The organism is Gilliamella sp. Bif1-4 (assembly GCF_001690535.1).
GTDB classification, from domain to species: Bacteria; Pseudomonadota; Gammaproteobacteria; order Enterobacterales; family Orbaceae; genus Gilliamella; species Gilliamella bombi.
This window is the reverse complement of record NZ_LZHC01000010.1, coordinates 57672-115342: the sequence shown is the minus strand read 5'-3', so window position 1 is coordinate 115342 and position 57671 is coordinate 57672. Positions and strand designations below refer to the sequence as shown.

Genomic DNA, 57671 nt, shown 5'->3' with positions numbered 1-57671 from the left:
TTATTGGAGAAACAGTGGTAATTGAAAATGATGTTTCTATTTTACAATCGGTTACATTAGGCGGAACGGGTAAAGAAAATGGTGATCGCCATCCAAAAATTCGTGAAGGGGTGATGATAGGAGCTCATTCAACGATTTTAGGTAATATTGAAATAGGCAAAGGTGCTAAAATTGGAGCTGGCTCTGTTGTGTTAGATCCCGTACCTCAGCATACAACCGTTGCAGGTGTACCAGCCAAAGTGGTGGGTTGCCCTGATTGCGAAAAACCAGCTCTAAATATGGATCAAGATATTTAATTGTTATTAGATAATAAAAAACTCCGTTGATAAAACAGACGGAGTTTTTAATAATTGATTGGCTACTTATTGTTAAGATTTACATCCATTGTTGGGTATGGAATATTAATATTATTTTCAGTTAATCCATTTTTGATATTTTCAAGCAGCTCACCTTTTACCGTGCCATAATTTTCGTTTAATGTCCAAACTAACACATTAAAATTCATCGAGGACGCATCTAAAACATCTAATCGAATGGTAGGCTCTTTGGATGTTAATATATTATTAGTTTTATCAACTGCTTGCTTTAACACTTGATAGACTTTTTGAATATCTGAATCATAACCAACATTAACCACCAAATCTAAACGTCTTTCTGGTAAGCGAGTATAGTTGATAATATTAGCACTTACTACTTGGCTGTTAGGAATTATAACTAGTTCGTTGGTTGGTGTAACAATAGATGTTGAGAAAATTTGTATAGAATCAATAATACCTTGCTGACTATTGATTATTACCGTTTCACCGACTTTAAATGGACGAAAAATAATTAAAATAACTCCAGCCGCAAAGTTAGATAGTGAACCTTGTAACGCTAAACCAACAGCTAAGCCAGCCGCACCAATCACTGCAACAATAGATGCTGTTTGTACTCCTAATTGACCTAAAACAGCAACCAATGTCATTACAATAGTCGCATAGTATGCTAATGCACTAACAAATTTAACAACAGTTGGATCAACGTGTCGATTTGATAATATTCTTTTTAATTGGTTACTAATAAATCTAGCGATAGTTCTACCAATAACAAAAATTATAATGGCAAAGCAGAAATGAGCAATATAGCTAAATACAACCCCATCATATTTTTCGATAAATGAAAGGGTGTAATTTAAGAAACCTTCAAAATTCATATTATTATCCTCAGTAATGGGTAATAGAAATTTTTGTTAAAGCAATTTAATTCGCAATTGGCTAAACAAGTTGTTTGATTAATAAAGACCAACGTGTATCAAAATTAGTTGTTGGTAGATATTTAAAACCTGAACGAGAATAACGTGCCATCATGCCCTCGCAAAAAGCTAATAATTGGCTAGATAAAATGCGTTCATCAGTTATGAAGGCAACACCTTCACGAATTTTTCGCTCGCGTAAAACTTGTTTAATTTGAGTTTCAATTCGTTCAAATAGCTGGCTAATACGTTCTTGTAACTGATCTTGCTCAAACATTAATGCGTGCCCAGTCATAATTCTGGTTAATCCTGGGTTCTTTTCAGAAAACCCTAATATCAAAGCAAGAATAAGTTGTAACCGAGTAAATGTATTTGGCTCTTCATGCATGATCACATTTATACGGGATAACAAGATATCTTCAATATAGACAATTAAACTTTCAAACATTTTTGTTTTACTTGGAAAATGTCGATATAAAGCTGCTTCAGAAACACCTACTGTTGCAGCTAATTTAGCTGTAGTTATTCTTTGAGTGCCTTCATTAGATTCAAGCATTTTTGCCAATGCTTGTAAGATATCTTCTTTGCGATTTCTATTTTTGCTACTCACGATCATTTTTTACCCGAATGTCCAAAACCACCTTCGCCTCGTGCTGATTCAACAAATTCATCAACAATGTTAAATTCGGCTTGTACAACCGGAACAATGATTAGTTGAGCAATTCGATCGCCTGCTTCAATCACAAAAGGAGTTTGGCTTCGATTCCAAACAGGAACAAATAGTTGTCCTTGATAATCTGAATCAATCAAACCCACCAAATTACCAAGTACAATACCATTTTTTGAACCAAGCCCTGAACGCGGTAACACTAATGCCGCTAAACTAGGATCAGCAATATGCATTGATAAACCAGTCGGGGTTAGGATAGTTTCTCCTGGTTTTATTTCGGTTGTTTTATCAAACATTGCTCTTAAATCAATGCCTGCAGATCCTTCAGTTGCATAAGTAGGTAGAGGAAATTCGTTACCTAAACGTTTGTCTAATACTTTTATATCAATTTTTCTTTTCATCATGACTCGCTTTATATCGTGTTATAACAGTTTGAAGTAACTGTGTTGCTAATTGGTTTTTACTGCTTAATGGTAACGTTTGCTCACCATTTTGCCAATACAGTGTTAATTCATTTTGATCGGAATTAAAGCCAATGGTTTTATCAGAAACATCATTAGCACAAATTAAATCTAAGTTTTTTGCGGTTAATTTTTTTAGTGCATAAGCTTTAACATCATTAGTTTCAGCGGAAAATCCTACCACAAAAGGGCGATGTGTTTTTAGCGCTGCGACACTTGCTACAATATCGGGATTTTTAACTAATTCAATCACAAGTTCATCGTTATCGCCCGTTTTTTTAATTTTTTGTGTCGCAATTGTTTTAGCATGATAATCGGCAACAGCGGCACAAGAAATAAAAATATTTGATTTTTTAGCGTGATTCATTGCTTCATCGTACATCTGTTTAGCGCTTTTAACGTCAATTCGGTTGACATTATTCGGCGTATGTAAATGAACTGGTCCACTAATTAATGTGACATTGGCACCCATTTGAGCAGCGGCGTTTGCAATTGCAAATCCCATTTTTCCTGAACTGTAATTACTAATATAACGAACTGGATCGATTTCTTCGATTGTTGGTCCTGCCGTAATGGTAATTGATATATCTGAAAGCACTGAGGTTGATTTAAAATAGTGGGTTATTTCTTCAACAATAGTGAGCGGCTCAAGCATACGTCCTGGTCCAACATCACCGCAGGCTTGAAAACCACTGTCTGGACCTAAAATTAAGGTATTTCTTGACGCTAATACAGATAAATTATGTTGAGTTGCGGCGGCTTTATACATTTGTTGATTCATCGCCGGAGCAATGGCAATTGGCGAAGATGTTGCTAAACAAATTGTTGATAACAAATCATCGGCAATACCATTTGCCATTTTAGCAATAATATTGGCGGTTGCAGGCGCAATTAATACTAAATCTGCCCATTTGGCAAGTTCAATATGACTCATAGAAAGCTCGGCCGATGGATCAAAGAGATCACTAGAAACCTGATTGCCAGAAACAGCTTGAAGCGTCATTTTAGTGACAAAATGGCTAGCAGAATCAGTCAAAACTACATGCACTTGCGCGCCAGATTTTTTTAAATGGCGAACAAGGTCAGGACATTTATAAGCGGCAATCCCACCAGTAATCCCTAACAAAATACGTTTACCCGATAGACTCATGATCATGCTTCCTTCACACCAAAAATGAAAGCGTTATATTACCACAATTAAGTTAGATAATAAGTAGCTCTTTCGCATTGGCTAATGTTGCATCTGTAATTTTATCGCCGCCTAATAATCTCGCTAACTCGTTTAACCGCCCATTTTCGTTTAATTTTTGCATATCTGTAGTGGTTTTTTTACCATTAGTTTGTTTACTAACAAAATAGTGTTGATTAGCTTGTCCTGCAACTTGTGGTAAATGAGTAACGGTAATTACTTGAGTTGATTGTCCAAGCTGCCTTAATAGTTGCCCCACTTTTGCGGCGGTTGGACCGCTGATCCCAACATCGATTTCATCAAAGATTAAAGCTGGCGTATCCATTTTTTGCGCAGTTAAAACTTGAATTGCCAAAGCAATACGCGATAATTCCCCACCCGAAGCAACTTTAGCCAGTGGTTGGGGGCTTTGTCCTACATTAGTACTAACTAAAAAAGTGACTTGATCAGCACCATCTTCATTTAATCGATTTTCGTCAAAAGCAATATCGATACTAAATTGTCCATTAGGCATAGATAATTCATGCATAATAGTGGTGACTTTTTTAGCTAATGTTTTGCTTATCGTTAACCTTTTTTGATGCAATTTTGTAGCAATTTCAACGGCGATTTGATGGTATTTAGTAATATCATTTTTAAGTTGTTCACTTTGTTCATCTTGCTGATTAATTTGTTTAAATTCAGCTAACAAAGTTTGATGTAAATCTGGCAATTCTTCGGGCGAGACATGATGTTTACGCGCCAAAGCAATCTGTTTAGATAACCGCTGTTCTAGTTGCATGACTCGAGCAGGATCGAGTTCTAAACGTTCACTATAATGACGAAGCTCATCACTTGCTTCTTTAATTTGAATAGATGCCTCTTCCAACATGTTATAAACGTTATTTAACGCTGGATCGAGCGAGGTTAGTTCTTGAACACTATTTTTCACACTGCTTAGTAAATTACTAACGTTATAGTCGTCTGCCTCGTCTAACAACATGACAGATTGCTGGCTTAGATTAATTAACTGTTCGCTATTAGATAACCGTTTGTACTCTTCATCAATTTGTTGAAACTCCCCTTCAATGGGCGAAAATTCATTAAGTTCTTTTAATTGATATTGCAAAAGCTGCATATGCGCATCACGCTCTTGCCTTGTTGTTTCGTATTGTTGGTAAGCCCGTGTTGCCTCTTTCCATTGCCTATAGGCTTGATGCATTTGAGCAAGTAGTGTTGATTCATTCATATAATGATTTAACAACAACTGCTGATAATCACTGCGTAACAGGCGTTGATGCTCATGTTGCCCATGAATTTGAATCAACATTTGCCCCAAATCTTTTAATTGCGAAATAGGAACAGCTCGACCATTAATAAACGCTTTAGAACGCCCATCTTGATTAATTACTCGTCGCAAAATGCACTCATTGCCATCATCAAGTTGATTTTCTCGTAACCAAGCAAAAGCCGCTGGCGTATCATCAAGCACAAAACAAGCCGAAATATCAACACGATCAGCGCCATGTCGAATAGATGAAGCATCAGAACGATTACCTAAACATAATCCCAATGCATCAATAGCAATCGACTTCCCCGCTCCTGTTTCCCCCGTAATAGCGGTCATCCCCAAAGAAAAATCCACAAGCAACCGATCGACGATAGCAAAATTATTAATAGTTAGTTGAGTTATCATAATAAATTAATAAATAAGGCTAGTTGTAATGTTAGCAGTATAGCAGTAAAAACACTGTAAATAAATACAGGTTTGTGTTTTTGTTTTTTGGGAGGGGGCGAGGATATATATAGGTATAAAGTGATTTTGCCATATCAATATTGACAATAAGGATTGGTTGTAACACCAAAAGAAAAATTTACACACAATTTTTAGCTAAGATAAAACATAATTTGTATTCATCTATATAATTTTCTTAGTTATTAATGAATAGAATCTCAAGTTAGACCAAATTAAGCTAAATATTTTTAAGTGATCGCCATTATTGCTTTTTAGCTGATTTCGATGAATTTTTCAGTTGGCAGCAATCAAGTTTATCTATATTTTGAATCGGTAGCCACAATATCCATATACCTAATTTATCAAATAATCATTTAATATAAGAAAGAATTTAAAAATATTACTTTATAATAAAATTTTGAAAGATTTCCATAAAACTAAACTGCTTTACCTAGATTATACCATGAAGTGCAATTCTTCTTAGCTCCTTAGAATAAAAATCGGCAGGGCTTTTAAACTTATGCCGTTTTTTTGGGCGTGTGTTCAATAGATATTGTATTTTCTTTATCTGTTCGTCGTCAACTAATGAAATGGCCGCTGACTTAGGTATAAACTGACGTATTAAGCCATTGGTGTTTTCATTTGTACCTCTTTGCCAGCTTTTATAAGGCTCCGCAAAGTATACGGTAGTATTTAAATAATGCTCAATAGCATGATGATAATTAAATTCGGTTCCATTATCAAAGGTGATGCTTTTAACCATTTTTTTAAACGGCGTTAGCAATTTTATTATCATATCTCTCGTTTCGGAGGCGGTACGTTGATTGAGGCGCCCAATTAATACTAGCCCTGTTTTGCGTTCAACTAATGTCACCAATGCTTGCTTGTCTTTACGGCTAATAATCGTATCTCCCTCCCAATGTCCTCGCGTTTTCCGGCTTTCTACATAACTTGGACGTTGTTTAATTGACCGTTTATATCGGCGGTCTCCTTCTTTAATACTCGGTGCCTTACAATGCCTATAGGCTTTGCCTTTTCGCCTTAGATAAGGTTTGAATTGTTCATAGCGCGCTTTATTTTGATAAAGATAGTTATAGATTGATTGGACGCTGACTTTCTTTAAACGTGCAGCAATCTGCTCTGGGCTGTAATAAAGCATGAGGTATTTTTCAACTTGACGCCATACCGAAGACTCTATTGGCTTACCATTACCGCTGTTTTTTCGCCTTTTCCTAGCTAGGGTTACCGCATCATGTGCTTGATAGGCTTGATTAGGTTTTGAGTTTCTTTTTATCTCTCGACTTATTGTCGAAGGATGTCTATTGAGTAGCTGGGCTATCTCTTTTTTATTCTTTCCGGCTTGTGGATAGGCTACACTAAATCATACAACTTTTTTAAGGGGTAAGGTAAACTTATCACAACTAAAAAAGGAACAAATATGAATAAGATTAAACGCAAAAGACGAACATTCACAGATGATTTTAAACACCAAATGGTCAGTCTTTATCAACATGGTAAATCACGTAGTGAAATCGTTGCCGAATATGATTTGACACCATCAGCTTTGGACCGTTGGATAACGCAAGCAAACCAAAGCGGCTCATTTAAAACAAAAGATAATCGCAGTCCACAAGAACAAGAGTTAATCGCGTTGCGTAAAGAGCTTAAACAACTCCGTATGGAAAACGATATTCTAAAGCAAGCAGCACTGATAATAGGGCGAAAATCGCTATCCTAAAAGCAAATCGACATCGTTATAGCATAACAAAGCTATGTCAATATTTAGGATTATCAAAACATTATGCTTATTATCAGTGTAAATTGAATAGACAAAAATCAGTAGGGCTTTATGCCGATAAAATCGTGACGCTATTTAATCAGAGCTATCAGTCTTATGGTACAAGACGAATTCGTTTTGATTTACAGAAAGAGAATATTTGGGTGTCACGCCGTTACATTGCTCGGGTGATGAAAGCCTTATTGCTGGTATCAAAATACACCGTTAAACGTTATCAATCTCACACTACGGAAGTGAATGAAACCGCCACAGAAAATCACCTGCAATGACAATTTGATGTAGGTGATAAAAAAACAAATTGTTGTTGCGGATTTAACCTATATTCAAGTTAAGCAACGTTGGAACTATTTATGTGTTTTAGTGAACTTATCCGATAGGCAAATTGTCGGTTATCATGTTGGTCAACATAAAACAGCAGAGCTTGTTATGTCGGCATTAAGCCAAATTAAACAACCATTATCAAAATTAGATTTATTTCATTCAGACCGCAGTAAAGAGTTTGATAATCGGTTATTAGCGGATTGTTTTAAGACATTTAATATCACGCATTCATTAAGCAAGAAAGGGTGTCCATATGACAATGCGGTAGCGGAAGCGACATTTAAAACAATTAAAACGGAATTTGTAAAAGGCCAACGTTTCAACTCAACGGCTGAGTTACAACGCGCTTTTTCGGCTTATGCCTATTGGTATAATCATAAACGATTACATTCTTCGTTAGGCTACTTGCCTCCCGTTGAATTTAAAAAACACTTACCCCTTAATTTTTTTGTTTGAAAATGTGTTGCCATTCCATTGTAATAATACGAAAATCTGGTATCTTTCCTTCCTAGAAAGGTGATTATAATACATAGCAATCTCCAAACTGTGGTGGTGCGAAGGTGCTAGTATAAATCACCTTTCTACTTTCTTCACTCCACCGTGTTTAAAATTGCACTTCATGTTTGAATCCAGGTTATTATAAATATTCTTATTATGATTTAACTGTATGAAAATAAATTTTTTATAAAGCAATGAATAGTTGATTTTTTCGTTATAACGAATATAATTATTTTTAATTTTCGTTATAACGAATTTATTGTATGATGAAATATGTATCAGCAAAAGAAAAAGCAAATGAATGGAATGTTTCTATTCGTAAGGTTCAAATATTATGTAAATCAGGGAAAATAAGTGGAGCCTTAAAAAAAAGCGGGGTGTGGCTTATACCTGATAACGTATGTCAAGAAATAAAATGTAAAAATGAAAAAAAATTGAATTTATTGTCACTTTTCTCAGGTTGCGGAGGAATGGATTTAGGATTTGAAGGTGGATTTGAAATATTTACTAATTCTTATAATCCTAGAATAAATTCAGATTGGAAAGTAAAAATCAGAAAAAATAATAGAATTTTATTACCTCCAACAAGGTTTCAGACAATTTTTGCAAACGACATTAGACCTGATGCTAGAACAGCATGGACATCTTATTTTGAGAAAAAAAGAAAGCATAGCTCTGTTTATTGTTTAGATAGTATAGTCGACTTAGTCAAATTGCATAAAGATAATAGGCTCAACATTTTTCCTTCTAATGTTGATATAGTAACAGGTGGTTTCCCTTGTCAAGATTTCTCTATTGCAGGAAAAAGAATGGGGTTTAACTCTTCTAAATCTCATTATGGGAAAAGCACTATTTCTGAACCATCAATTGAGAATAGAGGACAACTTTATATATGGATGAAAGAGGTAATTACTATCACTCAACCCAAAATATTTATTGCTGAAAATGTTAAAGGACTGATAAATCTTGATGATGCAAAAGACGTAATTGAATCTGATTTTTCTAATATTTCTGGTGGAGGTTACTTAGTTTTACCAGCAAGAGTATTATTAGCTGCAAATTATGGGGTACCACAGAACAGAGAAAGAGTAATTTTTATTGGTATAAGAAAAAAATCATTAAAGAATGGAATACTTGATCTTTTGACAAAAAAAAATATTCCAGTTGAATTAGATCCATATCCTCAATTTACACATTCAGATAATAAAATAACTGGATTAAAGAGTTTCGTTACTTTAAAAGATATCCTCTGTGATTTAGTTGAACCAGAATTAAGCGATGATATAGATCATAAACGTTATTCTAAAGCTAAATTTATGGGAAAACACTGCCAAGGACAAAATGAAATTAATTTAGATGGCATAGCCCCTACAATAAGATCTGAACATCACGGCAATATTGAATATAGACGATTATCCAAAGAAAATGGAGGACGTTACATTAATGAAATTGATGCAGGGATGAAAGAACGAAGATTAACAATTCGTGAGTGTGCAAGGATACAAACATTCCCTGATAATTATAATTTTATTCAAGAAGGTAAAAATGGATATAAAAATGTTTCAGCATCTGATGCTTATAAACTAATAGGGAACGCCGTACCCCCTTTAATGGCTTTTCATATTGCAATGAGAATACAATCATTGTGGAATACCTATTTTGGAGAATAATTAATTAAGGCACTTAATATAAATTCCAATTCTGTATAGTCTAATTGTGATTGATTATCGTTATTGAAATTTTCCCAACTAGATAAAATAGTTGTTAGCCAATAATAATGCCTTTTTGTGATGTTATCATTTTTTATAATATATTGCGGCCAATATATTTTTAATTCATCAAGAGATATATTGTTAAAAGCATCTTTTACAAAGCTTATCTTTTGTTGTAAATTATATATAACTCTTGGATAAGGTTGTTTTGACACAAAATTTTGTATTTTTATATATGTTTTTCCTCCGGCAGAAAACTTGTCTCTTAAACTAGCATCGGTAATGCTATAATTTTTCATAAGCCATTTAGCTAAATTATTATATTTATATTGATTTGATGTTAGAAAAAGAATTTCAGGAAACAAAACATAAGCTTTTCCATAAATTTCATCAGTTAATAAAGGTTCTTTTTGTTTAAATTCACTTAACGAAGAAATAATAGCAGGGGATGTTTTATCTGTGATTTCATTTGGTAACCACCAAGCTGTTTCACCTTGTGCACTGAAGTAATCAACAATTAGTTTTATGGGATCATTACAATTATTTAATTGAGAATAGCTAATGCCACTTTTTTTAAAAAAAGTATTATCGTTAGAAATAGAAAGATCTATTTTGTACCTTGGGCTATGAGTTACTACTATATCTGATATACTATCTTCATATCGTTTGGTTTTTATTTCTAAACCTTTTTGGTTATATTTAATAAAAATAATATATGTATCGATAACTTTAATGCTAGTTTTTCCTAAAATACTATTTCCGTTAGTGACCCAACTATTACCTGATGATTTTGTGCTTTTTACTTCAATACCAAATGTTCGACCTGAACTAAAGGTATAAGTTATATCAGGGAATTGGTGGCCACCTTTAAAATAATTAACTTCACATTGAATTTTATTTTGTTTGAATAAATCCAGTGAAATATCATATATAATTTGCTCACTAAAAACGGCAAGATCCTTGCCCTTAAAAATATTATGTTGTTGTTCTTTTTTATATAGTTCATCTATTATTTTATCTATAAATAAACAGAATTCCTGTGCGTTCATATCTAAACCATATTGCTAGTAGTATGATGAAAAGCTAAATATAGCAATATATTATAAAATAATCCAATAAATATAGCTGTTTGTTTTTTAATAAATTCAAGAGGATCTTTTTGTGTCTCTGGAAATTCTATATGTTTAAATGGAAAGTTAATCAAATAATCCCACCTGTTTTTTAAGACTATATCATTCAGAATCCTATACCGTTTAACTATAAATAATCATAATATCTGATTCATTTAAAATAGACTTATATAATCACCACCACTCATCACAATAACTTTTACACCTTACCCCACTTATTCTTCTTTTATCCCAAATTACACAGGAGTATAATTTATACACCTATTATTATAATTATGGAAAACCCAGTATGTTTGGAAATAAAACAAATCGTCAAGTCATTATTTGGACAACAATCATTGGTGGTTTTATTAGTGCTTTAGTTAAGTGGGGATCCGAGGTTAATATGCCTCCTCGTGTCCCGGGTGAAATTTCGCCTCCAGCGGCACATATTGATGCATGGCTTGGTTGGTTAGGGATTGATTCTCATTCACTTGATTATATTTATCAAACAGCAACTGTTTCTGGTGCGGTAACGCTTTATCACTGGTTATTCAGTTTTGCTTTTGCCTTTGTTTATGTGGCTGGTGCATATTATTGCAACAAAATCCGACTATGGTATGGCGCAGTTTATGGCACGATTATTACTATCTCTATGCATGGTTTTTTAATTCCATTACTTGGTTTTCGTCATCCTGCTTATGATGCCGAAGGTACTGTTGGTTGGTTATGGAATTTAAATGGCTATGAGCTTTGGAGCGAAATTTTAGGTCATATCTATTGGGGCATTTCAATTGAAATTTGTATGATTGCCGTTCTTGCTCATTTTTCAAGACCTATTCGTGGCGAGTGGCGTCAATAATTTAAGTTAAATCACTTAATACTAAATCCTACTATTTAACTATAGTGGGATTTTTTATTTTATTGGTTATAGCTAAAAACTATATTAACCAATAAAAAACTAGAATTATTCAATACCTATTTTTTTTGTTATCTTCTTTATCACTAAAGAAAATCGATAAAAAGGAAATAAAAATGAATACTGCTGTTATTGGATATCCTCGAGTTGGTAAGCTTCGTGAACTTAAATTTGCAACAGAAGCCTATTTTAAAGGTAATAAAACACAAGCTGAATTATTAAACGAAGCTAAAGCGCTACGAGCTGAGCATTTAAAACAACAAGCGGCTCAAAAAATTGCTTTTATTTCATCTAATGATTTTTCATTCTATGATGCGGTGTTAGATACAGCGTGTTTACTTAATGTTATTCCAAAACGTTATCAAGATTTAGGTTTACCTGAACTTGACCGTTATTTTGCGATGGCACGTGGTTATCAGGGTGAAAAAGGCGATGTGCGAGCACTCGCTATGAAAAAATGGTTTAACACCAATTACCACTATTTAGTACCTGAAATTGAAGATTCAGTACAAATTAAGTTAACAGGCACTAAACCTTTTGACGAATATCAAGAAGCTAAAGCGTTAGGTGTGCAAACCAAGCCGGTTGTGATTGGTGCATTAACCTTTTTTAAATTAGCGCAGTATTTAGGTAAAAAACAGCTTGTTGATTTTAAAGCTGATATTATTAAAGCTTATCAAGACATCATCCAAAAATTCACAACGCTTGGTGCTGAGTGGATCCAAATTGATGAACCCATTTTAGTCACTGACCTAAATAAAGACGATATCGCTTTATTCACCGAACTTTATCAAGCGATTTTATCGGTAAAAGGACAAACTAAGATTGTTTTACAAACTTATTTTGGTGATGTACGTGATTGTTATAAAGAACTTGTCGCTTTACCTTTTGATGGTATTGGTCTTGATTTTGTTGAAGGTAAACAGTCATTAGCTTTACTTGAAAACAATGGTTTCCCTGCCGATAAAGTCTTATTTGCTGGTGTGGTAAATGGAAAAAATATCTGGAAAAACAATTACCAAAAAACCTTAGCATTACTTGGTAAAATCAAACAAAAAGCCGCAAATATTGTAATCAATACTTCTTGTTCATTACTGCATGTTCCTTATACATTGCAAAATGAGACCAAATTAACTATTCAACAACGAGCTTATTTTGCTTTTGCACAAGAAAAGCTACAAGAACTTGCTGAACTTGGTCAATTATTTAAGGATGCAAATCCTGAAAATAATGCCGCTTATAAAGCTAACCAAACATTATTTACTCGTGAGCGTGAGGGCGCAAATCAAGCTGTACGCCAAAAAGTGGTCGCATTAAAAGATTCGGACTTTACTCGTTTACCTGAATTTTCAGTGCGTGAAGCAGCGCAGAAAAAGGCCTTTAATTTGCCACTATTACCAACAACCACTATTGGATCATTCCCGCAAACGCCTGATGTACGTTTAAATCGTGCTAAATTCAAAAAAGGTGAAATTTGCCTGAACGAATATACTGAGTTTAATCAACAAAAAATTGCGCAGTGTATTAAATTACAAGAAGAAATTGGTATTGATGTGTTAGTACATGGTGAATTTGAACGTAATGACATGGTGGAATACTTTGGCGAAAGCTTAAATGGCTTTGTGTTTACTGAAAAAGCATGGGTGCAATCTTATGGTACTCGTTGCGTTAAGCCACCAATTGTTTGGGGTGATATTTCACGCTCAAAACCGATTACTGTTGCATATTCAAAATATGCACAAAGCCTGACAGACAAACCAGTTAAAGGTATGTTAACAGGACCTGTGACTATTCTAAATTGGTCGTTCCCACGAGAAGATATTTCTCAAAAAGAATCGGTATTCCAAATAGCATTAGCAATTGGTGATGAAGTATTAGATCTTGAAGCAGCGGGTATTAAGATCATTCAAATTGACGAAGCGGCATTAAAAGAAAAATTACCACTACGTAAAGCCGATTGGAACAGTGAATACCTTGATTGGGCGATCCCTGCGTTTAGATTGGTACATAGCAAAGTGCAAGCAGATACGCAAATCCACACTCATATGTGTTATAGCGAATTTGCCGACATTATTAAAGATATTGATGCAATGGACGCTGATGTTATTTCGTTCGAGGCTTCTCGCTCTAATTTGCAGTTGATTGACGTACTTAATGCAAACAACTTCAAAACTGAAGTAGGACCAGGGGTTTACGACATCCATTCACCACGTGTACCACCAGTAGCCGAAATCAAAGCAACGATTGAAAAGTTACTAGCGAAGATTGATAACCAAAAATTGTGGATCAACCCAGATTGCGGTTTAAAAACTCGTGGCGAAAAAGAAGTGGTTGAAAGCTTACAACATTTAGTACAAGCCACTTTAGAAGTAAGAAAAACACTGAACTAAGTACTATTTTTACAAAGTCGTTGAGTTTTTTATTAACAAATCAGGCTTTGTTTATAGCCTTACGTTTCCGCCGCCTATTTGGGCGGCGGAAGTGTCAATAAGGGAAATGAGTGACATAACCAATGGATGAAACAAATGAAAACAAATCTACTATTTAATAAAAAAACCGTGTTCTCCTTTGAGGTTTTTCCCCCTAAAAAAACCTCACCTCTAGAAACAATTTATAGTACATTGCGTGAACTTGGTTATTTTAAACCTGATTTTATCAGTGTCACTTATGGTGCAGGTGGTAGCTTAAATGGTCAAACCACCATTGATATTGCCCACTCAGTCAAACACACTTATGGCATTGAAAGTGTCGCTCACTTGCCGGGGATCAATTTTGATAAAGCTGAAATGCAAAAAATCCTACACGATCTTAAATGTGCAGGAATTGATAATGTGCTCGCTTTGCGTGGTGACATCAGCCCAAATGTACAACCCAAAGATGATTTTCGATACGCCAGCGAACTGGTGACATTCATTAAAGAAAACGGTGATTTTAACGTAATTGGTGCATGTTACCCAGAAGGACATCTTGAAGCAGCAACACTAAAACAAGATCTGATCCATTTAAAAGAAAAGGTCAATGCAGGTACCGATCAACTTATTTCACAGCTATTTTTTGATAATGACTATTTTTATACATTTTTAGATAAAGCTCGCGATATTGGCATTAATGTTCCAATAGAAGCAGGCATCATGCCAGTGACCAATAAAAACCAAATTGAGCGTATGGTATCGATGTGTGGGGTGAATTTACCTAAAAAATTCAAACAAATGATGGAAAAATACGAACACCACCCAGAAGCATTTCGTGATGCCGGCATTGCTTACGCAATTGATCAGATTGTTGATTTGGTTTCGCAAGATGTCGATGGCATTCACTTATACACCATGAACAATAGCTACATAGCAAGGCGCATTAGCGAAGCAGTATCAACATTGCTAGCGGTGCCAAAATCGGAATAGTGATGGTATAAAGATAAAGTGTATTTTTTGGGAGTACTGTGGAGTTGTTGCAGACTAGCTAAAATTGGTTGCGGGGGCTGGATTTGAACCAACGACCTTCGGGTTATGAGCCCGACGAGCTACCAAGCTGCTCCACCCCGCGTCAAAGAAGTGGCTATATTATAGCAATAAAATAATAAAGCAATACCTATTTAGCTTAAACGCCACATTTTTAAACATTCTTGAGTTAATCTAGATTATTTTCTTACATAAACACAAATTCACTTGAAAGTTTTTAACAAAAATTTTAGTCTCCTCCAAAACCAAAGACAGCAAAATCCAACTGCGCTGAAAATAGCAATAATTTTATAACCATTGGATTTTAACAAAAAAATCAAAGCAAAAACCTAAATAAAATCAATGCTCTACCTGAACGATTTTGATAAGTAACACACTGATTTTTTTACATCAGTATTTCAGTACACTCAGATAAATAAACAAAAGCCATTAACATTAATATAATGATTAACAAATATCGAGGAGTGATCAACATAATGCTACTATCTGATTATCTAAAATCTACAGATATTGAATTAATCAATACTAAATTAAAAAAAGTTGCTATCGCAAACTTAAAACATATTCTTAATGATCACTACACAGAATTAGAACTTAATACTAAACAAGAGACCCAAACACTTACTTTTCATGAAAGCTTAAGTGTGATTTTAACGAGAGATTATAATGAACCCGTTTTTCAAATGTGCTTAAAAATTTATAAAGATGAAATGTATCTTGGTTATTATCACTATTTAACAACATTAGACCTTACCTTTGTTGATGAATTCTTTGTTATCAGATAACCAATAAAAGCACGTTGTTTTCATTCTATAGATGATCAACTACCGCTCTTTTTTTAGTTTATATTCAATACAGGTATTATCGATTTTTACAATTCCTCATGCTCCGTATAATCTTCTAACACCGCATCAGTCATACGGTCTAAATGTTTGACTTTGCTAAGGTCTTTTAAATTACTGTAAGGGATATAGCTACAACGCTCCGATAATGGCCCACTTTCTAGTAACGAAAATACTGGGCGACGGATTTCTTGAAATACTTTTTCTTGCCGATTATCTGGGGCGACAATATGAAGATTAATATTCATATTGGGTTGTAAGGCAAGTAAATCCGCCATGCGTAAAATACCAGAGTAAACCGAAGTGGTATGTTCGACTTCAAACGCGCGTGTGATAGCGCGCCCTTTTAACCAAATCACATCAATTTGTTCAATGGTGCTTAAGGTGGTTTCGTCATAATTAAGTGGTAATTTTTCTAATAATGCTTCGGTGCCTTTTTTCCACTCTTTTAATACCCGGCTGCGATCCGCTTTCGGTAGCCAAATCTTCATCCCCATACAGGCACCAATTTGGGCAAGTAACGCCTGCATTTTGATCGATTCGCGTACTTCTGGGGTTGTTTGGTTTGGGGCTTCATCATCGACCAGTTCATTATCACTCGGGACCGAAACCTCAATCACTTTATCGGTTCGATTGACAGTATGGGTTTTTAATTTCTTTTGATCTTGCTCATTAAGGGGATAATCAGCGGCGATGTCATGTTGCTGTAATAGGCAGCGCATTAATAATTTGCCATCTTTTTCGTTGATTTTATTTAAACTATTACGCAGCAATCCGGTCCAACCTTTACTGTTTTTCTCAATGTTTTGGGTAAAAGAAAGATGTTGCCAAATTTGGTCAGTATACATAGGGATAGCTTGGGGGAATGGTAACCACACTTTAACCCGAACATGAAAACGTATAATAAACGGATCATCTGATGCTAAAAAAAGGGGCGTGCTATCTTCATAAGGACCATCAACCACTTCAAGCAGCCCGCACCAGCGAGATAGTCGGGTGAGATAACAAATAAAAATATCCCCAGCTTTTACTTTTTCTGCCAATAATTTTTGTCGAACCCGAAAACCGGATACTGTTTTATCTGAATTCATAAAAGCTTGATAAGTTTCGGGTGAAAAAATGTTGGTATAGTAAGCCATAAATAATTATCCGATTATAATTAACCTTATTTTTAATGGTTTGATTTTATCTAAAAGTGATCAGTTAAATTGGTGTTTAATTTCGATCATCCAACGTGGTAGTTCCTCATGTAAGGCGAGATTGAGCATAAATAAACTATCTACCTTTTTGTCCGTTCGGCTTAAGTCTACACTCTCAATGATCTCCGCAAAATAAGGGACAACATCGGGTTGCGCCAGATTAAATTCAAACAGTGCTTGCGTTAACAGCCTGCTGTCAATGCCCCATTCGTTGGCAAACTGATTAGCGGCATGTTTGATTCTAGCATTTTTCCAATCGGTAAACGCTTGATCAAAATGGACTTGGCTGGATAGGTGACCGGTTAATAATTCGGTATCGACAAACTCCTTCAATATTTTCGCTTGCTGATCTTCGCCCATTTGGCTTAATTCTTGAATTTGTTCGTAGATGATGCGTCTGGTTTCATCGTTAACGGTTTGCACACCATCGACATGCGTCACTTTAGAGCCAATTAAGCTAAGAATATGCGCGGCATCAATCACCTGCGTGCCCGCTAATTTGGTTTTACCGATGAGGGCGGTGACGACCGTTGGCGTTTTAGTCGTGCTTTCTTTGGCGGTTAAATTTTTAAATGCGCCAACATATTGCAACCAACGATGTTCGGTGATACCAAAAGTGGCATTATCCCATTGATATTCATAATATTGTTGCACCGTATTAAGCTGGTCGTCAGCCACTTTAAACGCTTTGCTAAATTCAGTTCGTTTTTTCTCATCATGTTGAATTAATTGCCATTGGGTTGGATCGGCTAAGGTTAAAACTAATTGCTCCAAATCGTTAGCTAAAATTCGCACAGCTGTGGCATAGGTTTCAACAATCGCTTTGCTACTGCTACCACCACTACCGTATAGCTCAAGGGCTTGGTTAACCATCTGTTCGGTCAGGCGTGGGGTTTGGAAATTAACAATGGTACCAAACTCTTTGCTAGCACCAAATACGCGATTAGTGCGTGAATAGGCCTGAATTAAGCTCTGTAGTTTTAAAGTGCGGTCAACATAGAGGGTATTGAGTCGTTTAGAATCATAACCAGTTAATAGCTGATCGGCGACAATTACTAAATCAATATTTTTACCATTACGACCACTACCGCCACGGGTAGCACGCTCAACCACGTCCTCAAAATAGGCTTGTTCGCCATGTTTTTTATCACCTGCTATAAACTTAATGCCAGTAAACTCAGCATAATCGTTAAACATGACGCTGATAATCTCGGGATCGACATTATCTGGATCATTTTCGTTACCAAAGCTAAAGGTCATGGCAATATTAATTTTTTGCTCTTGGTTTGCCAGTTGTTTTTTAAATTCCTGATAATAGGCAATCACCCGTTCTTTATAAGCGACGGTTAAAATGGCGTTAAATTGTTGCTGTTGCGATTGTGCTTGCCAGTTGCTTAAAATCTCTGTAACCACTTGTGGTATATGAGTTTGATCATGATAAACTAATAGCGATTTATCAATGGCTTGCTTTTCAACTTCGCTTTCGCTCCAGCTATGTACTAATCGGGCGATTTCGCGATCGGATTGTTCTGGCTTTTCGATTTTTATACGCTCAATAAGCTTATCACGCAAATCGTCATAACTGCTAAATTCGCCGGTATTGATGTAATCGACATGAAATCCCAGTACGTTACCATCGGCAATCGCTTCATCAATGGTGTATTGATGTAATTTAGGACCAAATAGCTTTTCGGTGGTGTTAATCACTTCGCTGTTTTCGTTTATTTTGCCTTTAATTTTGTTTTCGTCAAACAGTGGCGTACCAGTAAACCCAAAAAATAACCCATTTATTTTAAAATGGTTTTTTATATCGCCCATCATATTTTTCATGGTGGAACGGTGTGCTTCGTCAACAATAAAGACAATTTTTTTATTGGCTAAGTGATTATCTTTACCCTCTTCAAGGGCTTTAACCAAATTATGCAGTTTAAAAATAGTGGTTACCACAATACCATTTTGGCGCGTGCTAAGGTGTTTTCTAAGTTGCGCTGTGCTGTGCGTATCATCAACCGTGACAGGCTCAAAGGCAGCATAAGCTTTAAAGTTGTCACTGGTGCGGCTATCAAGTTCGCGCCGATCAACCAGAAAGACCACTTTATCAAAACCGGCGCGCGTCGATAAAAATAGGGCGGTTTTAAAACTGGTGATGGTTTTACCTGAACCCGTAGTATGCCAAACAAAGCCGCCATGTGGTTTTTTATCAGGATTATCCCAACCAAATGCCGCCCCTTCGACTGCTTGTAAAGCAAAGACCTGATAAGGACGCATTAGCATATGTCGGCGGTTTTCTTCTTCTTTGGCTTCATCAATGACTAAGTAGTCGCCCACCATTTGATGCGCCATGGGGATCATTAAAAAGTGTTCAATGACTTGTTGCCAATGATTGATCGGTTGATTTAATTTATTCGCCCAATGAAACACAAAGCTAGGGTTAAAGTCATTAACTGTTTTGGGCGTAGCAAAGTAACGAGTTTCGATTTCGCTACTTATTACCATCATCTGCGAAAAAGCCATAAAATTGTTACTATATTCGCCATCTCGATAGTAACGCTTAAACTGTTCAAATGCTTCGTCAAGGTTTTTATCGGTACGTTTTTGTTCAATATTAATTAACGGTAAACCATTAATTAACAGCACCAAATCAAAACGGTTGCCGTTAGGTGTTTGCACTTCGCGGGCAATGCGATAACTGGAATCACCGCCACGCACTTCAGCTTTTTTAAAGATAGTTAAGGTAATTTGTTTGCGGGTGATAAGCGGGTTATCATCGCGATAGATGCCATCGATTTTGCCTTTTGACTCTTCCATGGCGAGTAATTTTGCCGCTTGATAGCTGTTATCCAGTTGATTAACCTTTGCCATCACTTGGCTAAATTCGTTATCGGTTAACTCAACACCTTCAAGTTGATCGGCATTAAGCCGATTAAGTTCACTCCGCCAGTGGGTGACTAAATCATTAACCGTTACTTTACGTCGATTACCATCTAAAAAGTCAGGTGCCTGCCATTTCTGTTTTTCTAATTCTCTGACAAAGTTTTCTTGAAAGGTTTTTTCTGCGGCATCTTTTACAACCTGACTCATTCTTTAACTCCTTTTATACAAACATTTCGTTTAAATAGGCTTGTTTGATGTTTTTTAATTTATCTAATTTTTTTTGTTCTAATGCAATTTTGTTATCGAGTAATTTAAAGAAATTACCGATTTGGGTTTGTTCCAAGGTTGTTGGTATGCTTATATCTTGATTAGCTAATTCAGTTTTATTTAAATTTCCAATTGCACCGTTACCACCAGCCACATAAGTATTAAGAAATTTCCTATACCAGTTTGAACTCATTATAGCATTAGTAAAAAATGGTTGATTTGACGTAGCTAATAACATAAAACCACCATGAACAGCTTTTTCATTATTAGTAATTTTTATTAATGCATGCTTTCCTACCAATCGACTAGATCCATTTGCCGATGTGATTAAAATATCATTTTCTTTTACCAAAGAAATACTTACATAACTCTGATCAATAAAAATATCATCATTTCTTAAAATAAATCTATCGCTATCAATATTTGAGGAACGTAAAATTCTTACTCCATCTAAAGCTAAATTTGAAGGGGTATAAGTTAAACCTCTTCTTATATTAGCTAAATTTTTAAATTGAGTTATAGACCAATCTTTTTTAAAGCCTAAGAATCTATAACGTGGTTTTAATTCCCCTTCATTCGGAAACATTTCCGTAAGGTAAGCTGATTTCAGGGTTTTGGCTTTTTCTAGTTTTTTTTGTTGAGTATTAATAAGCTTATCAAGTTTTTTAAAAAATTCGCCTATTTGGGTTTGTTCTTTTAGATTTGGTGTTGCAAAAACAAAATTACTGTATTCATTAGCATTTACTCCTGGTTGACCTGAACGCTGTGAAGTTATTTGAATAAATTTTTTATATCTTTTACTCAATGTATTTTGATAAATAAACTCAGAATTACATATTGACTTTAATCGTAAACGTATTAGAAATCCAGCATAATAGACGTGACCATCAGACTCTTTATAACGATATGTTTTTCCAACGCTTGCACCAGTTCTAGCAAATAGTATATCTCCTATTTGTAATTTATAGTTATTGGCTAATTTAATTTCAATATTTGGGGAGGTTAATGAATCTTTTTTAAATTCTCGACTCTCATCATCAATATCAGTAATCCGCAAGTATTTATTAAAACCATCATAATTTTTAGCTGCGACGTTTAAACCATATGAAATGCTATCAGTAACGTCTTTTAGACTTATGTTTAGCCAGTTATTATTTGCTTCAAATTCCTTAAACCGCCTTCTAGGAATTAATTTTTTACTTTCACTCATTGCGTTACCACCAGATCTTGCATCATCGCTTGTAACTCGGCTTCGAGTTGTTCGATCTCTTTATCAATCGAAGTTAAGGTATCTTGATAACGTTCGTTTAACATTTGCAGGGTTTTTAATTCGGCTTTAATCGGTTTCTCGATTAATTCGCTGAGTAACGCAATGGTATTACCAAACCATTTTTTAGACATTAGCCTATCAATTTCTTGATCGGTGAGATTTAAAATCCGTTCTTGTACCGCTTCTTTTAATGCCAATTCGTCCGCTTTAATTTGTTTACTTAATGTCGATTTTTGGCTGATTAATTTATCGACTTTTTTAAGTATTAAATACGCTTCAGTATCTTTTGGTGTTTCTTTTAGCTCTTGTTTGAGCTTTTTATTATCAAACGTATCAAGCGGTTCGTCGTCATCGTTCTTTTTCAATGATTCATACAACGCATCGTACTCCGGGCTATCTTCGACTTTGGCTGCTTCGACCAGATCCGTAAGTTCGCTTTCTAGCGTTTGGATTTGCTGTTTATTGTTGTCGATATTGGTTAGCTCATCGGCATATAATTCACGAGCAATTAATTCGCTTGGGATTAGACTGCTAATAAAGCCGTCTTGCTCAGACCGTTTTTTAGCACCGCTACCTTTGTTGACCATATTCGGCACTCGGTTGCGTGCGGCGGTATAAAAATCAGTGGCGGCAATAATTTCAGCATCATGGAGTAATGCATTTTGCCAAATTTCGGCAATAATCTGATAGCCGTCATAGATATCAAGATGATTAAAGCTGGCTAGTAGGCTTTTTATATCGTTTAACATCGCTTCCATCAGTGGGTGAATCTGTTCAGGATCATTAATTGCAATGATTTGTGACCAATAGCGGTCAATATAAGCTTGCGTTTGCTGCGCTAATTGCTCAGATTGCTGTCGTATCCGTTCATCATTTAAGATTTTAGTGCTTAATTCGCTAATCTCTTCTTTTAAGGTGAAATAGTGCGGACGCACAGGCACTAATGCCGACTGCAATAAGTCGGGCGTGGTGGCACGGATAACAGCAAGTTGCTCAATATTATGCTGTGGTATGCCACCTAATAAATGACCTTCGACGTCGTGAGCAATATCATCATCAATGGCATCAATATAACGGGGGATATTGAGGTTGTATTCATTAGCGATAATCTCTTGACGAGTGGCTAAATGGCTATAGCCCGCTTGCTCTTGACGTGATACATAAGTATCAACAATTTTGGCAATGTCTTTTTCTTGCAAGACATTTTGCTTACCCACTTTTATAAAGGCATTTGATGCATCAATGATTAATACGGGATCGGTGAGCTGTCGATTCTTCTTCAATACTAAAACCACAACGGGGATGCCAGTGTTGGTAAAGAGATTGCTTGGCAAGCCGATTACGGTATCAATGTAGTTTTTTTCTAATAATCGTTTACGGATTTCACCTTCAGCCGCACCACGGAATAAGATCCCATGGGGTAACACGATCGCCATGGTACCGCTTTGCCCTAAATGGAATAGACCATGTAATAGAAAAGCAAAATCGCCTTTTGAGTCTGGCGGTAATACGCCTGCTATTTCAAAACGGGGATCGCTCACTTTTAGCCCTGCACGATTCCAATTTTTTACCGAATATGGCGGATTCATTACCACCGCATCAAACTGTACCCCTTCGCTAGGGCGCGCCGGGTCTTCTGGCCAATCGTGGGCTAAGGTATCGCCATTTTTAATGGTCATTTTATTGGGTTTGACTTCATGCAGTAATAAATTCATCCGCACTAGATTATAGGTGGCGGTATTTTTTTCTTGACCGTAATAGGTTAAGCTTTGTTGTGCTTGTTTAGTTAAATGTTTTTTTACCGTTAGCAACAATGAACCTGACCCCACCGTGGGATCATAAATCGAACGAATATTGGGCGTTTTGGCGGCGATTTGTGCCATAACTTCACTTACTTGGCGAGGCGTATAGAATTCCCCCGCTTTTTTACCCGATTCCATCGCAAATTGCCCAATCAGGTATTCATAAGCATCGCCTAATACATCGCCTTTTTGCAAAGCGACCATATCAAGATCGGCAAATAATAAAATTAAGGCTTTAATATTTTTACTGCGTTCATGTAAATTACTACCCAGGGCGGTATCGGTTAAATCTAAGGTTGAATTAGAAAATAGATTTTTAAAGTCATCTGCATCTTTACTATTGGCAATTGAACGTTCAAAGTGATTTAAGCTGTCGATCACTTTTTGTACTTCAAAATTACCTTTATTAATATCTGCGATCCAAGTTTGATAAAGATGCTGAGGTAAAACATAATAACCCAGTGTACGTTGCAACATGCTTTCTAGTTGAGGACCACGTTGAGCCATGCCATTATAATAATTGGCGATAAGCTCGGACTCGGTGATCTCATCTCGGGTTGTCATCGTTTTAAATGCAGCTAATGTTTTATCGCTTAAAAATTTATAAAACATCAAACCTAACATATAATCTTTATATCGACTGGCATCCATCGAACCACGTAGCTCATTGGCGCCATCCCATAATCGACTTTTAATCTCTTCAGATGTAATCACAACGTATAACCTCATTAACTAATTTATCTTGGCATAAAAGTATCATAGATTTATTTTTGATTTATCCCATAGCCAACAGAATTGCGTCGTATTTTAGCGGTAATTAGTTTCAAATCCTAGCTAAATAAGCGAAAACCCATACCATGCAGAAATCACTCAAGTTTTTTACAATAATTTGGAAACGATTGTAATGAATATAACGCCTTTTCATAAAGAAAAAATGACTATCACTGATTGGGTTAAACGTTTTATGGAGTGATACGAAATTAGAATTGAGATATGGAATAATCTATAGAAAAACGCCGAGTTGTTTGCACTTCATGATTAAAATAATCCTCTCAAAACTCATAAAGTGTTTTTCCTGAAATCGCTTTATGCGGTTTAACGGTATTATAAAAATTAATAAAGCGTTTAAGTTTTTGTTTTCTGCCTTTTGAATCGCTAAATATTTGCTGATTATGCCACATCGCAATTCAAAGTTCGTGTTACTCTTTCGGCTTTTCATTTGTTTGTGGGTAGGCTGATTTGGTGAATTTTTGATTAATAAGGTAGTTATGACTCATTTTGATTTTCTCACTTTTTAAGATGTTCACCACTGTTGTTTATTTTCCCATACTACTTTATTCAAAAATAAACACATAAAAATTATAGAGGCATTGATTTATGTAATTTGTATAGATAGAATCATTTTTTAATATACCCAAAATAAATAATAACTTATAATGAAAAAATTAACTTTATTGAGCTGCTGTCTTTTCTTATTACTACCACTAAAAACGCAAGCTGTCGTTGTAAATGATGTTACAGGTATGACACCAGTACAAGCATCTGCGGTTATGCAACCAGAATCGACTCAACAGGTCTCTGAACTCGTTAAAAATACCTCTGGTCCAATTAGTATAGCTGGTGGCAAATACAGCATGGGTGGACAAACAGCAATAAACAATGGAATTCAAATAGATACACAAAAACTCAACCATGTGATTGATTTCAACCCTGAAAAGAAACTTTTAACCATTGAAACAGGCGCAACTTGGCGTCAAGTACAGGCATTGATTGATCCCTACAATTTATCAGTAAAAATTATGCAAAGCTATGCCAATTTTAGTATTGGTGGTTCGCTTAGTGTAAATGTGCATGGGCGTTATATCGGAGAAGGCCCTATGATTTTATCTGTTGAGAAGTTCAAAATTGTCCTAGCTGATGGCGCTATTGTCGAAGCCAGTCCAAAAGAAAATCAAGATATATTTTATGGTGCTATCGGCGGTTATGGTGGATTAGGCATAATTACAGAAGTCACTTTACGACTTGTTGATAATGTTAAAGTAAAACGCATTAGCGATGTTATGCCAATTACCAAGTATTACCCATATTTTATGCAACAGATTCGTTCTGACAAAAGTGCCATATTCCACAACTCAGTAATTTACCCACCTGATTTTGAAGAAGTTCGTGCTGTCACTTTTAAAGAAACACAAGAACCATTGACTATTTTGGACAGATTACGCCCAACCGACCAATATTCGTTTGAACAGGAACAAAAAATAAAAATTGTCGCCTCATCAAATTTAGGCAAGCATTTACGTAAATTGTATGATGATATAGATTATACAAAACAACCAGTAATGTGGCGTAATTATGAAGCCAGTTATGATGTGTCGAATTTACAGCCAATTAAAAGCAAAAATAAAAGTTTTGCTCTACAGGAGTATTTTATCCCCATAGAACGGTTTGAGGATTTTTATCCTGAATTAATTGCTATCCTAAAAAAACATCAGGCCAATGTGATTAATATTTCGATTCGTCATGCAAATCCTGATAGCGGTTCATTACTAGCATGGGCTAAAACCGAAGTGTTTGCTTTTGTTATTTATTATCAACAAGCTACTGATGAAAAAAGCAAAAAGCAAGTAGGAATCTGGACACGAGAATTAATCGATGCAGTATTAGCAAAGGGTGGTAGTTATTATTTACCGTATCAATTACATGCAACTCGTGAACAATTTCAGCGCGCATACCCACAAGCAGATCGCTTTTTTAAACTTAAAGCACAATTAGACCCAGAAAATAAATTCAATAACATGCTATTAGATCGATACCAACCTAAAATAATTCAGTAAACAAAATAAGGCATATTTATCTTGTTTATTATTACTATTGAACAATATTGGACGTACTTTTTTTGATAAGTTTTATACTCAAACACCATGTTACCTGAAACTTTTTAACAAGATTGTACGCTTATTTGTAGAATGAATTAAGTTAATTTGTCTTCTAATCAATATAAAGGAGGCTTTAAGCCTCCTTAATTCAAAACAAAAATCTTATATTATTGGTTTTCTGATTTTGCCTTCCAACGTTTAAGTAAAAGTGCATTGGTTACAACGCTAACACTACTTAACGCCATAGCGGCACCAGCTATCATTGGATTTAAAAATCCCAATGCCGCTAGTGGAATACCAATTAAATTATAGAAAAATGCCCAAAATAGATTTTGTTTAATTTTATTATAGGTTCGGCGCGAAATATCAATCGCATCAGCAATCAAAAATAGATTACCACGCATTAGAGTAATACTTGCTGCATGCATAGCCACATCGGTGCCTGTGCCCATAGCAATACCAATATCGGCTGCCGCCAATGCTGGAGCATCATTAATACCATCTCCTACCATTGCCACTGTTTTATTGCCAGTTATATCTTCACTTTTTTGTAGTTGATAAATATAGTTTGCTTTATCTTGTGGTAATACTTCAGCAATAACCTTATCTAAGCTTAACTGCTGCCCCACATAATTAGCCGCTTTCTGATTATCACCAGTTAACATAACAGTTTTTACATTTAACTGGTGCAATGCTTGAATAGCTTTTTCGGCCTCCGCCTTTATTACATCGGCAAAACCCAAGATCGCTAATATCACCACATTACCTTCTGATTGCTGTTTCGCTAAAAATGAAATGGTATAACCTTTACTCGATAACTGATTAATTTTATCGTCCATACCAACAAAATAGGCATTTAATGATTTCATCCAACGCAAACTACCTAAATAATATTCGGTGTTATCAACGGTTGCCATCACTCCTGAACCGGCTACCGAAGTAATATTTTGAGCATAATGATACTCTTTGGCTTTACTTAAAATAGCTTTAGCAAGTGGATGCTCACTACCTGCTTGTAATGACGCTGCGAGCGATAAAATTTGGTCAGGCGTCTCGCTACCCATAACATCCATTTCAACTAATTCTGGTTTACCAATGGTTAATGTGCCTGTTTTATCAAATGCAACCATATTAATATTATGCAGTGTTTCTAATGCTTCGGCGTCTTTAATTAAAATGCCATGACGAGCAGCCACTCCTGTACCAACCATAATTGCTGTTGGTGTTGCCAAACCTAATGCACAAGGGCAAGCAATCACTAACACAGCCACCGCATGGAGTAATGCTTGTTGCCAATCATACGATATCACGCCCCAAGCCAATAACGTAACAAGTGCAATCAATAAAATCACTGGCACAAAAATAGCGCTGATGCGATCAACAACTCGTTGGATTGGTGCTTTCTTAGCCTGAGCAGATTCAACCATTTCAATAATTTTGGATAAAGTAGAATCCGCTTGAATCGCTGTCGTTTTAACGATAAGTAACCCTTCGCCATTAATTGTACCGCCAGTAACTACATCATTAACGGCTTTATTTACAGGAAAACTCTCACCTGTTAGCATTGATTCATCACTACTAGATACACCTTCAATCACAACGCCATCAACTGGAATACGCTCCCCTGGCTTAATAATAACAATATCATCCACTTTAACTTGGTTAATGGGTAAACTTATTTCTTGATTATCACGCCTTACTAAAGCAACATCAGGGCGTAGCGCAGACAGGGCTTCAATTGCTTGTGTTGTTTGATGTTTAGCTCTTGATTCTAACCACTTACCAAGCAAAATTAAGGTAATAATAATAACTGATGATTCAAAATAAAGGTGCTCATCATTGCCCATGATAAGCTGATAAACTGATAACCCATATGCCGCACTAGTACCAATGGCCACTAATAAATCCATATTACCCGACAACGCTTTAGCCGCATTAAAACCGCTTCGATAAAATTTAGCACCAAGTCCAAATTGCACAATAGATGCAATAACCAGTTGTAACCAAGCTGGCATCATCAAATGAAACCCAAAAGGTTCTAATAACATAGGTAACACAAAAGGAATGGCTAAAATAACAGAAATCACAATCGGCCAAATAGGTGCTTGTTTGTTAACTTTCTTTGTACCTGATTGTTGATCTGAAATTTTAATAGCACGATAGCCCGCTTTATCAACTTCAGACATTAATGCTTCAAGTTTAACATGGGGATCTGCATTAATAGTTGCTTTCTCAGTTGCCAGATTAACACTGACATCAATCACACCATCAACTTTTTTAATTGCTTTTTCTACACGACTAACACAAGAGGCACAACTCATTCCTTCAATATTAAGATCATATTGTATTGTCTTCATAAAATGCAGCCTTAATTTTTATACGATTATTGATTAGTATATACTCAAAATTAATAACAATGCAGAAAAATACTAGACAGATCGCAAGAGTTTAACTTGCGATCAAAATAAGAGGAAATAAAAAAATAAAATTAGTTACGTAATTTTTCGGGCCACTCATTTTGAGTAGAAACTAATAAATCCTTAACAATTCTAGGATTACCCGCAACAATATTACCCGAAACCATATAATTATTGCCACCTGCAAAATCGGTAATAACGCCACCTGCTTCACGCAAAATCAACTCACCGCCAGCAATATCCCATGGTTTTAAGCCAATTTCAAAAAAGCCATCTAAACGACCTGCAGCAACATAGGCAAGATCTAAAGCGGCAGAACCAGTGCGACGAAAATCGCCACATCTAACAAATAATTTTTGTAATACGCCAAAATAACTATCGCTATATTGTTTAGCTTTAAACGGAAAAGCCATTGCCAACACGCTACCGTCTAAATCTTTCGCATTACTCACTCGAATACGATAACCATTAAGTTGAGCGCCTTTACCACGAGCAGCCGTAAACAGCTCATTACTCATTGGATTATAAACAACAGCAATTTCGGTTTTACCTTTAACACGAGCTGCAATAGACACTGCAAAATGAGGGATATTTTTAATAAAATTGGTCGTACCATCAATTGGGTCAATTATCCACTGAGTATCGGCATCATTACCTTTAGCTAAGCCGCTTTCTTCGGCAATGATAGTATGGTCAGGATAAGCTTTTTTAATTGTTTCAATAATCAAAGCTTCAGCCGCACGATCGGTATTAGTGGCAAAATCATTAGCGCCTTTGGTTTCGATTTCGATTGAACTAGGGTTTTCATAAGCCTTGATGGCTACATTACCTGCTTTACGAGCAGCACGAATAGCAATATTCAGCATCGGATGCATAAATTTATTCCAATTGATGATGTTAAAGAACGAATTATATTAGTATGCCATTTGTCATACTAAAAACTGTTATATAGTATAAAGGTTTTGTGGCTTTATTGCCAGTGTGTGTGGAGTGTTTTTCGGTAAAAAAACAGTTAAGAAAACTTTAATAAAATCATCATCTTTTCTGACTGATTTTTAGTGAAAAATAATTTCTTTTTGTTTTGGTGAATAAAATAGATTGGTGCGGTGGTTTCAGCGTCGGTGGCGGTAGGAGCGGCGCAGTTTTGTGGCGCACAACCCTAAGGATGGCCCAAACTTACGCCGAGGCTTTATTCTTGTCTATATTATCCTCTCACGCACCATAACCACCCCCGCGCCCTAAAGATTAAGAACTAAACGCTAAAAACTAAGGTGCGGTGCAAAGGACATAGCCGGCGTAGCCGGCACCGACGCCGGAGACGTCGCCGTCGTACGAGCCGACAGTGAACCGGTAGCTACCTGGGTAGCTACCTTCTGCGTCGCTCGTCCAGAAGTGGAAGTAGTAGACGAAGCCCACATCAGCGCCGTAGGTCATGCTGCCCCACTCCGTGAAAAAGCCAGCGCCTATGTTACGCTGGTAATGATTCCACCCAGACGACGGCGTGGCGCCTAAATTATTATAGTTTGAATTGGTTAAATCTCTTACCCGTGGCATTCGATAACCCAAACTATTACACCATGCTGACGCCTCACTATAAATGTTCCGTTCGCCCCCCCGATTGACGAACCACTGCCTTAATACAAATCCATATTTTACTACCTCACCGCCATATATATCTCTACCCACTAACTCAAACGTCTGCGGTAACTGTGGCTTAGCTATTAGGTTAGGATGAGGATTGTACCATTGATTTCTTGCCTCTGGACCTGTTAGCTTAACGCGTGCAACAACTTGTCCCACGTCCTCATATGGAGTCCAGTAACCATTATCTACAACATTTGTCACTGTTGCAGTAATTCCCTCATGCGTGACTGGTTCCCATGTCAATTCTTCTATATCTCCAGTTATGAGTAAATCAAAATATAAATTATGCACACCCGTGGTCGGGAAATTTAGGTTGTATGATTCAGGATTGGTTGATTGAACTAAGAAGCCTTTACTAGGATTCCATATGTCAACTGGGCCTGCATATTTGCCGTTACCCAATCCTAGATTCGGCCTTACATAATCAATAACTGCAACTACCGTTGAAGGTAAAATTATCGCATCACTACGATTATCCGCTCGAGCTATTTTACCATTCAATGCCTGTAAATTCGATGAAGATGACAATAATAACAATGCTAATACTAGCAAAGCTGTTTTAGGTGATTTGAGCGATAATTTCGATAATTCGTTGAGAAATAATTTGGAAGATATAAATAAGTTTCGTGTAAAAATTCGTCGAATAAGATTATTTGATAAACTTAAGACATAGGTTTGCCAGTGCCTTGTGCCTTGTGCCTAAAATGATAATGCATTATGGTTCACCTGTCAAGTAATTATTTGTTTTATTTAATTTTTTATAATTATTTGCTTATTTAATGAGCATGTTTTCTATAGCGATGAAAGTATAACCATTTTAAAAATTGTTGGCTAGTTTTTTTGTTAATTTATTGTAAATAATTGTTCGTGGTGGGGCAAAAAGATGGAATTGATAGATGAGTTGGTCTTGAATGGTGGAATAAGCGCTTTTTGAAGGTATAAAATCGTTCAGATATCATTTTGATTTTATTTGATTTTTTATTAAAGAAGGATTTTTAGGGGATTCTGAAAAAAATCCCCCTAAATCGAGCTTGGTCACTGTCGATATTTTATTTCACCAAAAATATAAAATAACGAGTCTACTACTTAAAATGACATATTTGCTTATTAATATTAAAACTTAATCATTAACCTTTACAAAAACATAATTAATACTTCCTATATTTTTGTATATCACTATTTTAGATCCTAACAACAGCGAATAGACAACATCCATGACTTAATAGCAGTTTTTTGCTATAGTAAACACCATTTTATTTAATCTATAAGAGTTATAAGCTATGGAATCTATACCTAATTGCCCTGTTTGCCAATCTGAACACACTTATCATGATGGCAGCTTTTGTGTTTGCCCTGAATGCGCCCACGAATGGGATCCAAACGAGGCTGTGTCTTCTGATATTGGATTACAGGTAAAAGATAGCAATGGTAATTTACTTGCTGATGGCGACGATATTATTTTGATTAAGGATCTAAAATTGAAAGGATCTTCAACAGTGCTGAAAAAAGGTGCTAAAGCCAAAGGCATTCGTTTAGTCGAAGGTGATCACGAAATCGATTGTAAAATTGACGGTATGAAAATAATGCTTAAAGCCTGCTTTGTAAAAAAAGCTTAGTTAACTATTTTATTAATGCTGATGTTATCAGCATTAATCTGTTTAGTTTTAATTAATATAATCTATCATACAATAAATATGCTTAGTTAGATCATTGTTTTTATTTAAGCATTCATTATCTTTTTAGAATAATTTTTTAAATCAATATGATAGAATAGTAATTTCACTTAATATCTACAAAAAGCAAGTCAAGTTGAATAGGTAAATTAAATACGACTGTGTGATCAATTTATATCATTGAGTTAAATACCATAAGATACTAGAAATTCGCTCAAACATTTGTTCAAAAATAAATTCAGTAAATGCGGGTAGTGTTGTAATTAAATAAGTTAGCATGATTAACCCTAACAATAGGGTCGCTGGATAACCAACCACAAATATAGATAGCTGTGGCGTCATTCTGTTAAGTAGTCCTAATGATATATTGATGATTAATAGTAATGTCATTAAAGGAAGCGCTAACATGATCGCGTTGATAAATAATAGTTTGCTGACTTCAATTAATGCTAAGTATCCATTCGCTTGTAATGGCATTACTGCAATCGGAATAATATCAAAACTATTTGATATGCCGTATAACAACCATAAATGACCATCAAGACTGAGAAATATTAATAAAGCAATGATGTTAATTAAGCGTGATAATACTGATGTAGATGGACCGCCAATAGGGTCAAAAAAGGTCGCCATTCCTAGCCCCATTTGCATCCCAATTAATTCTCCTGAAAATCGCACTGTCATAAATGCCAACTGCATGGTAAAACCAATAAGTATTCCAATCATTATTTGTTGTGCAATAATCCATATTCCTATAAATGAGTATATTTTTATATTGTCATCAATATGTGGATGTGGCAGTACAATCGTAGTGAGTAGCGCTAGGCCAATTTTAACTCGATTAGGCGTTTCCTTTTCGCCAAAAATGGGCGCTGCCATGAGCAACGCTAAGATACGAACAAAAGGGAAAAAATAGTCCCTAATCCAAGAAAAGAAATCGATATTAAATAAATTGTTGATATCAAATTCCATTACATTTAACGAGTTAAGTTAGGAATGTCTGTAATTACGGTTTGGATATAGTCGATCATGGTTGATAGCATTGATGGACCCAATATTATTAAAACCACAATAACCACTATGATCTTGGGAATAAATGATAATGTCATTTCGTTAATTTGCGTCGCAGCTTGTAATAAGCTAATGATTAACCCTGTTACTAATGCGGCTAATAATAACGGTCCGGCTAATGATGCCGCAACTTTTATCGCTTGTATGGCTAACGTGCTGATATATTCAGATGACATAGTGCGACTCAACTAAAAAAGCTTTGTGCTAGCGATCCAAGTAATAAGTGCCAGCCATCTGCCAATACAAATAACATTAATTTGAATGGTAATGATACTGTCGCTGGTGGCACCATCATCATTCCTAATGCCATAAGCGTGCTTGCTACCACTAGATCAATTACTAAGAATGGAATAAAAATTGTAAAACCAATTTGAAACGCTGTTTTTAATTCACTCACCACAAAAGCAGGAACTAATACTTTTAGGGGAACATCTTCCCGTGTTTGAATGTCGTTTTGATGAGACATGTTAACAAATAACGCTAGGTCATTTTCTCGCGTTTGGGTAAGCATAAATTCTTGTAATGGTTTAGTTGCTTTGGTTAAGCCTTCTTGCATGGTGATTTGATTTTGTGAATATGGCACATACGCTTCTTGATAAATTTTATCAATGACTGGCGACATAATAAAAAAAGTCATAAAAAGCGAAATTCCCAAAATAACTTGATTCGGTGGTGCCGATTGCGTACCTAGGGCATTACGTAACAGGCCTAACACAATGATGATTCGGGTAAAGCTGGTCATCAATAATAATATTGCTGGTATAAAAGTGAGCAATGTTAAAAAGACTAATGTTTCAACTGGTAACGACCAATTTTGCCCACCTGTTAGGGGCTGATTCATGTCAGTTAAAGCAGAAGTTTCAGCATGGCTAGATAAGCTAAACAGCAATAAACTTAGAAAAATAATTAAATTTAACCGCACTTGTTGTTACTCCTTTTTCACTTTTAAAGCGGATTGTAATATCTGTTGAAATGCGTTAATTTTCGTAAGATTTTTATCTGCTACATTTTGCGAAAGTAACACTTTGGTTCTTTCTTCATTGATGGTATGTAACAATGTCATTTGTTGAGGAGTAACACCTACCACTAATAATTGGTTATCAACGTGAATAACCATAATACGTTCTTTAGGATTAATGTTATATGTGGCTTTGACATCAATCCATTGTTCGGTCGTTTTTTTCCACCCCATTCGTTTTGCGAGCCATCCTAGCAATAAAATAAAACCGATGATCACAATAAGCGTTAATCCCATTGACGATCCAATTTCGGTATAAATATTTAAATCAGAAGACGATGGCGATAAGGTATTAGTATTGGTTACACCAACCGTAGGTTGAACCAAATTAGGTTGCTTTATTGTCATTAACGGCTCAATCTTCTTACACGCTCTGATGGAGTAATAATATCGGTGATACGCACACCATAGTTATCGCCAACTACCACAATTTCGCCTTGAGCTATTAAATAACCGTTAATTAATATATCTAGTGGTTCTCCTGCAAGCCCATCTAATGCAATTACCGAACCTTGGGTTAGATTTAATAGATCTTTAATAGCTATTTTGGTTCGACCAAGTTCTACGCTTAAATCAACAGGTATATCTAATATAAGATTAATATCTTGCTTTTTATCTTCTGTTTGTTGCGGAGATAATGTTTCAAAAATAGCCTCTTTAGTGATTAGTTCATCACTCGTTACTTTTCCTTCTTGGCCTTCGTCGTTATTTGGTATAATGTCAGTCATTGAACACTCCCTCATTCAGTTGTTCTATCACAGGATTAATGACCTGTTCTACTTGAATTGCATACTGTTTATTTACTTTACCGTAATGGCCTTTTAATACTGGTACACCGCCAACTGTTACATCTATATTTGTTGGTTTTTCAATTGTTAAAATATCATCAACTTTTAACGCTAACAGTTTTTCAACAGTTGTATGAATATGGGTAAAATTGGCAACTAATTCGACAGATGATTGCTTAATTCCAGTGGTTAATGAACTCATCCAGATATTATCGTCTTGATAAGTCTGTTCTTCGATAGGCGGCTTTATTAGCAACTCTTTGACTGGTTCAACCATAGAATAAGGGATACAAATGCAAAATGTTGCTTTGCTATGACCCACTTCGACTTTGAAGTTTGTTGTCAGCACAACATCATCAGGCGAACTGGTAATGTTGGTAAATTTGCTTTGCATTTCAGAGCGAATATATTCGGTTTCAATTGGGTATACATCAGCCCATGCATTTTGATAAATAACTAATGCTAATTCTAATACTCGTTTTATGATTTGTTGTTCGGTGTGGGTAAATTCTCGTCCTTGTGTTTTTATTTTAGTTGTATGCCCGTCTCCCCCAAATAATGAATCAACGATAATAAAGACTAATTCAGGTGAAAATGAAAATAAGCTTGAACCTCTTAATGGGTTAAGATGAACTAAATTTAAATGGTTTTCCGATGAAATATCAGAAAATTCCTCAAATGTTTGTGGTTCAATAGGCGATGCAACTACATCGGCATTGCGACGCAATCGATTGAATAGCCCAATTCTAAACTGACGAGCAAAACGTTCATTAATGATTTCTAATGCGGTTAATCGTTCAGGAATAAAGCGATGTTTTACCGATAAATCATAAGGTTTAACATTAACCTTTTTACCAGAAGGTAACGAAAAAGAAGAAACATCAATACTGCTATCGTCACCATCGTTAACAAAACTATCAGATAGTTGTTCTGCATCACTATTTTCATTTAAATCTGTTGTGGGCTCTATCTTATCGGGCATAATAATCACCGTATAATAAAATCAGTAAATAGAACTTCATCAACTTTTACCCAATGTTTTGCGTCATATTGCCTTGATAAGGTAGTTTTTATCTGCTCTTGTAAATCGATCTTCCCCGATTCTTGCTTTAGTTTGTTAACATGCTGTTTTGAAGTTAAAAGTAGTACGTCACTTCTTACTTTAGGTAAATAATCTAATAGCACTGTTCTTTGGTTTTCATCGGCGATACGCAAAACTATTCCAATATAAATAATTTTATTAGTTTCGATATTATCTTCTGAGACAGGTAATGAAATAGTAAACGGTTTTAATGTTAAAAATACCGGTGACGTAACTTCGGGTTCTTCTTGTGCTTTAGTTGTGCTTTGTGAGTGATTTTGAAACCACAAATAAGCCGCAACACTTATCGCTAACAACGTAATAAGAATAAGGATTAGATTTAAAACACTTACTTTTTTTTTCGTGGTAGGCATATTTATTCTTGTCTCTATAAATTTAAAAAGATTTATAACCCATAAATTGGGTATAGTTACAAGAATAATAAATCATATTTTTAAAATTGATTTGAAGAATAGGCAACAAAACATTACCTATTTAAACGTTTCAATTTATTTAGAGTGTAAAGTTGCTCAAAAAAACAACAATTTTATTGGTCAAGCAAATATACTAAGTCTAGATTTAATTGAGCGACTTTCAACTAGCGGTTGCTCAATACCATCGTCTATTACATCAAGTGATACTACTTTCTGGGTTTGATTGCTTTTTGTTTGTTGCGGTGTATCAGGTTGTTTTGAATCATTCATCATTGAAAAGTCATCGATATTTGCTTGCTCTAGTGTAATACCTTGATCTTCTAATGATGTTTTTAAAAAAGGTAAGGCCGATTCTAACATATCTTTAACAACACTATGTGCAGTCATCATATGAAGATTCATTTTATCATCATTCATTGCAAACTTAATATACATTGAGCCTAACTCTTGTGGATGTAATTTTATTTCGGCTGTTTGAATACCTTGACGATTAAACATAATAATTTGTTCAGTTAATGAAGTTTGCCACTGCATAATATTTTGTGTAGGTAAATTTATTATTGCTGCTCTTGCGCTAATACTAGTTGTTGATAATAGCTGGTTTTGTACATTGGTATTGCTTAACAAAAATGACTCTGGATCGGTAGGTGTTTGCCTTTCATCATCGTAATTATTTATTAATTGGGCTTGATTCGTCACTACTTCCTGCATAAATTCACTAGCTTTATGCGATTCATTTTTTGAGTTAGCAAAATTATTAATATTATCTTTAATATTTGTCGTTTCTTTATCAACAGGTTTAATTTTTATTCCTGTTTGTGATGTTACTTTATTAATTAAATCTTCACTGTCATAAATAGAAGTAAGTAAATGTGTTGCTTGCTCATCGATTACCACTTCTGTCGATGAATCATCGAATAAATTAGCATTTAATGTTTCAGTATTTTGATCTATTTTTATATCACTATCTTGTGCTATTGGTGTTTGTATATTAAAAGGATAAATCTCCGTAATTAACATTTCAACATCATGATCATTATCTTCTTGCGCATCATCAATAATTTTTAATTTGGCATTAATTGTTTTTTTATTATGTCCAGTTTGATTTTCACTTTGTTGTAATAATTGTTGAAAGCAATCATTACCATTATTCGTTAAATCGATTTCAACAAGATCTGATTGATGAGAAACGATAGGGTTCAATCCATTGATAAGATTAACATTCATTTAATACTCTCCTTGCTAATTGTAACTGCGCAAATTCATCTGTCAGTTTTTGCTGTAACCGATTTTGCCGTTGCAAATATTGGTTATAATGCTTATTTAATAGTGTGGTGTATGTGTTTAAGCTTTTTTGTGATTGATTAAGCTGATTTGTAATTTGCTTTTGTTTAATATCTAACGATAACAATAGTTTTTTTTGTTGCTCAATACCTTGCTCAATTGAAGTAATAAACGATTTAAAATTGTTTAACTCGCTACCTTTAATACCTTCAGATAAGGCATTATTTAATTTTTGTTGATATTCAACATAATAATTATTTAAAACATTTAGCTGTGATTGTGCATTTTGATGATTTTCATTTGCTTTTTTTAGTTTTATCAAGTTATCGTCTACCGACTTTTGTGCCAATTTTTTTAATGTTGAAAATGCAAGTTGCGAAGGATTTTTATTCATTATGATATTTTCCTAACGAGCTAATTGTGGTTCAACAATGGCCGCTAATTGTTGATAAGCATCTTGATAACAGCAATGTTCATTAATACCTTGTTGTAAAAATTTTTGCATGGCAGGATATAGTGTTATTGCTCTGTCTAATAATGGATCTGTACCAGATACATAAGCACCAACATTAATCAAATCACGGTTTCGTTGAAAACTTGAAAATAATTGTTTAAATAATCTAGATTTTTTTTCATCTTCAGTGGCAGTAAGATCAGTCATTACACGACTGATTGAAGCCTCAATATCAATAGCTGGATAATGTCCTGATTCAGCAAGAGATCGAGATAAAACAATGTGTCCATCTAAAATTGCTCGGGCCGAATCTGCAATCGGATCTTGTTGATCATCACCTTCGGTTAATACCGTATAAAATGCAGTAATTGAGCCTTTCCCTTCTTCATCATTGCCAGCTCTTTCAACTAATGCGGGTAACTTTGCAAAGACTGATGGAGGATAACCTTTAGTTGCTGGGGGTTCACCAATTGCTAAAGCAATTTCTCGTTGTGCCATAGCATAACGAGTTAAAGAGTCCATAATCAATAAAACGTTAAAGCCTTTATCACGAAAGTTTTCAGCAATTTTTGTTGCATATGCCGCTCCTTGTAAGCGTAATAATGGCGAAACATCCGCTGGTGCTGCTATAACAACCGCTCGAGCCAATCCTTCTTCGCCTAAAATATTTTCGATAAAGTCTTTAACTTCTCGACCTCGTTCACCAATCAAACCGACAACAATAATATCCGCTTGCGTATAACGAGCCATCATGCCTAGTAAGACACTTTTACCAACCCCTGATCCAGCAAATAAGCCCATTCGTTGCCCTTTGCCAACGGTTAGCAAGGCATTTATAGCTCTGACACCAACATCAAGAACCTGATGAACAGGAGTCCGTTGTAGTGGATTAAGGGATTTATTGGCTAATCCAGCATACTCTATATGCTCAGGTAATGGTTTGTCATCTAAAGGGTTTCCCATAGCATCAACCACTCGACCTAATAATCCCATTCCCATAGGTAATACTTTATGGTTAAAATGTGTTAGATCATATTGCTTAGTATAGACTCGAGCCCCTAATAAAATACCGTCAGTTGATTCAAATGGCATTAAATAAAGTGTTTTATCACTAAATCCAACTACCTCACACTCAACAGGCTCAATTCGACCATCGGTTTGTCGTTCAACCAAGCAGTTAGATCCCAAAGGTAACTTTAGTCCAATAGCTTCTAGCACAAGTCCAGATGCTTTAACCAACCTTCCGTATTGGCGGATTAATGATAATGATTCAAGTTGTTGTGTAGCATGATCAATTTTACTTAACCATTTTGCAGAATATCTCACGTTAATGATTGTCCTCTTTTAGGCTATCAGACATTATTTGCCAGTGTTGCTCGATATTTGCATCAATTTCATTAGTTTCGGTAAATATCTTGCATCCACCCTGTTCTACGTTAGGATCGGCAATAAGTTGCCAATGATATTGACTGATTTCATCATTCAGCATGGGTTCTAACCACAGTAAATCAGCTGGATTTAGGTGCAATGCAATAGGTTCAGACAAAACTGAGCACTGTTCAACTAATGTTTTTATGGTATATATAAGCTGTTTTTGCTTAGCTTTTGGTATCGTGCCTACTGTTTTTTGCGCAGCAATCAATGCTAAATCAAGCAGTTTAGGAACAATTAATTCATCAATTTCGTTGATCGAATTTTGAAAATTGGTTATTAAATTAGCTATAGCTTGAACGGCATTTAATTTTTCTTCATTAAGTTGTTGTTCAATGAACTGGCGCCCTTCTTGCTCACCAATTTGATACCCTTCATCATAACCAGTCTGTTTACCTACATTGAAACCTTCTTGTTGACCTAAATTAAAACCATCCTGATAAGCCTGTTTTTTTACCTCTTCTTTTAACTGCTCTAACTGTTGTGCCTGATTTAATTCTGATTCAATTACAACATTATCTATCTCGGTAGCAGCTAGTTCTGTTTCAGGCTCATCAGTTTCAACGTTTATAGCAACTTCATTTTTACTTAATTTCGGTAATTCGGATAAAGAGAAATCTTGAAAATTTAATGGTTCCCAATTTAATCTATCTGGCCGATTACACATATTCATCATCACCGCTACTTAGGATCACTTCACCACTTTCTGCTAATCGACGAGCAATAGCCAATATTTTTTTCTGTTCGGTTTCAACTTGAGATAAACGCACAGGAGGTCGATTTTCTAAATCTTCACGTAAGATAGATGCCGCTCGCTGTGACATGTTACTCAATAGTTTTTCTCGTAATTCAACTGATGCACCTTTCAACGCAATTATTAATATTTCATTATCGACCTCTTTAAGTAAGCGTTGAATACTTCTATCATCCACTTCGACAAGATTTTCAAACAAGAACATTTCATCAATAATTTTTTGGGTTAACTCTCCATCATAATCACGCAATGCATTAATAACTTGCTCTTCTTGCTGTGTTTTCATTAAGTTAATAATTTCTGCTGCAGTACGTATACCACCAAGATTATTAAGTTTGATATTTTGACCATGTAGTAAAGTCGATAATGAAGTTGAGAGTAATTGAAGCGCAGAAGGCTCTACTCCTCCAAAAGTTGCAATACGTAACATGACATCATTTCGTAATTCATCATCAAATAGATTTAGAATTTCTGCCGCTAAATCACGATTTAGATGAACTAAAATAGTTGCAATAATTTGTGGATGTTCTTTTTTGACCAAATCAACTGCTCTTGTAGCATCGACATAGTTGAGCATTTCAAGGCCATCGGTTGCTTCTTCTTTTCCTGTATCTAATAATTCATCCAGTAAACGTTCAGCTTTTTCACTACCAAGAGATCGACCCAATATTGAACGTAAGTAACCATCTGGATCGGTATTTAAAACAGCGCATTCTTCAAGAGCCACTTGGCACTCGTTAAGTATACCTTTCAACTGTTCTTGAGAAAATTGAGGTAATGACATCATCGCACTACTAATTTGTTGCACTTCTTTATGGTTAAGATGTTGCATAACTTGTGCCGCTAACCCTTCACCTAACACCATTAAAATCGCAGCTACTTTTTGAGATTCACTTAATATCATTGCTCAGTGTCCTCCTTATTTATCCAATTACGAATAATTAGTGCCATTACACGCGGTTCTTTTTCAACAATTTTCCGTATATGCTGTTGTTGTTGCGTATTATCTTCAAATATTTTTTGCTGTTGTTTACTGTGAGCTTTATAATCTAATTTATCGTCTACAGTAGATTGAGATACTAATGATTCTCCATTATCAATAAGGAATTTACGTTGTAATTTTATCCATACCGAACGTAAAACCTTACGCCACGCAAACCATAAAATAATAATATAAATTAGATACTTAGTTACTGTTTTAGCAGAATCATAAAATTCAGGAGTTTTCCAAAATGCCATATTATCGTTGTCATCAAGTGTTTGATCGGTAAATTTCAAATTTGCAACAGTTAAGCTATCACCACGTAAATCAGAAAAACCCATTGCCTGACGGGCTAATGCTTCAATATTTTTCAGTTCATCACTATCTAGTTTTACCCATTGTTCAGTTATGGAAGATGACTTGTTTTTGTCATTGTCATTATCACTGTCAACATCCTCAGATTTAACATTATCTGGCTCGGTTGCAACGAATTTATAATTCACCAAAACAGCAACCGATAAACGTTTAATACGGCCTTCAGGTATTTGACTGTGTATAACCTTTCTATTTACTTCAAAATTAACGGTATTATTTGATTGTAAGCTGTAATTTCCTTGCTTATCGTGTTTTTCGGTCGGTTCTTGTTCATCGATTGGCGCGCTAGATGCTGGTACAGGTTGATTAGACAACGCTCCAGGCACACCACCTACACCATAGCTTTTAGCTGATTGACGATTTTCTACTTGTTGCTTACTGCGAATAGTTTGATTAGCAATATCACTATTAGGGTCATAAGTTTCTGATGTCGATTCTTGTCGACTGAAATCAATATCAGCATTCACTTGTACCTTAACATTATTTTTACCCAGAATTGGGATGATGATTTTTTCTACTCGTTCACGAATATTATTTTCAATTCGATCGCCAAATTCGAGTTGAGCGACATTTGTGTTTCTATCTCGATAGCCTTCACCAGTTAACAAGTGACCATGCTGATCGATAATGGTCACTTTATCTGCTTGTAATTCTGGCACACTACTGGAAATTAAATGGATAATGGCATCGATTTGACCTTGTGATAATGAGCGACCAGGAAATAACGTTAATGCCACCGATGCTGAAGGAGATTTCCTTTCCCTGACAAATAAAGAAGGTTTAGGCATTGCTAAATGCACTCTAGCATCATCAATACTGCTGATGATGGATATTGTTCGGGATAATTCGCCTTCTAAAGCTCGTTGATAATTTATTTGTTCATTGAATTGGCTCATACCAAAACTTTCTTTGTCGAGCAATTCAAAACCAACTGCCCCACCTTTTGGTAAACCCTGCTGAGCAATACGTAATCGGGTATCGTAAACTTTATCTTGCGGAATTAAGATTGTGGAACCAGAAGACGAAAATTGATAAGGAATATTCATCTTATCAAGCTGGCTAATAATTTCACCACCATCTTTATCATTTAAATTACTGAATAAAACTGCATAAGACTCATCTTTAGCCCATAAATAAATAAAACTAATAATGGCTATTATAATTACAGCTGCAATTAACAATGCCATTTTGGTGTTTTGTTTTAGTTGATTTATAAAAGGCAACTTATTTAATATTGATTCACCTTTATTATTGACTGTTTGACTAGCCATTGGCACCCTGACTCTAAACTATTTAGATTAACTCTGTTCGTTATTATCCATGTATTTAAAAAATTCAATGGCGAGAAAAGCGTGCACTTTTTCCCTTACTTATACCCTTTGTTTTTTTATTTATATGTTAAATTTAGCCATACAGTAATAAAAGAGCTAAAAAGCAGTTATCAAAATGAATACAATCAATACATTCAATTCAATTGAGCTAACTAATTTAAATAAATCAACGTCAATTTCCCCAAAAACTCATTTTGCGAATAAAAACTTTGTTTCAGAATTAAAAACCGCTTTAGATCACATCAGTCAAATACAAATACAGGCAAATAATGAAGCTAAAGCTTTTGAAATAGGAGATGCAAATATTTCATTGAATGAAGTAATGGTTAATATGCAAAAATCATCGGTTTCATTGCAGTTTGGCATTCAAGTGCGCAATAAACTGGTTACTGCTTATCAAGAAATTATGAATATGAATGTTTGATTAATGACAGCGAATATAATTCTCATCCCTTAGGTTTTGTATTTTTCCTGCAGCTAACTGTTAATTCTAATCTAAATACGATAGTCAACTTATCGCTCGTTTCAAATTTACAACAAGCGCCGCTCATGTTTTTGATGCTTGTTGTATTGCTAAATATGTTATTTTCTTTATCAACTAATTGGTCAAAATACCTCACGACTTTTGCTATACTTTTCTAAAAAATAACAACATACTGTCATTATTCAATAAAATAATAAATAATACATGAAGGGTTTAAAGTGATAACATTATTTCCTTGAATGAACAACATATCGATTTCCCAACATTAGGGCTACTTACTGTTCTTACTACGCTTGACGGATTTGATATAAAAGATGCAATATATTGTCAGAAAAAGCTTGTTATTTCTGCTAATTTTTATCATAAAAACGGAATGAGTTATAATGTCATATATATCGTTATAGATCTGGATAAAAAAAGTATTCATTATTATCATGAGTTAGATGGAATCCTACCTCAGTTCTTTGTAAGCCCAACAGGTAAGGATTATGTATCTATTACCGTGTATCATCCAGATAAAGACTTAGATATTATATTACCATTATTTGATAGAGAGAATCTTACCTATCCAAAACCCAAGAGACCTATTGTGGGTAATTTTATGGGAATATGTCATAATTTTTCTATATTCCATGATGTTGATATTTTTTCAGATACAAAACCAGATAAATTGATTGCTGTTGAATTTAAAAATGATGATATAAAAAAAACCTATATAAATAAAATTCCGTTTCCCAAAGATAACACATTATTTATTGATTCTTTGAATAATCAAATCCATCTAATTGCCTATGTTGACAATGTTTGGTTACATCGTCAAATTGATGAAATGGGGAGGGAATTACAGTCAAGAAATATAAACATAGGAAAACGTTCCTCTATAATTTGCGTATTGAATTTAAGTTTTACTTATACATCAAATATTTTAGGTATTGATGAAAAAGGTAAATTTTATTTGATTAATGTTTCACCTGAAGGAAAAATAGAACAAAATCTATTGTTTGATATAGAAAGGCAAATTTGTTTTATTTGGGAACCGATAAAAATTGCTGCAGAAACGTTTGTTATCCGATTCACATATGAATTGGGCAATGGATGGATTACAATTCAAAATAATACAATAGCCGAAGTTTTTTTTCAGGAAAGCACAGGTTGCTATATAAATTTACTCACAAAAGAAGTTTTTAAATTATCTACAAAAAAATTAATTATCAGTGATATAGTCAAAATTAAAGATCATAATTATACTGTTGTTTTTTATGAAAAAGAAGAAAGACATGCAAATAACCAAAAATTAATTATTTTAAATCGAAATATTGGTTAAAGTTATTTAATGGCAATTTACATTAGGCTTGCAATTTTTTGGTAATTGCCTATTTTGTTCTGATAATTGACATGTTTACCAATCCACTCTTTAAGTTGGCTATGGCGGGCAATTATCAATTGAGTTAATTGCTGTTGATAGCTAAGAATATTTTTAATATACATTCGAATCAGGTCTTGATGTTGCAATGGCATGTTTTCAATTTCGAAAAATCATCAACCAACATAATACCTTTCGATAATTGAAGGTATTTCGCCTGCCAACTCAACAATAAATCCCAGTTTTCGTCCCTTGCGTTAATCAACATTGATTAACAATATTTCTAAAAAAATTTTCAAAAATATTCATGCCATATTCTGTTGATATACTTTCTGGATGAAATTGCACACCTTCTATCAAATAATTTTTATGCCTTAACCCCATTACATAATTATCATTTAATGACCGAGCAGTAATCACAAGTGGTGTATCAGAAGTAATCAGATTTTCGTCAACAACAAGTGAGTGATATCGAGTGACTAAAAATTCAGATGGTAAATTAGTAAAACACCCTTTCATATCATTTCGAATGAGGGATGTTTTCCCATGTTGTCTACTTATTGCTGGATTTACTGATAAGCCATAATATTCCGCAATAGCTTGCATTCCAAGACAAACTCCAAATATAGGCAAAATTCCCTCTGCTGCACCAAGAATGTCTATATAACAACTTTCAATTGGATGCCCTGGCCCAGGGCCTAAAATAATAGCTTGATAATCTTGCAGTGAAATTAATTCAACTTTATCATTTCTAATAACATCAACATTTATGCCAATATTTTCAATATAGTTTTTAACTATATATATAAAACTATCATACGCATCAATTAATAAAACTTTCACTTGTTAACTCCTTATTAGTAATCGCAAAATATGTTGAACTTAATTTACTTATAGTTTCATTCCATTCGCCTTCATTAGTAGAATCTTCAACAATACCCCCAGAAGCTCTAATTGAGTATTGTCCATCATGATATACGGCTGTTCTAATACATAATGCCGAAATAAGAATATTATTAAAACCTAAGAAACCGATACAACCAGCGTAAACTCCTCTTTCACTTATTTCTGTATCTTCAATTATTTCAATTGCTCTGATTTTAGGCGTTCCAGTCATTGTTCCTGCTGGAAAACTTGCTTCTATAACATCATATTTATCTAATCCCTTTTTTAATTTTGCACTTATATCAGAAACTAAATGAATTACATGCGAATACTCTTCAGTTACTATTAAATCGTTTACCTTCAGTGAGCTTGGTACACAAATTCTTGCTATATCATTACGACAAAGATCTACTAACATAAGATGCTCTGCTTTTTCTTTTTCATCTGACAACAGCTTTTTTCTATTATTTTCTTTAATGGTAGGATCGTTGGAATTTCGTATTGTTCCTGCTATTGGTCTCATTATTACGTCATTATGTTTTGTTAATGTAACAAACATCTCTGGGCTTGCACCAATTATATAAACCCCCTCCGAAGTCTTAAAGAAATACATATAAGGTGATGGATTATACTTTCTAAGCCTTAAATAAACTTGAAAAGGAGGCATATTGGATTTAATAGTTATTTCGTGTCCTAATTGGATTTGATATATATCGCCAATATTAATATGCCCTTTTGCTTTATCAAACCATTTAAAATATAGTTCTTTTTGAACACTGGGAATTGATTGATAATTATAGTTAACATCACAATTATTATCATGTTTAGTAGTATTCAATATTGCTATTAAATTAACTATTTCGCTTTTTTTACTAGTAGGAAACAAATCATTCTTAATATTATTTATTGTCAGCGTTGTTTTATTATCTCTCAAATTTACATTGATAATATTTTGATATAGAGTCATATTGATGTCGGAAAAGCTTTTGTTTCTTGGCATTTTTTGATCTATATCTTCAAAAAAGAAAATTGAGTCATAACCAAAATAACCAAAGAAACCAACTGCAATATCAGCAGGTAATCCTGAATAAGTAATTGAAAAAATGCTCTCAATTGCTCTAAATATCGAAATTACATCACTATTATTTATAATTTCAATTTGTTCATTTTTAATCGAATATGATTGAATTAACTCATGATTTAATATTTTTTTCACTAATAATTCATTACCAGTAATAGAAACTTTCCTGTTTTTAACTAAAATACTAATAATAGGATTGAAACCAATTATTGATTGTGTACAGTCTTTTTCTGGTCCGCTCATTGACTCCAAGACGATGATTTCTTCTTCCTTATATTTTTTTCTCAGTGATTCATAAATATCTATTGGACTATGTATTGATTCTAGATTACAGGTACTGCTTTCTATTTCTATTTTACTGTTCATAATTGAGATTCCTTAAACATTAATTGTTCTCTTTCATTGTAATAATTGTTTTTTAATAGTTCATAATTAACTGACTTACAAATTTCAACTAACCGTTCAATCATTTGCTCTAAAGCAACAATTTCTTCTAAATCTGCTGTATTTTTCGTTTCTTCATCTCCATGAATTAGAACAGGAAAACCTGAACCCGGTATAATCATTCGATTTAATAAAATATTATTAATTATTTGGTCATGAGCATGACCAAGGTGATACTTTCTTCCTACAATTATGCAACTTGCTATCTCTGAAACACTTGAAGTAACACCGAAACGTCTTTCAGATGAAGAAATAATAATGCCTTTCATTACATTCATCTCCTTACTTTTATTTGATTTTATTAATGGAAATAACGCAAAATATAACAATACACATACCGATTACATCAAATAATCCAATTGACTCTTTTAAGAAAAAATAACCGCAAATCATTGTAATAAAGGGGCCAATATTATTTATGATTGCAGTAGTTGCTGCACCGCTGTGTTTAACACCATACATCATGAAAAACGATGGTATGACAGTAGAAACAATGGCTAATAAAAATGGGTATTTAAAATTATTGATTGATGGTAGGTTATTTATTGTTCCTGATACTTCAAATATCATTGGAATTAGAGAAAGCAAACAAGCTACAATCATGACCTGTGAATTGAAGATAATAAATCCTATCTTTTTCATCACTTCACCACTTATTATAAGATACGTAGCATAGGTAATAGCGCTTAAAGCTATTAATAATGGACCAATGTAATGAACATTTTTATCAATTAAAACTTGATTACTGACGAATGCAATTGAAACACCAATCCAAGAAAAAAAAGATAGGATATAAACTTTTTTACTAAATTTATTTTTCATGAAAATAACAGATATAAAAAGAACGAATATAGGTATGGTGAAAAGAATAATTCTTTCTATATTAACTGATGTATAAACCAAACCGGTTATATCACTATAGCTTGATATATAATATAAAAAGCCACATAGAAAAATCTTGAGCTTAATTTGAATGCTCGTTTTTATTAAATTATCTTTAAATAATAAAAATGCTACAAAGAAAAATGGAATTGAAAAGATCATTCTGAAAAACATTAATGAAATTGAAGTTATCCCATCAAAGTAGGCTAGTTTTATAAAAATTGATTTCAAAGAAAAACCAAATACACCAATTAATATAGCTACAACTGAATAATTACCTTTCACAAATGCACCATTGAACTAGTTTACTAGTACAACAATGCTACACCTATTTTATCAATTTACAATATTTTTTTGACGTGAAATGATCCTAACCAAAAAAGTGGACAAAAGTCGCCTCTATGATATAAACAAAATTATAGGAGAAAAATATCATGATCAGAAAATTTAGTGTTGAATTCAAATGACAATCAATCGATTATGTGTTATCTCATGCTCACCTTTCTATAAGTAAACTTACCAACCACTTAGTAATAAAAAAATAAACCCTAGATAAATGGATTAAGCAACGAATCGCAAATAAAACTAACCGTCGAGAGCTAACGGCTTAGCAATAGATGATTATTGCGTTAGAAAAAGAAATTAAAGAACTGAAAATGGCTAATAACATATTAAAAAATGAGCATATGTACTTTACCAGTTTCTCAAATGACTGTAAACAATGCGAGGAATTTCTACAACTTAATTAGTTTAAATCGAAATATTGGTTAAAGTTATTTAATGGCAATTTTGCTTGAATCTTATCTATAAATAAGATTCAAGCAAATCGATTCACCAATTTACATTAAGCTGGCAATTTTTTTGTAGTTTTCTACTTTGTTTTGATAATCAACATGTTTACCTATTAAACCTCTAAGCTGAGTATGACGAGCAATTATCAATTGAGTTAGTTGTTGTTGATAGCTAAGAATATTTTTAATATACATTCGAACAATATCTTGATGTTGCAACGGTAAGTTTTCAATTTTTGCAAAATCATCAACCAACATAATACCTTTCGATAATTGAAGGTATTTCGCCTGCCAACTCAATAACAAATCCCAGTTTTCATCCTGTGCATTAATTAACATTTGTTCAACAACATAGTTGAATTGTTCGTATTGTTCTAATAAATTATTTCCTTGCATAATCATCCTTTTTTACTTAGCAATCTCACGCCACGACTCAGCAATATTGTTAAGTAAATCGAAACAAGTCTGTAATTTTTCTTGATCATTATGCAAATTAGCCAATAACAATTGTTGGCTAATATAGTGATATAAACGATCTAAATTTTCAGCAATTTCACCGCCTTTTTCTAAATCTAGACAGCTTTTAAGGCCATTATCAACAATATTAATCGCTTTAGAAATTGCGTTACCTTTACCAACAATATTACCTTTTTGAATATATAAGCTAGCCAATTTAATTGCATTAAGTGCTCCATCAAATAATAAAACAATCAATTGATGGGGGGATGCTTGGCTAATACGCGTTTCTAAATTCACTTGCTCGTAAGCATGAGATCCCATTTTATACATTACTATTCTCTATTTTTTTAAATTTGCCATCATATCAAATTGGGTAGTTAAATAATTACTCATACTATCTAATGAGTTGATTAAAATATCCAATTTAGTAAATTGAACTCGGTAACGCTCAATAGTTTGCTCAATAGAACTGCTTACTTGTTCATGCCGTTTATCTAATGATTTTAAGGTAGAATTTAAGCCATTGGTTGCTGAATCAATCATACCATCACTATCAATAAATCCACTCACTTTAGCAAAAACTTCATTAGCAATACCTGTGTTTTTACCATCACCAGTAAATAATATTGCCACCGCTTCACTGTTTTCACTCAGTGCCTTTTGTAGCTCGTTTTCTTTAATCGTTAACATGCCACTTTTGTCCATGTTAATGCCGATTTGAGCTAAAACAGAAAATTCCCCATCCTGGCCTTTGGCAAATATTGAGCGGATGCTTTGATCTATATTACGTAATGTTGAATCCCCAATAAGTGGACCATTATTGCTATTTAGTTCTTTTGAATTTGTCTCTTCTGCGGTGAATTTTGTTAACGTTGATATTGTTGTTTGTAATTGATTAAATGCCTCGACCCATTCTTTAATGGCTTCTTCCACTTTTTCATTATCCGCTGTTATAGCAAGATTCTGACTAATTGTTGTAGTCTGTTTTAATGTAATATCCACACCTTGAACCACATCTTTAACAGTATTAGTATTACTGGTTATGGCAATACCATTAAAGGAAAATTTAGCATCTTGCGCTTTTGCAACTTCAGTCATATGGCTATTGTTTGGTTGATTAATATCAAATCCAATAACATTATTTAACATTTCGTCATCTGATGAAATAGAAGTAATGCTTTGTTGTTCACCTGTTTCTTTCGATGTGATAACTAATTGATAACCATCTGCTCCAGAACGAATAACAGTAGCATTCATTGTTGAAGGACTGGTTGTTCCATCTTCATTAGTAACTTTGGCATTATTAATGGCATTTGCTATTGATTCTAAAGATGTCTCATCCTGAGATAAGGTTACACCAAGTTTTTGACCATTCGCTTGTTCAATGGTAATAGTTCGCGTTTGATTATTATTACCTAACTTAGCATTTTTATCATTGATCGTCGATGTAGCAATACCATGAGATGTCGCTAATTGATCAACTGTCACTGTATAATTACCTAATGCTGCTTTGCTATTTGCTTTTACCGAAAAATAATTGTCATTTCCTGTTGCTATTCGGCTTTGAAAAAGCTCTTTTTTTTGAAGTTTTTCCGTTGCAGTATTAAATGTTGTTAATGCACTTTTTAATTTACCAAAACCACTAATTTTAGCATTAATTGCTTTTTGTTGCGTTGTAATTGGGGTTAAACGTGTTTTTTCGGCCACTTCTAGTTGATCTAAAATACCATTAAGATCGATTCCAGAACCAATGCCTAATGCGCTCATTGCCATGATTTAATCTACCTATAACAATTATTCAATATTATTTATATCGGCTGACAATTAAAAAAATTTAGTCTTTTTTTAAATATTTATCTGATAAATTGATAACAATCTATTTTTTTGAATAAAAAATCATTGGGAAATTATCTAAAAAAATAACACTATGATTTATTTAATAATATCTGTTTAATTTGCAACTAAACTGCTGCTATAAAAAAAATAATCATCAAAAATATTAAAGTTCCCTGTTTTGTTACCGATAAGTTATTTGTCAGCAAGAATATTGAATTAAATTTAAATATCTTGTTGATTTTAATATTTATATTATTGGAGATAAAAATGGCACAAGTAATTAATACAAATACAATGTCTTTAATGGCAAAAAATAACCTTAACAATTCTCAAAGCGTTCTTAGTACTTCTATTGAGCGCCTTTCATCAGGTATGCGTATTAATAGCGCAAAAGATGATGCAGCAGGCCAAGCAATTGCTAACCGTTTTTCATCAAACATCAAAGGATTAACACAAGCTGCTCGTAATGCAAATGATGGCATTTCACTTGCACAAACTACTGAAGGTGCATTAAACGAAATCAACAACAACGTACAACGTATTCGTGAATTAACTGTTCAAGCGGCAAATGGCACCAACTCTGAAAGTGATTTAGTTTCAATTCAAAATGAGATTGATCAACGTTTAGATGAAATTGATCGTGTTTCAAAACAAACTGACTTCAATGGTTCTAAAGTATTATCTGAAGATAAAACACTTAAAATTCAAGTAGGTGCAAATGACGGCGAAACCATTGAAATCAATTTAAAAAAAATTGATAGTACTGAACTTGGTTTAAATGCATTTAACGTATCTAATTCACCAACAGAAGATCCATTAAAAACAATTGATGCTGCATTATCAAAAATTGATGCATTAAGAGGGCAACTAGGTGCGGTACAAAACCGTTTCGAATCAACTGTAACTAATATCAATAATACTGTCAATAATTTAAGCTCTGCACGCAGCCGTATTGAAGATGCTGATTATGCAACAGAAGTATCAAACATGACTCGAGGCCAAATTTTACAACAAGCAGGTACTTCAGTATTAGCACAAGCTAACCAAGTGCCTCAATCTGTGCTTTCTTTATTACAATAATTCTATTTTGATTTTTAGTTATTTTAACTCTGTCATATAGTCATGATAGCCATAACGGCATTTTATAATACTGTTATGGCTAATAATGATAATTAGCCATTTTTTAGCCCTTTATTCTAACCATTAAATTTGCTAACCATCGTCATAATACTGTCAATCATTTTTCTTTACATTGGTTCAAAAAATGAATGATAGCTTATATAACTCACACGGTGTAATAAACCAAATTGATTGGCAACAATATATTCATTTAGTGCGTAATGAAGCTTTAAAATTAGCTGTCCGTTTACCTACAACGATCGAACTTGATGATTTGTTACAAGTTGGCTATATCGGTTTATTAGACACTATAAAACGTTATGACTCATCTCAAGGTAATACTTTTGCTACATTTGCCATACCAAGAATTAAAGGTGCAATGCTTGATGAACTACGTAACCGTGATTGGTTACCAAGACAAACTCGTAAAAAAATTAAAGATGTTACAACAGCAATTAATGAATTAGAACAGAAGTTAGGTATAACCCCTAGTGATTATCAGATTGCTAAATACTTAAAATTACCTATAAGCGAATACCGAAAAATTTTATTAGATTCAAATAATAGCCAAATATGTTCGTATGATGAAATTCATAAAAAACTGGGTGACAACATTGATACCATTATTAAATGTGATGAAGATAATAATCCTTTTTCAGCGATAATAGATGAGGAAATTCGTAACACAATTATTCAACAAATAGAAAGACTACCAGAAAAGGAAAAACTTGTTTTATCACTTTATTACCAAGAAGATCTCAATTTAAAAGAGATTGGTAAAGTAATGAATATCAGCGAATCAAGAGTAAGCCAATTACATAGCCAAGCTATTAAAAGAATACAAAGTAAAGTTAATTTTTAGAAAACATAAAAAGACAATTAAAATAAAGTGTAATTAAAAGAAAAAATAATTGAAATTATTTTTTTATTGACCTTTTGCATTTAAAAATGTAATTTTAAGCAAAAAAAAACTAAGATACTTTAATTTTACTAACTGTTCGTTTTTTTATACGAAACAAAAACAAATATGAATTGGTGACTAAATTGGGAAATTTATTAGATGACGATATTCTTAAATGTATACATCATTTGAATCTATCAACACTACTATTAAGCCAGAAAATGATTGAAAAAGATAAAGTTATGGCAATGTATCGATTAGGTATTGACGAAGAAACTGCAGACATACTTAGCCGTTTAAACACATCTCAAATGTTGATTCTATCAGAAACAAATCAATTAGCTTTTCAGTTACGATTTGAAAATGCTGAAATGATGAAAAAACTTACTGAAGAATCTCGCGTTGGAGATATTAAACAGATGCATACAGGAATTCTTTTATCAAGTTTGCTATTAGATTCAATCAATAAGTAGCTAAGGAACTAAAATGACAAGTACAAGTATTATTCAAAAATATGAGGAAACTCAACTCGCTATCAAATTGATTTCCCTGGGTGGAAGAATTCAAATGCTAGAAAGTGAAACCAACTTAAGTCGAAATAAACTTATAAAGCTTTATAAAGAGATTCAAGGCTGTCCTCCACCTAAAGGTTTATTACCATTTTCAACCTCGTGGTTTATGACATGGGAACCTAATATCCATGCGAGCATTTTTTATAACGCATACTCTTATTTAGTTAAAAATGGTCTAAAATCAGGCATTCAAACTATCTTAAAAGCCTATCAACTTTATTTAGAGCAATGCCAATTTTCATCACATAAGGATAAACCTGTTTTAGGATTAACCAGAGCTTGGATATTAGTCAAATTTGTCGAAAAGAAAATAATGCAACAGTCATGTTGTAACACATGTCGTGGACGTTTTATTACACACGCTTATCATCCGCAAAATACTTTTACATGCAGTTTATGTCAGCCTCCATCAAGGGCAGATAAGAATAATAAAACACAAAAAGAAAACAACGAAAAATGCATGAAAGTGTTATCGAAACCAAGTTATTTAAATTTATCAGTTGCCAAACAGATCACTGCTTAAATAAATATTAAAGCAATTCAGCCGTTATTTTATGGAGAAAGAAGAAAGTCAATGCTAATAGTTATAGGATATATCGTAGTGATCGCTTCGGCGCTACTTGGCTATGTACTCAGTGGTGGTTATTTAGCCGTACTATTTCAGCCACTCGAATTGCTGATTATTGGTGGTGCTGCAATAGGCGCTTTTATTGTTAGTAATGAACAAAAAACAATAAAAGCCACACTTAAGTCTTTAGGTCAATTGTTTAAAACATCCAAATATAATAAGAATCTATATTTAACACTCATTAATTTTATGTATACCATTTTGACGAAGATTCGCCAAAGTGGAGGGCTGTCCATTGAATCAGATATTGATAACCCGCATGAAAGTGAATTATTTAAACAATATCCACTTATTTTAGCTAATCCAAGAATTTGTGATTTTATCACTGATTACTTACGTCTTATGATTAGTGGCAATATGGATGTATTTGAAATAGAAACACTGATGAGTGAAGAAATTGAAACATTTGTCCACGAACTTGAAAAACCTGTAGATGCCATTTCAGGAATTGGTGATGGCCTACCTGCATTTGGGATCGTCGCTGCTGTAATGGGCGTAATTAATACACTTGCTCAAGCTGATAGACCAGCAAGTGAACTCGGTGAGCTTATCGCTCATGCTATGGTTGGGACTTTTTTAGGAATTTTGCTTGCTTATGGTTTTGTTTCGCCATTAGCTGCTTTATTAAAACAAAGAAACGCCGATACAGTGAAAGTTCTAGAATGTACCAAAGTAATACTTATTGCCAGCATGCATGATTATGCGCCACAAATTTGTATTGAATTTGGGCGAAAAACGTTATTTTCTCATGAAAGGCCATCATTCTTTGAATTAGAAAAATACATACAAGAAGTTAAAGACAAAAAATCTAATCCAAATGAAAATAAAGAATAATGAAAGATAAATCTGTAAGAATAATTATAAAGAAAAAATCAGGGCATGGTGGTGGACATCATGGCGGTTCGTGGAAAATCGCTTATGCCGACTTTATGACCGCAATGATGGCACTATTTTTAGTCATGTGGTTAATTTCTACATCTACCCCTCAGGAATTGAAAGGGATTGCTGAATACTTTAGAACCCCTTTAATTCTTGGCTACAATAGCGGTAAAAATATTAGCGATAGTGAAAGTCCGATTCCTGGTGGCGGTGATGATGTTAGTAAACAACTTGGTGAAGAAAAAAGCTATCATTTTACCCTATCACAAAATGAAGTTGAGAAACAGCAACTTGAAAAAATACAGATGATTGAAGCGGCACGTAAAATTTATGATATTTTTGAAATTGATGAACGTCTAAAGAAATTAGCACCTAATCTTATTATTGAATTAACTGAAATGGGGTTACGGATTCAAATTTTAGCTTCAGATGATAAACCCATGTTTGATGTTGGTAGTACAACCATTGATCCTAATATGCAAGAAATTCTGCATGCATTAGCGCCGATTATCAATTCCTTACCAAATAAAATCACCTTGTCAGGCCATACTGATGAACGCCAATATACAACAGGTGATAGAGGATATAGCAATTGGGAACTATCTGCAGATAGAGCTAATTCATCAAGAAGGGAGCTTATAGCTGGTGGATTAGACTCAAATAAAATTATTCGAATTATTGCACTTGCCGATACAGTGAATTTAAACAATCCTAACTATAGTAAAGATGCTAATCGCCGTATCAGTATCTTAATTTTGAATAAAATAGCACAACAATATATTGAAGAAGAAAATAACATGACCGGAACCGATTTTTTAAGACAATCACAACAGACCAAATCAGAATAAATTCATTTTTTCAAAAATGAATTTATTTGAAAACTTTTTTAAAACACGCACAACAATTATTAAAGTTTTCTGAATTTAACCCGATATAAAAAAGACTTATTTTAATTGATATTATGAACTCAAACTATATTGAGAGGATTTTATGGCGAATTCATTAATGAATACTGGTATTAGTGGGTTAAATGCAGCACAAAATATGCTGAATGTAATAAGCAATAATATTAGTAATGCTCATACAACTGGTTACAATCGTCAACAACAAATTTTACGCCAAGCAAATGGAACTCAGCATAGTTTTGGGTTTGTCGGTAACGGTGTTTGTGTATCATCTGTTAATCGCGCTTTTAATAATTTTGTTGTAGGACAACTACGGCAATCACAATCACAAAATGGTTCTATCAAAGCTTATTATAATGAATTATCTAAAGTAGATAATCTGTTAGCAGAGAATGACAATAGTATTTCATCTCAAATTAATAATCTTTTTGCCAGTTTAAATAAACTTGCATCCAATGCTAGTGATGCATCGACAAAACAAACTGTTATTAGTGATCTGACATCTTTAACTAGCCAATTTAATAAAACAGAAACAAATTTAAAGAACCAAATTGCCAACGTTAATACTGAATTAAATAGTAATGTTGATAAAGTTAATACCTATACTCAACAAATTGCCGAACTTAATCAAAAAATATCACAACTACAGTCGGTAGGCGGTGGAAACGAACCTAATGCATTACTTGACCAACGCGATCAGTTAGTCAATGAATTAAGCGAAATCATTGGCATTACCGTTACTGAACAAAATGGACAATATAATCTTTCGCTTGCTAATGGTTTAAATTTAGTTCAAGGTTCTTCTATTAACTTATTATCGGTACAACCTTCAACAGATGATCCTTCGTTAAATACTATTATTTATACTCATCCTTCAGGCGCAACACAAGAATTGACAAGCCAAAACATTACATCAGGTACGTTACACGGCTTATTAACCTTTCGTGATGGACCATTAACCGAAGCCCGCAATCAACTAGGCTTAATTGCATTAAATTTAGCAGAACGTTTTAATGAAGTGCATATGTCAGGTATTGATATTAATGGTAATCAAGGTGAAAAGTTGTTTGATTACAATCATCCTAGTTGTGTCACAAATACTAAAAACCAAGGTAATGCTTCAGCCAAAATTGAGTTTAATGCTTTGAGTGAAGTAAAAGCTTCTGATTATAAAATAGAATTTGATGGTAATAATTGGATTGTCACAAGATTATCTGATCATCAGCTAATTACTCCTGAAATCAAAGATGGTAAATTGTTTTTTGATGGACTGGCCATTGAGATAAGTGGTAATGCGGTTAGTGGAGATTCGTTTATCATAAAACCTGTTGCTGATATTGCTTCGTCATTACAACTGCTAGTGAAAGATGTAAATAAACTAGCAACAGGTATTAACGATGAAGAAAATGGTGCTGGTGATAATCGCAATGTAACCAAATTATTAGAAATCCAACATGAAAAACTTGTTAATGGTACAACAACATTAAAAAGTGCT

54 protein-coding genes, 1 tRNA gene and 1 pseudogene (2 of these 56 cut by a window edge) are annotated in these 57671 nt (G+C 34.2%); 20 read left to right on the top strand and 36 right to left on the bottom strand.

Annotated features, from left to right (window positions below; all coding sequences use genetic code 11):
* Positions 1-296 carry the 3' portion of a serine O-acetyltransferase gene (gene cysE / locus A9G25_RS01130; RefSeq protein WP_065561301.1) on the top strand. It extends 466 nt beyond the left edge of the window, so 296 of the gene's 762 nt are visible here — the last part of the coding sequence; its start codon lies beyond the left edge, outside the window; its stop codon occupies positions 294-296.
* Positions 297-358: 62 nt separating this feature from the next.
* Here cysE and A9G25_RS01125 read toward each other — a convergent pair whose 3' ends face one another.
* From A9G25_RS01125 to A9G25_RS01100, 6 genes and pseudogenes are all read right to left on the bottom strand, one after another.
* Complete coding sequence (locus A9G25_RS01125; protein WP_065625377.1) at positions 359-1192, bottom strand: mechanosensitive ion channel domain-containing protein; 834 nt, start codon at positions 1190-1192, stop codon at positions 359-361.
* Positions 1193-1253: 61 nt separating this feature from the next.
* Entirely contained in the window at positions 1254-1847 is a 594-nt protein-coding gene (gene slmA, locus A9G25_RS01120) for a nucleoid occlusion factor SlmA (protein WP_034909580.1), read from the bottom strand.
* The gene (gene dut / locus A9G25_RS01115; RefSeq protein WP_034909576.1) at positions 1844-2302 is read right to left on the bottom strand and encodes a dUTP diphosphatase; all 459 of its coding nucleotides are present in this window, start codon (positions 2300-2302) and stop codon (positions 1844-1846) included. Before dut ends, slmA begins: the two co-directional genes overlap by 4 nt.
* On the bottom strand, positions 2286-3512 hold the full coding sequence (gene coaBC, locus A9G25_RS01110) for a bifunctional phosphopantothenoylcysteine decarboxylase/phosphopantothenate--cysteine ligase CoaBC (protein WP_065609213.1): 1227 nt from the start codon (positions 3510-3512) through the stop codon (positions 2286-2288). Before coaBC ends, dut begins: the two co-directional genes overlap by 17 nt.
* A gap of 52 nt (positions 3513-3564) precedes the next feature.
* Complete coding sequence (gene recN, locus A9G25_RS01105; RefSeq protein WP_065625376.1) at positions 3565-5226, bottom strand: DNA repair protein RecN; 1662 nt, start codon at positions 5224-5226, stop codon at positions 3565-3567.
* A gap of 490 nt (positions 5227-5716) precedes the next feature.
* A pseudogene (locus A9G25_RS01100) lies at positions 5717-6616 on the bottom strand (IS30 family transposase); the annotation flags it as partial.
* Positions 6617-6703: 87 nt separating this feature from the next.
* Here A9G25_RS01100 and A9G25_RS01095 point away from each other — a divergent pair.
* From A9G25_RS01095 to A9G25_RS01085, 4 genes are all read left to right on the top strand, one after another.
* Positions 6704-7003, top strand: coding sequence for an IS3 family transposase (locus A9G25_RS01095; protein WP_065625375.1), 300 nt, complete (start codon positions 6704-6706; stop codon positions 7001-7003).
* Between the two features lie 83 nt (positions 7004-7086).
* A complete protein-coding gene (locus tag A9G25_RS12195; protein WP_065625644.1) occupies positions 7087-7332 on the top strand; it encodes an IS3 family transposase in 246 nt (81 codons plus the stop codon).
* A gap of 13 nt (positions 7333-7345) precedes the next feature.
* Positions 7346-7840, top strand: coding sequence for an integrase core domain-containing protein (locus tag A9G25_RS12190; protein ID WP_081297090.1), 495 nt, complete (start codon positions 7346-7348; stop codon positions 7838-7840).
* 476 nt (positions 7841-8316) lie between these two features.
* Positions 8317-9552, top strand: coding sequence for a DNA cytosine methyltransferase (locus A9G25_RS01085; RefSeq protein WP_065625482.1), 1236 nt, complete (start codon positions 8317-8319; stop codon positions 9550-9552).
* Here A9G25_RS01085 and A9G25_RS01080 read toward each other — a convergent pair.
* Positions 9537-10643 (bottom strand): hypothetical protein, encoded by a 1107-nt coding sequence (locus A9G25_RS01080; protein WP_065625374.1) that lies wholly within the window; start codon positions 10641-10643, stop codon positions 9537-9539. The two genes, A9G25_RS01085 and A9G25_RS01080, sit on opposite strands and share 16 nt — an antisense overlap.
* A gap of 370 nt (positions 10644-11013) precedes the next feature.
* Here A9G25_RS01080 and A9G25_RS01075 point away from each other — a divergent pair, with 370 nt between their 5' ends.
* From A9G25_RS01075 to metF, 3 genes are all read left to right on the top strand, one after another.
* Positions 11014-11565 (top strand): YagU family protein, encoded by a 552-nt coding sequence (locus tag A9G25_RS01075; RefSeq protein WP_065625373.1) that lies wholly within the window; start codon positions 11014-11016, stop codon positions 11563-11565.
* A gap of 173 nt (positions 11566-11738) precedes the next feature.
* Positions 11739-14012 (top strand): 5-methyltetrahydropteroyltriglutamate--homocysteine S-methyltransferase, encoded by a 2274-nt coding sequence (gene metE, locus A9G25_RS01070; protein ID WP_065625372.1) that lies wholly within the window; start codon positions 11739-11741, stop codon positions 14010-14012.
* 135 nt (positions 14013-14147) lie between these two features.
* The gene (gene metF / locus A9G25_RS01065) at positions 14148-15023 is read left to right on the top strand and encodes a methylenetetrahydrofolate reductase [NAD(P)H] (protein WP_065625371.1); all 876 of its coding nucleotides are present in this window, start codon (positions 14148-14150) and stop codon (positions 15021-15023) included.
* A gap of 65 nt (positions 15024-15088) precedes the next feature.
* Here metF and A9G25_RS01060 read toward each other — a convergent pair.
* Positions 15089-15165: transfer RNA gene (locus tag A9G25_RS01060), tRNA-Met, on the bottom strand.
* 391 nt (positions 15166-15556) lie between these two features.
* On the opposite strand from A9G25_RS01060, the gene A9G25_RS01055 reads away from it, so the two are divergent.
* Positions 15557-15865, top strand: a complete 309-nt coding sequence (locus A9G25_RS01055; protein ID WP_065625370.1) for a hypothetical protein — start codon at positions 15557-15559, stop codon at positions 15863-15865.
* A gap of 86 nt (positions 15866-15951) precedes the next feature.
* Here A9G25_RS01055 and A9G25_RS01050 read toward each other — a convergent pair whose 3' ends face one another.
* The 4 genes from A9G25_RS01050 to A9G25_RS01035 are packed head-to-tail and all read right to left on the bottom strand — an operon-like array spanning position 15952 to position 24048.
* Complete coding sequence (locus A9G25_RS01050) at positions 15952-17061, bottom strand: hypothetical protein (protein ID WP_065625369.1); 1110 nt, start codon at positions 17059-17061, stop codon at positions 15952-15954.
* A gap of 60 nt (positions 17062-17121) precedes the next feature.
* Positions 17122-20202, bottom strand: coding sequence for a type I restriction endonuclease subunit R, EcoR124 family (locus A9G25_RS01045; RefSeq protein ID WP_065625368.1), 3081 nt, complete (start codon positions 20200-20202; stop codon positions 17122-17124).
* 13 nt (positions 20203-20215) lie between these two features.
* Entirely contained in the window at positions 20216-21472 is a 1257-nt protein-coding gene (locus tag A9G25_RS01040; protein ID WP_065625367.1) for a restriction endonuclease subunit S, read from the bottom strand.
* Positions 21469-24048 carry a type I restriction-modification system subunit M gene (locus tag A9G25_RS01035; protein ID WP_065625366.1) on the bottom strand — a complete coding sequence of 860 codons (2580 nt, stop codon included), beginning with the start codon at positions 24046-24048 and terminating at the stop codon, positions 21469-21471. Before A9G25_RS01035 ends, A9G25_RS01040 begins: the two co-directional genes overlap by 4 nt.
* Before the next feature lie 722 nt (positions 24049-24770).
* On the opposite strand from A9G25_RS01035, the gene A9G25_RS01030 reads away from it, so the two are divergent.
* On the top strand, positions 24771-26168 hold the full coding sequence (locus A9G25_RS01030) for an FAD-binding oxidoreductase (protein WP_065625365.1): 1398 nt from the start codon (positions 24771-24773) through the stop codon (positions 26166-26168).
* A 209-nt stretch (positions 26169-26377) separates the two neighbouring features.
* Here the strand turns inward: A9G25_RS01030 and A9G25_RS01025 are convergent, their stop codons facing one another.
* From A9G25_RS01025 to A9G25_RS01015, 3 genes are all read right to left on the bottom strand, one after another.
* Positions 26378-28567: a heavy metal translocating P-type ATPase gene (locus A9G25_RS01025; protein ID WP_065625364.1), complete on the bottom strand. Its 2190-nt coding sequence runs from the start codon at positions 28565-28567 to the stop codon at positions 26378-26380.
* Positions 28568-28698: 131 nt separating this feature from the next.
* Complete coding sequence (gene suhB / locus A9G25_RS01020) at positions 28699-29502, bottom strand: inositol-1-monophosphatase (RefSeq protein WP_065576069.1); 804 nt, start codon at positions 29500-29502, stop codon at positions 28699-28701.
* 391 nt (positions 29503-29893) lie between these two features.
* Entirely contained in the window at positions 29894-30799 is a 906-nt protein-coding gene (locus A9G25_RS01015; RefSeq protein WP_065625363.1) for a hypothetical protein, read from the bottom strand.
* A 752-nt stretch (positions 30800-31551) separates the two neighbouring features.
* Here A9G25_RS01015 and A9G25_RS01010 point away from each other — a divergent pair.
* Positions 31552-31887: a zinc ribbon domain-containing protein YjdM gene (locus A9G25_RS01010; RefSeq protein ID WP_065625362.1), complete on the top strand. Its 336-nt coding sequence runs from the start codon at positions 31552-31554 to the stop codon at positions 31885-31887.
* 234 nt (positions 31888-32121) lie between these two features.
* Here A9G25_RS01010 and fliR read toward each other — a convergent pair whose 3' ends face one another.
* The 13 genes from fliR to fliF form a co-directional block, all read right to left on the bottom strand.
* On the bottom strand, positions 32122-32916 hold the full coding sequence (fliR, locus tag A9G25_RS01005) for a flagellar biosynthetic protein FliR (protein ID WP_065625361.1): 795 nt from the start codon (positions 32914-32916) through the stop codon (positions 32122-32124).
* A gap of 5 nt (positions 32917-32921) precedes the next feature.
* Complete coding sequence (fliQ, locus tag A9G25_RS01000) at positions 32922-33191, bottom strand: flagellar biosynthesis protein FliQ (RefSeq protein WP_034909516.1); 270 nt, start codon at positions 33189-33191, stop codon at positions 32922-32924.
* A gap of 8 nt (positions 33192-33199) precedes the next feature.
* Positions 33200-33937: a flagellar type III secretion system pore protein FliP gene (gene fliP, locus A9G25_RS00995; RefSeq protein WP_065625360.1), complete on the bottom strand. Its 738-nt coding sequence runs from the start codon at positions 33935-33937 to the stop codon at positions 33200-33202.
* A gap of 6 nt (positions 33938-33943) precedes the next feature.
* Positions 33944-34381: a flagellar biosynthetic protein FliO gene (fliO, locus tag A9G25_RS00990; protein WP_065625359.1), complete on the bottom strand. Its 438-nt coding sequence runs from the start codon at positions 34379-34381 to the stop codon at positions 33944-33946.
* The gene (fliN, locus tag A9G25_RS00985) at positions 34381-34761 is read right to left on the bottom strand and encodes a flagellar motor switch protein FliN (protein ID WP_065625358.1); all 381 of its coding nucleotides are present in this window, start codon (positions 34759-34761) and stop codon (positions 34381-34383) included. Before fliN ends, fliO begins: the two co-directional genes overlap by 1 nt.
* A complete protein-coding gene (gene fliM / locus A9G25_RS00980) occupies positions 34754-35803 on the bottom strand; it encodes a flagellar motor switch protein FliM (RefSeq protein ID WP_065625357.1) in 1050 nt (349 codons plus the stop codon). The genes fliN and fliM overlap by 8 nt, the downstream gene beginning before the upstream one ends.
* Before the next feature lie 5 nt (positions 35804-35808).
* Entirely contained in the window at positions 35809-36276 is a 468-nt protein-coding gene (locus tag A9G25_RS00975) for a flagellar basal body-associated FliL family protein (protein WP_065625356.1), read from the bottom strand.
* Positions 36277-36456: 180 nt separating this feature from the next.
* A complete protein-coding gene (locus A9G25_RS00970; protein WP_065625355.1) occupies positions 36457-37563 on the bottom strand; it encodes a flagellar hook-length control protein FliK in 1107 nt (368 codons plus the stop codon).
* Positions 37553-38014, bottom strand: a complete 462-nt coding sequence (gene fliJ, locus A9G25_RS00965; protein ID WP_065625354.1) for a flagellar export protein FliJ — start codon at positions 38012-38014, stop codon at positions 37553-37555. The genes A9G25_RS00970 and fliJ overlap by 11 nt, the downstream gene beginning before the upstream one ends.
* 12 nt (positions 38015-38026) lie before the next feature.
* Complete coding sequence (gene fliI / locus A9G25_RS00960; RefSeq protein ID WP_065625353.1) at positions 38027-39406, bottom strand: flagellar protein export ATPase FliI; 1380 nt, start codon at positions 39404-39406, stop codon at positions 38027-38029.
* The gene (locus A9G25_RS00955) at positions 39402-40172 is read right to left on the bottom strand and encodes a flagellar assembly protein FliH (RefSeq protein ID WP_176701047.1); all 771 of its coding nucleotides are present in this window, start codon (positions 40170-40172) and stop codon (positions 39402-39404) included. The genes fliI and A9G25_RS00955 overlap by 5 nt, the downstream gene beginning before the upstream one ends.
* Complete coding sequence (gene fliG, locus A9G25_RS00950) at positions 40165-41163, bottom strand: flagellar motor switch protein FliG (protein ID WP_065605885.1); 999 nt, start codon at positions 41161-41163, stop codon at positions 40165-40167. The genes A9G25_RS00955 and fliG overlap by 8 nt, the downstream gene beginning before the upstream one ends.
* Entirely contained in the window at positions 41160-42887 is a 1728-nt protein-coding gene (fliF, locus tag A9G25_RS00945) for a flagellar basal-body MS-ring/collar protein FliF (RefSeq protein ID WP_065625351.1), read from the bottom strand. Before fliF ends, fliG begins: the two co-directional genes overlap by 4 nt.
* A 175-nt stretch (positions 42888-43062) precedes the next feature.
* On the opposite strand from fliF, the gene fliE reads away from it, so the two are divergent.
* Both fliE and A9G25_RS00935 read left to right on the top strand, forming a co-directional pair.
* Positions 43063-43371 (top strand): flagellar hook-basal body complex protein FliE, encoded by a 309-nt coding sequence (gene fliE, locus A9G25_RS00940; protein WP_065625350.1) that lies wholly within the window; start codon positions 43063-43065, stop codon positions 43369-43371.
* Between the two features lie 295 nt (positions 43372-43666).
* Positions 43667-44755: a hypothetical protein gene (locus A9G25_RS00935; RefSeq protein WP_081297088.1), complete on the top strand. Its 1089-nt coding sequence runs from the start codon at positions 43667-43669 to the stop codon at positions 44753-44755.
* Positions 44756-44772: 17 nt separating this feature from the next.
* Here A9G25_RS00935 and A9G25_RS12715 read toward each other — a convergent pair whose 3' ends face one another.
* From A9G25_RS12715 to fliD, 8 genes are all read right to left on the bottom strand, one after another.
* The gene (locus tag A9G25_RS12715; RefSeq protein WP_176701046.1) at positions 44773-44949 is read right to left on the bottom strand and encodes a hypothetical protein; all 177 of its coding nucleotides are present in this window, start codon (positions 44947-44949) and stop codon (positions 44773-44775) included.
* Between the two features lie 106 nt (positions 44950-45055).
* Positions 45056-45637 carry an anthranilate synthase component II gene (locus A9G25_RS00930; protein WP_065625348.1) on the bottom strand — a complete coding sequence of 194 codons (582 nt, stop codon included), beginning with the start codon at positions 45635-45637 and terminating at the stop codon, positions 45056-45058.
* Positions 45618-47126, bottom strand: coding sequence for an anthranilate synthase component I family protein (locus A9G25_RS00925; RefSeq protein WP_081297087.1), 1509 nt, complete (start codon positions 47124-47126; stop codon positions 45618-45620). The genes A9G25_RS00930 and A9G25_RS00925 overlap by 20 nt, the downstream gene beginning before the upstream one ends.
* Positions 47123-47473 (bottom strand): hypothetical protein, encoded by a 351-nt coding sequence (locus A9G25_RS00920; protein ID WP_065625346.1) that lies wholly within the window; start codon positions 47471-47473, stop codon positions 47123-47125. Before A9G25_RS00920 ends, A9G25_RS00925 begins: the two co-directional genes overlap by 4 nt.
* Positions 47474-47492: 19 nt before the next feature.
* Positions 47493-48371, bottom strand: a complete 879-nt coding sequence (locus tag A9G25_RS00915; protein WP_065625345.1) for a DMT family transporter — start codon at positions 48369-48371, stop codon at positions 47493-47495.
* Between the two features lie 554 nt (positions 48372-48925).
* Positions 48926-49273, bottom strand: a complete 348-nt coding sequence (locus tag A9G25_RS00910) for a hypothetical protein (protein ID WP_065625344.1) — start codon at positions 49271-49273, stop codon at positions 48926-48928.
* A 12-nt stretch (positions 49274-49285) separates the two neighbouring features.
* Positions 49286-49666: a flagellar export chaperone FliS gene (gene fliS, locus A9G25_RS00905; protein ID WP_034909484.1), complete on the bottom strand. Its 381-nt coding sequence runs from the start codon at positions 49664-49666 to the stop codon at positions 49286-49288.
* Between the two features lie 9 nt (positions 49667-49675).
* Positions 49676-51109, bottom strand: a complete 1434-nt coding sequence (gene fliD / locus A9G25_RS00900) for a flagellar filament capping protein FliD (protein ID WP_081297086.1) — start codon at positions 51107-51109, stop codon at positions 49676-49678.
* 330 nt (positions 51110-51439) lie between these two features.
* Between fliD and A9G25_RS00895 the strand changes: the two genes are divergently transcribed.
* From A9G25_RS00895 to flgK, 7 genes are all read left to right on the top strand, one after another.
* On the top strand, positions 51440-52252 hold the full coding sequence (locus A9G25_RS00895) for a flagellin N-terminal helical domain-containing protein (RefSeq protein ID WP_065625342.1): 813 nt from the start codon (positions 51440-51442) through the stop codon (positions 52250-52252).
* Positions 52253-52436: 184 nt separating this feature from the next.
* A complete protein-coding gene (locus tag A9G25_RS00890) occupies positions 52437-53153 on the top strand; it encodes an RNA polymerase sigma factor FliA (RefSeq protein WP_065625341.1) in 717 nt (238 codons plus the stop codon).
* Positions 53154-53335: 182 nt separating this feature from the next.
* The gene (gene flhD, locus A9G25_RS00885; protein ID WP_065625340.1) at positions 53336-53665 is read left to right on the top strand and encodes a flagellar transcriptional regulator FlhD; all 330 of its coding nucleotides are present in this window, start codon (positions 53336-53338) and stop codon (positions 53663-53665) included.
* Positions 53666-53678: 13 nt separating this feature from the next.
* Entirely contained in the window at positions 53679-54287 is a 609-nt protein-coding gene (flhC, locus tag A9G25_RS00880) for a flagellar transcriptional regulator FlhC (protein ID WP_065625339.1), read from the top strand.
* Between the two features lie 51 nt (positions 54288-54338).
* Positions 54339-55226 (top strand): flagellar motor stator protein MotA, encoded by an 888-nt coding sequence (gene motA / locus A9G25_RS00875; RefSeq protein WP_065590619.1) that lies wholly within the window; start codon positions 54339-54341, stop codon positions 55224-55226.
* Entirely contained in the window at positions 55226-56119 is an 894-nt protein-coding gene (motB, locus tag A9G25_RS00870) for a flagellar motor protein MotB (protein ID WP_065625338.1), read from the top strand. The genes motA and motB overlap by 1 nt, the downstream gene beginning before the upstream one ends.
* A 142-nt stretch (positions 56120-56261) precedes the next feature.
* A protein-coding gene (flgK, locus tag A9G25_RS00865; RefSeq protein WP_065625337.1) for a flagellar hook-associated protein FlgK crosses the window boundary here: on the top strand, positions 56262-57671 show its 5' portion. It continues 234 nt past the right edge of the window; the window shows 1410 of its 1644 coding nt (coding positions 1-1410); it begins with the start codon at positions 56262-56264; its stop codon lies off the right edge, out of view.

Coding starts and splice junctions, on each gene's coding strand:
- A9G25_RS01125 (WP_065625377.1), bottom strand. CDS start 1,192: ATGAATTTTGAAGGTTTCTTAAATTACACCCTTTCATTTATCGAAAAA.
- slmA (WP_034909580.1), bottom strand. CDS start 1,847: ATGATCGTGAGTAGCAAAAATAGAAATCGCAAAGAAGATATCTTACAA.
- dut (WP_034909576.1), bottom strand. CDS start 2,302: ATGAAAAGAAAAATTGATATAAAAGTATTAGACAAACGTTTAGGTAAC.
- coaBC (WP_065609213.1), bottom strand. CDS start 3,512: ATGAGTCTATCGGGTAAACGTATTTTGTTAGGGATTACTGGTGGGATT.
- recN (WP_065625376.1), bottom strand. CDS start 5,226: ATGATAACTCAACTAACTATTAATAATTTTGCTATCGTCGATCGGTTG.
- A9G25_RS01095 (WP_065625375.1), top strand. CDS start 6,704: ATGAATAAGATTAAACGCAAAAGACGAACATTCACAGATGATTTTAAA.
- A9G25_RS01080 (WP_065625374.1), bottom strand. CDS start 10,643: ATGAACGCACAGGAATTCTGTTTATTTATAGATAAAATAATAGATGAA.
- A9G25_RS01075 (WP_065625373.1), top strand. CDS start 11,014: ATGTTTGGAAATAAAACAAATCGTCAAGTCATTATTTGGACAACAATC.
- metE (WP_065625372.1), top strand. CDS start 11,739: ATGAATACTGCTGTTATTGGATATCCTCGAGTTGGTAAGCTTCGTGAA.
- metF (WP_065625371.1), top strand. CDS start 14,148: ATGAAAACAAATCTACTATTTAATAAAAAAACCGTGTTCTCCTTTGAG.
- A9G25_RS01055 (WP_065625370.1), top strand. CDS start 15,557: ATGCTACTATCTGATTATCTAAAATCTACAGATATTGAATTAATCAAT.
- A9G25_RS01050 (WP_065625369.1), bottom strand. CDS start 17,061: ATGGCTTACTATACCAACATTTTTTCACCCGAAACTTATCAAGCTTTT.
- A9G25_RS01045 (WP_065625368.1), bottom strand. CDS start 20,202: ATGAGTCAGGTTGTAAAAGATGCCGCAGAAAAAACCTTTCAAGAAAAC.
- A9G25_RS01040 (WP_065625367.1), bottom strand. CDS start 21,472: ATGAGTGAAAGTAAAAAATTAATTCCTAGAAGGCGGTTTAAGGAATTT.
- A9G25_RS01030 (WP_065625365.1), top strand. CDS start 24,771: ATGAAAAAATTAACTTTATTGAGCTGCTGTCTTTTCTTATTACTACCA.
- A9G25_RS01025 (WP_065625364.1), bottom strand. CDS start 28,567: ATGAAGACAATACAATATGATCTTAATATTGAAGGAATGAGTTGTGCC.
- suhB (WP_065576069.1), bottom strand. CDS start 29,502: ATGCATCCGATGCTGAATATTGCTATTCGTGCTGCTCGTAAAGCAGGT.
- A9G25_RS01010 (WP_065625362.1), top strand. CDS start 31,552: ATGGAATCTATACCTAATTGCCCTGTTTGCCAATCTGAACACACTTAT.
- fliR (WP_065625361.1), bottom strand. CDS start 32,916: ATGGAATTTGATATCAACAATTTATTTAATATCGATTTCTTTTCTTGG.
- fliQ (WP_034909516.1), bottom strand. CDS start 33,191: ATGTCATCTGAATATATCAGCACGTTAGCCATACAAGCGATAAAAGTT.
- fliO (WP_065625359.1), bottom strand. CDS start 34,381: ATGACAATAAAGCAACCTAATTTGGTTCAACCTACGGTTGGTGTAACC.
- fliN (WP_065625358.1), bottom strand. CDS start 34,761: ATGACTGACATTATACCAAATAACGACGAAGGCCAAGAAGGAAAAGTA.
- fliM (WP_065625357.1), bottom strand. CDS start 35,803: ATGCCCGATAAGATAGAGCCCACAACAGATTTAAATGAAAATAGTGAT.
- A9G25_RS00975 (WP_065625356.1), bottom strand. CDS start 36,276: ATGCCTACCACGAAAAAAAAAGTAAGTGTTTTAAATCTAATCCTTATT.
- A9G25_RS00970 (WP_065625355.1), bottom strand. CDS start 37,563: ATGAATGTTAATCTTATCAATGGATTGAACCCTATCGTTTCTCATCAA.
- fliJ (WP_065625354.1), bottom strand. CDS start 38,014: ATGAATAAAAATCCTTCGCAACTTGCATTTTCAACATTAAAAAAATTG.
- A9G25_RS00955 (WP_176701047.1), bottom strand. CDS start 40,172: ATGTGTAATCGGCCAGATAGATTAAATTGGGAACCATTAAATTTTCAA.
- fliG (WP_065605885.1), bottom strand. CDS start 41,163: ATGATATTAAGTGAATCTCAAAAAGTAGCTGCGATTTTAATGGTGTTA.
- fliF (WP_065625351.1), bottom strand. CDS start 42,887: ATGGCTAGTCAAACAGTCAATAATAAAGGTGAATCAATATTAAATAAG.
- fliE (WP_065625350.1), top strand. CDS start 43,063: ATGAATACAATCAATACATTCAATTCAATTGAGCTAACTAATTTAAAT.
- A9G25_RS12715 (WP_176701046.1), bottom strand. CDS start 44,949: ATGCCATTGCAACATCAAGACCTGATTCGAATGTATATTAAAAATATT.
- A9G25_RS00925 (WP_081297087.1), bottom strand. CDS start 47,126: ATGAACAGTAAAATAGAAATAGAAAGCAGTACCTGTAATCTAGAATCA.
- A9G25_RS00920 (WP_065625346.1), bottom strand. CDS start 47,473: ATGAAAGGCATTATTATTTCTTCATCTGAAAGACGTTTCGGTGTTACT.
- A9G25_RS00910 (WP_065625344.1), bottom strand. CDS start 49,273: ATGCAAGGAAATAATTTATTAGAACAATACGAACAATTCAACTATGTT.
- fliS (WP_034909484.1), bottom strand. CDS start 49,666: ATGTATAAAATGGGATCTCATGCTTACGAGCAAGTGAATTTAGAAACG.
- fliD (WP_081297086.1), bottom strand. CDS start 51,109: ATGGCAATGAGCGCATTAGGCATTGGTTCTGGAATCGATCTTAATGGT.
- A9G25_RS00895 (WP_065625342.1), top strand. CDS start 51,440: ATGGCACAAGTAATTAATACAAATACAATGTCTTTAATGGCAAAAAAT.
- A9G25_RS00890 (WP_065625341.1), top strand. CDS start 52,437: ATGAATGATAGCTTATATAACTCACACGGTGTAATAAACCAAATTGAT.
- flhC (WP_065625339.1), top strand. CDS start 53,679: ATGACAAGTACAAGTATTATTCAAAAATATGAGGAAACTCAACTCGCT.
- motA (WP_065590619.1), top strand. CDS start 54,339: ATGCTAATAGTTATAGGATATATCGTAGTGATCGCTTCGGCGCTACTT.
- motB (WP_065625338.1), top strand. CDS start 55,226: ATGAAAGATAAATCTGTAAGAATAATTATAAAGAAAAAATCAGGGCAT.